At 55.0% G+C, this 57,671-nt stretch carries 54 protein-coding genes, 1 pseudogene and 1 riboswitch (1 of these 56 running past the window's edge); of the genes and pseudogenes, 46 read left to right on the top strand and 9 right to left on the bottom strand.

Translation table 11 applies throughout. The annotated features are described in order from the left end of the window. From pafA to lnt, 39 genes are all read left to right on the top strand, one after another. Positions 1-317 carry the end of a Pup--protein ligase gene (gene pafA, locus QP109_RS02120; RefSeq protein ID WP_285023029.1) on the top strand. 1,069 nt of this gene lie to the left of the window's left edge, so 317 of the gene's 1,386 nt are visible here — the last part of the coding sequence; the start codon falls outside the window, past its left edge; its stop codon occupies positions 315-317. After that, a complete protein-coding gene (locus tag QP109_RS02115; RefSeq protein WP_285023028.1) occupies positions 314-1,315 on the top strand; it encodes an FKBP-type peptidyl-prolyl cis-trans isomerase in 1,002 nt (333 codons plus the stop codon). The genes pafA and QP109_RS02115 overlap by 4 nt, the downstream gene beginning before the upstream one ends. A 178-nt stretch (positions 1,316-1,493) precedes the next feature. Next, positions 1,494-2,267: an imidazole glycerol phosphate synthase subunit HisF gene (hisF, locus tag QP109_RS02110; protein ID WP_285023026.1), complete on the top strand. Its 774-nt coding sequence runs from the start codon at positions 1,494-1,496 to the stop codon at positions 2,265-2,267. A 42-nt stretch (positions 2,268-2,309) separates the two neighbouring features. Then, complete coding sequence (gene aroC / locus QP109_RS02105) at positions 2,310-3,521, top strand: chorismate synthase (RefSeq protein WP_285023025.1); 1,212 nt, start codon at positions 2,310-2,312, stop codon at positions 3,519-3,521. Next, positions 3,518-5,125: a 3-dehydroquinate synthase gene (gene aroB, locus QP109_RS02100; RefSeq protein WP_285023024.1), complete on the top strand. Its 1,608-nt coding sequence runs from the start codon at positions 3,518-3,520 to the stop codon at positions 5,123-5,125. The genes aroC and aroB overlap by 4 nt, the downstream gene beginning before the upstream one ends. Continuing rightward, on the top strand, positions 5,122-5,709 hold the full coding sequence (locus QP109_RS02095; protein ID WP_285023022.1) for a shikimate kinase: 588 nt from the start codon (positions 5,122-5,124) through the stop codon (positions 5,707-5,709). Before aroB ends, QP109_RS02095 begins: the two co-directional genes overlap by 4 nt. 22 nt (positions 5,710-5,731) lie before the next feature. Continuing rightward, positions 5,732-6,295, top strand: a complete 564-nt coding sequence (gene efp / locus QP109_RS02090) for an elongation factor P (RefSeq protein WP_101628184.1) — start codon at positions 5,732-5,734, stop codon at positions 6,293-6,295. Then, positions 6,295-6,894, top strand: coding sequence for a transcription antitermination factor NusB (gene nusB, locus QP109_RS02085; RefSeq protein WP_101628183.1), 600 nt, complete (start codon positions 6,295-6,297; stop codon positions 6,892-6,894). The genes efp and nusB overlap by 1 nt, the downstream gene beginning before the upstream one ends. Positions 6,895-7,038: 144 nt before the next feature. Beyond that, positions 7,039-7,713 carry a GntR family transcriptional regulator gene (locus tag QP109_RS02080; protein ID WP_101628182.1) on the top strand — a complete coding sequence of 225 codons (675 nt, stop codon included), beginning with the start codon at positions 7,039-7,041 and terminating at the stop codon, positions 7,711-7,713. A gap of 182 nt (positions 7,714-7,895) precedes the next feature. Next, positions 7,896-8,672 carry an SDR family NAD(P)-dependent oxidoreductase gene (locus QP109_RS02075; protein WP_285023020.1) on the top strand — a complete coding sequence of 259 codons (777 nt, stop codon included), beginning with the start codon at positions 7,896-7,898 and terminating at the stop codon, positions 8,670-8,672. A 34-nt stretch (positions 8,673-8,706) separates the two neighbouring features. Then, on the top strand, positions 8,707-9,744 hold the full coding sequence (locus QP109_RS02070; protein WP_285023018.1) for a TRAP transporter substrate-binding protein: 1,038 nt from the start codon (positions 8,707-8,709) through the stop codon (positions 9,742-9,744). Positions 9,745-9,750: 6 nt separating this feature from the next. Beyond that, positions 9,751-10,392 (top strand): TRAP transporter small permease, encoded by a 642-nt coding sequence (locus QP109_RS02065; RefSeq protein ID WP_285023016.1) that lies wholly within the window; start codon positions 9,751-9,753, stop codon positions 10,390-10,392. Further along, positions 10,385-11,659 carry a TRAP transporter large permease gene (locus tag QP109_RS02060; protein ID WP_285023014.1) on the top strand — a complete coding sequence of 425 codons (1,275 nt, stop codon included), beginning with the start codon at positions 10,385-10,387 and terminating at the stop codon, positions 11,657-11,659. Before QP109_RS02065 ends, QP109_RS02060 begins: the two co-directional genes overlap by 8 nt. Positions 11,660-11,741: 82 nt before the next feature. Continuing rightward, a complete protein-coding gene (locus tag QP109_RS02055; protein WP_285023012.1) occupies positions 11,742-12,578 on the top strand; it encodes a transketolase in 837 nt (278 codons plus the stop codon). Beyond that, positions 12,578-13,525: a transketolase family protein gene (locus QP109_RS02050; protein WP_285023010.1), complete on the top strand. Its 948-nt coding sequence runs from the start codon at positions 12,578-12,580 to the stop codon at positions 13,523-13,525. The genes QP109_RS02055 and QP109_RS02050 overlap by 1 nt, the downstream gene beginning before the upstream one ends. A gap of 228 nt (positions 13,526-13,753) precedes the next feature. Continuing rightward, the gene (gene pyrR / locus QP109_RS02045) at positions 13,754-14,323 is read left to right on the top strand and encodes a bifunctional pyr operon transcriptional regulator/uracil phosphoribosyltransferase PyrR (protein WP_285023008.1); all 570 of its coding nucleotides are present in this window, start codon (positions 13,754-13,756) and stop codon (positions 14,321-14,323) included. Next, a complete protein-coding gene (locus tag QP109_RS02040; protein ID WP_285023006.1) occupies positions 14,323-15,315 on the top strand; it encodes an aspartate carbamoyltransferase catalytic subunit in 993 nt (330 codons plus the stop codon). The genes pyrR and QP109_RS02040 overlap by 1 nt, the downstream gene beginning before the upstream one ends. After that, positions 15,308-16,633 (top strand): dihydroorotase, encoded by a 1,326-nt coding sequence (locus tag QP109_RS02035; RefSeq protein ID WP_285023004.1) that lies wholly within the window; start codon positions 15,308-15,310, stop codon positions 16,631-16,633. The genes QP109_RS02040 and QP109_RS02035 overlap by 8 nt, the downstream gene beginning before the upstream one ends. After that, positions 16,630-17,802 carry a glutamine-hydrolyzing carbamoyl-phosphate synthase small subunit gene (gene carA, locus QP109_RS02030; RefSeq protein WP_285023002.1) on the top strand — a complete coding sequence of 391 codons (1,173 nt, stop codon included), beginning with the start codon at positions 16,630-16,632 and terminating at the stop codon, positions 17,800-17,802. Before QP109_RS02035 ends, carA begins: the two co-directional genes overlap by 4 nt. Next, the gene (carB, locus tag QP109_RS02025; protein WP_285023000.1) at positions 17,802-21,101 is read left to right on the top strand and encodes a carbamoyl-phosphate synthase large subunit; all 3,300 of its coding nucleotides are present in this window, start codon (positions 17,802-17,804) and stop codon (positions 21,099-21,101) included. The genes carA and carB overlap by 1 nt, the downstream gene beginning before the upstream one ends. Then, entirely contained in the window at positions 21,098-21,943 is an 846-nt protein-coding gene (pyrF, locus tag QP109_RS02020) for an orotidine-5'-phosphate decarboxylase (protein WP_285022998.1), read from the top strand. The genes carB and pyrF overlap by 4 nt, the downstream gene beginning before the upstream one ends. A gap of 89 nt (positions 21,944-22,032) precedes the next feature. Next, on the top strand, positions 22,033-22,344 hold the full coding sequence (mihF, locus tag QP109_RS02015; RefSeq protein WP_101628175.1) for an integration host factor, actinobacterial type: 312 nt from the start codon (positions 22,033-22,035) through the stop codon (positions 22,342-22,344). Positions 22,345-22,373: 29 nt separating this feature from the next. Next, positions 22,374-22,931 carry a guanylate kinase gene (gene gmk, locus QP109_RS02010; RefSeq protein ID WP_285022995.1) on the top strand — a complete coding sequence of 186 codons (558 nt, stop codon included), beginning with the start codon at positions 22,374-22,376 and terminating at the stop codon, positions 22,929-22,931. A 50-nt stretch (positions 22,932-22,981) separates the two neighbouring features. Then, the gene (gene rpoZ, locus QP109_RS02005) at positions 22,982-23,248 is read left to right on the top strand and encodes a DNA-directed RNA polymerase subunit omega (protein ID WP_101628173.1); all 267 of its coding nucleotides are present in this window, start codon (positions 22,982-22,984) and stop codon (positions 23,246-23,248) included. Positions 23,249-23,253: 5 nt separating this feature from the next. Further along, positions 23,254-24,498: a bifunctional phosphopantothenoylcysteine decarboxylase/phosphopantothenate--cysteine ligase CoaBC gene (coaBC, locus tag QP109_RS02000; RefSeq protein ID WP_285022991.1), complete on the top strand. Its 1,245-nt coding sequence runs from the start codon at positions 23,254-23,256 to the stop codon at positions 24,496-24,498. After that, complete coding sequence (metK, locus tag QP109_RS01995) at positions 24,495-25,685, top strand: methionine adenosyltransferase (protein WP_285022989.1); 1,191 nt, start codon at positions 24,495-24,497, stop codon at positions 25,683-25,685. The genes coaBC and metK overlap by 4 nt, the downstream gene beginning before the upstream one ends. Positions 25,686-25,771: 86 nt before the next feature. Further along, the gene (locus QP109_RS01990) at positions 25,772-26,317 is read left to right on the top strand and encodes a vitamin K epoxide reductase family protein (protein WP_502929267.1); all 546 of its coding nucleotides are present in this window, start codon (positions 25,772-25,774) and stop codon (positions 26,315-26,317) included. 46 nt (positions 26,318-26,363) lie between these two features. Next, entirely contained in the window at positions 26,364-28,343 is a 1,980-nt protein-coding gene (locus tag QP109_RS01985; protein WP_285022986.1) for a primosomal protein N' family DNA-binding protein, read from the top strand. A 32-nt stretch (positions 28,344-28,375) separates the two neighbouring features. Next, positions 28,376-29,320 (top strand): methionyl-tRNA formyltransferase, encoded by a 945-nt coding sequence (gene fmt / locus QP109_RS01980; RefSeq protein WP_285022984.1) that lies wholly within the window; start codon positions 28,376-28,378, stop codon positions 29,318-29,320. Then, the gene (locus QP109_RS01975) at positions 29,320-30,810 is read left to right on the top strand and encodes a transcription antitermination factor NusB (protein ID WP_285022982.1); all 1,491 of its coding nucleotides are present in this window, start codon (positions 29,320-29,322) and stop codon (positions 30,808-30,810) included. The genes fmt and QP109_RS01975 overlap by 1 nt, the downstream gene beginning before the upstream one ends. A gap of 21 nt (positions 30,811-30,831) precedes the next feature. Next, entirely contained in the window at positions 30,832-31,494 is a 663-nt protein-coding gene (gene rpe / locus QP109_RS01970) for a ribulose-phosphate 3-epimerase (RefSeq protein WP_101628166.1), read from the top strand. A 91-nt stretch (positions 31,495-31,585) separates the two neighbouring features. Then, a riboswitch (FMN riboswitch) is annotated at positions 31,586-31,710 on the top strand. A 69-nt stretch (positions 31,711-31,779) separates the two neighbouring features. Next, positions 31,780-32,553 carry an ABC transporter permease gene (locus tag QP109_RS01965; RefSeq protein WP_195224360.1) on the top strand — a complete coding sequence of 258 codons (774 nt, stop codon included), beginning with the start codon at positions 31,780-31,782 and terminating at the stop codon, positions 32,551-32,553. 12 nt (positions 32,554-32,565) lie between these two features. Then, entirely contained in the window at positions 32,566-33,585 is a 1,020-nt protein-coding gene (locus QP109_RS01960; RefSeq protein WP_101628164.1) for an ABC transporter substrate-binding protein, read from the top strand. Between the two features lie 59 nt (positions 33,586-33,644). Further along, entirely contained in the window at positions 33,645-33,908 is a 264-nt protein-coding gene (locus QP109_RS01955; RefSeq protein ID WP_006681010.1) for a phosphoribosyl-ATP diphosphatase, read from the top strand. 22 nt (positions 33,909-33,930) lie between these two features. After that, positions 33,931-34,776 carry an ATP phosphoribosyltransferase gene (hisG, locus tag QP109_RS01950; RefSeq protein ID WP_285022977.1) on the top strand — a complete coding sequence of 282 codons (846 nt, stop codon included), beginning with the start codon at positions 33,931-33,933 and terminating at the stop codon, positions 34,774-34,776. 40 nt (positions 34,777-34,816) lie between these two features. Further along, positions 34,817-35,746, top strand: a complete 930-nt coding sequence (locus tag QP109_RS01945) for a helix-turn-helix transcriptional regulator (protein ID WP_285022976.1) — start codon at positions 34,817-34,819, stop codon at positions 35,744-35,746. After that, positions 35,746-36,720, top strand: coding sequence for a helix-turn-helix transcriptional regulator (locus tag QP109_RS01940; protein ID WP_285022975.1), 975 nt, complete (start codon positions 35,746-35,748; stop codon positions 36,718-36,720). The genes QP109_RS01945 and QP109_RS01940 overlap by 1 nt, the downstream gene beginning before the upstream one ends. Beyond that, positions 36,717-39,485: a DEAD/DEAH box helicase gene (locus QP109_RS01935; protein ID WP_285022973.1), complete on the top strand. Its 2,769-nt coding sequence runs from the start codon at positions 36,717-36,719 to the stop codon at positions 39,483-39,485. The genes QP109_RS01940 and QP109_RS01935 overlap by 4 nt, the downstream gene beginning before the upstream one ends. Continuing rightward, entirely contained in the window at positions 39,482-41,056 is a 1,575-nt protein-coding gene (gene lnt, locus QP109_RS01930; protein WP_285022972.1) for an apolipoprotein N-acyltransferase, read from the top strand. Before QP109_RS01935 ends, lnt begins: the two co-directional genes overlap by 4 nt. Before the next feature lie 144 nt (positions 41,057-41,200). On the opposite strand, the gene QP109_RS01925 is transcribed toward lnt, so the two are convergent. Then, positions 41,201-41,566 carry an RNA polymerase-binding protein RbpA gene (locus tag QP109_RS01925; protein ID WP_101628159.1) on the bottom strand — a complete coding sequence of 122 codons (366 nt, stop codon included), beginning with the start codon at positions 41,564-41,566 and terminating at the stop codon, positions 41,201-41,203. 264 nt (positions 41,567-41,830) lie between these two features. On the opposite strand from QP109_RS01925, the gene QP109_RS01920 reads away from it, so the two are divergent. Together QP109_RS01920 and QP109_RS01915 are read left to right on the top strand one after the other, a co-directional pair. Then, positions 41,831-42,610: a phosphatase PAP2 family protein gene (locus tag QP109_RS01920; RefSeq protein WP_285022970.1), complete on the top strand. Its 780-nt coding sequence runs from the start codon at positions 41,831-41,833 to the stop codon at positions 42,608-42,610. A gap of 36 nt (positions 42,611-42,646) precedes the next feature. Continuing rightward, positions 42,647-44,155: an Hsp70 family protein gene (locus QP109_RS01915; protein WP_285022968.1), complete on the top strand. Its 1,509-nt coding sequence runs from the start codon at positions 42,647-42,649 to the stop codon at positions 44,153-44,155. Positions 44,156-44,238: 83 nt separating this feature from the next. Here the strand turns inward: QP109_RS01915 and QP109_RS01910 are convergent, their stop codons facing one another. The 7 genes from QP109_RS01910 to pepN all read right to left on the bottom strand — a co-directional run bounded on the left by QP109_RS01910 (position 44,239) and on the right by pepN (position 50,729). Next, a complete protein-coding gene (locus tag QP109_RS01910) occupies positions 44,239-44,793 on the bottom strand; it encodes a MerR family transcriptional regulator (protein ID WP_285022967.1) in 555 nt (184 codons plus the stop codon). Between the two features lie 130 nt (positions 44,794-44,923). Continuing rightward, complete coding sequence (ftsR, locus tag QP109_RS01905) at positions 44,924-45,679, bottom strand: transcriptional regulator FtsR (protein WP_285022966.1); 756 nt, start codon at positions 45,677-45,679, stop codon at positions 44,924-44,926. Continuing rightward, a complete protein-coding gene (locus QP109_RS01900; RefSeq protein WP_101628150.1) occupies positions 45,676-46,107 on the bottom strand; it encodes an FHA domain-containing protein in 432 nt (143 codons plus the stop codon). The genes ftsR and QP109_RS01900 overlap by 4 nt, the downstream gene beginning before the upstream one ends. A 65-nt stretch (positions 46,108-46,172) precedes the next feature. Beyond that, complete coding sequence (locus tag QP109_RS01895; protein ID WP_285022964.1) at positions 46,173-46,994, bottom strand: DUF881 domain-containing protein; 822 nt, start codon at positions 46,992-46,994, stop codon at positions 46,173-46,175. 5 nt (positions 46,995-46,999) lie between these two features. Then, positions 47,000-47,332, bottom strand: a complete 333-nt coding sequence (locus QP109_RS01890; protein WP_101628148.1) for a small basic family protein — start codon at positions 47,330-47,332, stop codon at positions 47,000-47,002. 2 nt (positions 47,333-47,334) lie between these two features. After that, the gene (locus tag QP109_RS01885) at positions 47,335-48,171 is read right to left on the bottom strand and encodes a DUF881 domain-containing protein (protein ID WP_101628147.1); all 837 of its coding nucleotides are present in this window, start codon (positions 48,169-48,171) and stop codon (positions 47,335-47,337) included. Positions 48,172-48,173: 2 nt separating this feature from the next. Then, on the bottom strand, positions 48,174-50,729 hold the full coding sequence (gene pepN / locus QP109_RS01880; protein WP_285022961.1) for an aminopeptidase N: 2,556 nt from the start codon (positions 50,727-50,729) through the stop codon (positions 48,174-48,176). 80 nt (positions 50,730-50,809) lie between these two features. On the opposite strand from pepN, the gene QP109_RS01875 reads away from it, so the two are divergent. From QP109_RS01875 to QP109_RS01865, 3 genes are all read left to right on the top strand, one after another. Then, positions 50,810-52,387: a UDP-N-acetylmuramoyl-L-alanyl-D-glutamate--2,6-diaminopimelate ligase gene (locus tag QP109_RS01875; RefSeq protein WP_285022959.1), complete on the top strand. Its 1,578-nt coding sequence runs from the start codon at positions 50,810-50,812 to the stop codon at positions 52,385-52,387. A 71-nt stretch (positions 52,388-52,458) separates the two neighbouring features. Further along, positions 52,459-53,937 carry a ribosome biogenesis GTPase Der gene (gene der, locus QP109_RS01870; RefSeq protein WP_285022957.1) on the top strand — a complete coding sequence of 493 codons (1,479 nt, stop codon included), beginning with the start codon at positions 52,459-52,461 and terminating at the stop codon, positions 53,935-53,937. Between the two features lie 114 nt (positions 53,938-54,051). Next, on the top strand, positions 54,052-54,624 hold the full coding sequence (locus QP109_RS01865; RefSeq protein WP_285022955.1) for a methylated-DNA--[protein]-cysteine S-methyltransferase: 573 nt from the start codon (positions 54,052-54,054) through the stop codon (positions 54,622-54,624). Positions 54,625-54,711: 87 nt separating this feature from the next. Here the strand turns inward: QP109_RS01865 and QP109_RS01860 are convergent, their stop codons facing one another. Further along, positions 54,712-55,992 (bottom strand): DUF5692 family protein, encoded by a 1,281-nt coding sequence (locus tag QP109_RS01860; protein WP_101628142.1) that lies wholly within the window; start codon positions 55,990-55,992, stop codon positions 54,712-54,714. A 276-nt stretch (positions 55,993-56,268) separates the two neighbouring features. Between QP109_RS01860 and QP109_RS01855 the strand changes: the two genes are divergently transcribed. Together QP109_RS01855 and QP109_RS01850 are read left to right on the top strand one after the other, a co-directional pair. Next, positions 56,269-57,237 (top strand): hypothetical protein, encoded by a 969-nt coding sequence (locus tag QP109_RS01855; RefSeq protein ID WP_502929266.1) that lies wholly within the window; start codon positions 56,269-56,271, stop codon positions 57,235-57,237. Beyond that, a pseudogene (locus QP109_RS01850) lies at positions 57,237-57,590 on the top strand (DUF5692 family protein); the annotation flags it as partial. The gene QP109_RS01855 and the pseudogene QP109_RS01850, both read left to right, overlap by 1 nt. Between the last annotated feature and the right edge of the window lie 81 nt (positions 57,591-57,671).

The following is a 57,671-nucleotide window of genomic DNA, read 5'->3' as shown; positions in this document are numbered from 1 at the left end:
GCTACCACGACATTACCGGCAGCTCCCTGCTTGACCGTATGGAGGCGTCCGGCCTCGTGAGACGACTAACGAAGCGCGAAAGTGTGCAGGCGGCCGTGAATACCCCGCCTGCGACCACCCGCGCTCATCTACGAGGCCGCATCATCGGCGCTGCCGAAGATGCACGCGTTGACCTGAGTGCTGACTGGGTTCACGTGCGCGTTGACGACTTGTCGGCTTCCCCGCTTTCACTGCAGGATCCTCTGGCCAATGAAGATCCACGCGTGGATGAGCTCATTGGAAAGATCGCGTCCTGGTCACCGGTGCTTCCCGCATGAGCATGATTGATCTTTTCACACCCTCGCATAGGCATGGTCTGCGCAATCTAATCATTGCGTTGCTTGCCATCGTCGTGGTTGCTGGCATCGCAATCGTCGCCGTAGTACACGCGACCCACAACGAGTCGGGCTCATCGAACGTGCAGAGCATCAGAGGCCCCCTTGACTCCGTGTCAGTCTCGGGTCGTATTGGCGCGATCCCTGTTGTGACCATGGGACAGCCAGTGACGGTGAATCTCGCAAAAGCCAAGGTTCTTGAGACCGGAACTGGGCGGGAAATTACGAAGGATTCACCGATTCTGCTGGCTATCACCTCGTTCGACGGTAAAACGGGCGAGAACCTGTCCGCGGATGGGCGACCCGACCTCGTTGTCGGATCCGCAGACCAAGCAACCTTGAACGATGCTCTTCTTGACATTGTCGTTGGACTTCACGAAGGATCACGAGTCCTTGTCGCCCATCCGTTGGCTTCATCCCAGGGTGAGGCCGCGAAGGCGACAGATCAGAACACAGAGCTTCTCGTGGTTGATATTTTGTATTCGATCGCGAACGGTAGTGAAGACGCCGGTGGGTCCTCCGGGGTCCTGTCTGTGACGATGACCGACGAAGGCCCTGTGATTGAACACGGAAGCGATGTTCCCACGGACGTGACAACCCAGATCCTGATCAAAGGTGAAGGACAGCAGGTCACATCGAGCGATCAGATTGTGGTTCAGTACGCCGCAGTGGGATGGAACGACGGCGTTGTTCGAGCATCGACATGGCAGACGGGCAAGCCAGAGGTCGTCTCAATGCTCACCGCGATGACCGGCTTGAAGCAGACTCTTGTTGATCAACGTGTGGGATCGCGACTGGCGATTTCCATTCCGCCCGATCTGGCGAACGGTGACGACACTTTGTGCATCGTCATCGATATTCTGGGCACTGAACCAGCTTCCGATAATGCGTCTCAGTCGGATGCTTCAGCCGAGCATACGGGCGCAGCTCCGTCAGATTAACCGGAGTCTTCTTCCGACGCGCAGAGCACCGCCGAAGAGTAAGCGGAGCGAAATACAGTCCGAATACCGCTAACGTAAGTGACAGCCAGTCAGCCAATAGTTCGCCCACACATGCTTTGCATGCACAAGGCAGGACTGTCCTAAGGTAGTGAAGAGACCTCGACGAAGAAGGATAAACATGAGCGTCGCACTGAGAATTATCCCGTGTCTTGATGTGAATGCTGGGCGCGTCGTGAAAGGCGTGAATTTTCAGAATCTGCGCGATGCTGGAGACCCTGTTGAGTTGGCTAAGCGCTACGGGGCTGAAGGGGCTGACGAAATAACTTTCCTTGATGTGAGTGCGTCGACTGAGAACCGTGGCACGATGCTTGACGTCGTGTCGGCCACGGCGGAACAGGTGTTCGTTCCTTTGACCGTTGGCGGTGGAGTTCGGACTGGCCAAGACGTGGCGACACTACTCAAAGCGGGCGCTGACAAAGTTGGAATGAACACCGCTGCGATCGGCAACCCTGACGTGATTTCCGAGGTTGCGGATCGTTTCGGTAATCAGGTTCTGGTCCTGTCCGTTGACGCTCGGCGTTGCCCGCCAGGCGTTGAAACACCTTCGGGCTTTGAAGTGACCACTCACGGTGGAAAGCGGTCGACCGGTATTGATGCGCTCGAATGGGCGATGGATGCCGAGCGCCGTGGTGTGGGTGAAATTCTGCTGAACTCAATGGATGCGGATGGGGTGAAGCAGGGCTTCGATATCGAACTGCTGAATCTCGTGAAAGAACGCGTGCACGTGCCGATTATTGCTTCGGGTGGCGCCGGAACGGTTGAGCATTTCGTTGAGGCTGCTCGCGCGGGAAGCGACGCGATGTTGGCGGCGTCCGTGTTCCACTTCGGTGAAGTAGCGATTCGCGACGTGAAGATGGCATTGGATCAGGCCGGTTTCCCCGTTCGCATGTGATACGCCACGGCCTTGCACGGTCACTTATGAAAGACTGGAACCATGCTCAGATGGCTTACCGCAGGTGAATCACACGGTCCGGCTTTGATCGCTGTCATTGATGGTGTTCCAGCCGGTCTTCGTATCGAATCCGACGATTTTGTTCGGGCTCTAGCCCGTCGTCGTCTTGGCTATGGGCGTGGGGCACGCCAGTCTTTTGAGAAGGACGTCGTGCGTATCGTCGGCGGTGTCCGTCATGGTATGTCGACGGGTGCTCCGATTGCGATTGAGATTGCGAACTCAGAATGGCCCAAATGGGAAGTTGTGATGAGCTCCGATCCAGTTGCCCCAGATCTTCTGCTGATTGATGCCGGTGCTGGCGACGAACGTGAGATTGCGCGGAACAAGAAGCTGACTCGCCCGCGTCCAGGTCATGCGGATCTTCCAGGAATGCTGTCGTATGGTTTTGATGATGCCAGACCAATTCTGGAGCGTGCGAGTGCGCGTGAGACCGCTGCTCGTGTGGCGCTCGGTTGCGTTGCCGAGGCGATTTTGGACCAGGTGGCCGGTATTCGTCTGGTCAGCCATGTTGTGCAGGTGGGAACGCAGATCGCAACTGATCCTCATCTTCCGACTCCGGATGATGAGGGTGCTCTGAACGAATCTCGCATGCGTACCCTTGATACCGAGCTTGACCAGCGTTTCGTTGATGTCGTCGACGAAACGAAGAGGGCCGGGGACACCATCGGCGGTGTCGTCGAAGTGATTGCGTGGAACGTGCCCATTGGTTTGGGAACACACGTGAATGCCCAGCGTCGTTTGGATACGAAGGTTGCGGCTGCGCTGATGTCGATCCAGTCTGTCAAAGGTGTTGAGATCGGTGATGGTTTTGCTCAGGCGGCGTTGCGGGGCAGTGTTGCTCACGATGAGATCGTGAAGGGTGACGACGGGCATCTGCGTCGTACGTCAAATCGTGCCGGTGGTATCGAAGGTGGTACCTCGAATGGTCAGCCGATTGTTGCTCGTGCTGCGTTCAAGCCGATTTCTACGGTTCCGCGTGCTCTTCGTAGTGTGGATCTTGCGACGGGTGAAGAGTCCGTCGGCTTGCATCAGCGTTCTGATACCTGTCAGGTTGTTCCCGGTGCTGTCATTGCGCAAGCTGAGCTCGCGCTTGTGCTGGCCGATGTTCTCGATGGCCACGCCGGAGGAATGTCGGTAGAGGAAATGCGTCGCAATCTTGGCGCATATATCGCGTCAATTCAGGAGCGCTCATGAGTGTCTCTTCACCTTCATCGATTCGACTACATCTTCCGCTTGTTTTTGTTGGATTGCCCGGCGCGGGTAAGTCGAAGGTTGGGCGCCTTGTTGCCGCCCAGCTTGGGGTTTCCCACGTGGATACTGACGACCTCATCGAAAAGAGCGCGGGTAAGTCGATTTCGCAGATTTTTATGGACGAGGGCGAGCAGGGTTTTCGTCAGCGTGAGATTCGCGCGGTGCATCAGGCTGTGCAGATGGGCGGGGTGATCTCGTTAGGCGGTGGTGCTGTGACATCTGAAGAGGTTCGCGATGCCCTGCGTGATGTCTGTGTCGTCCATATTCATGTAGAACATGATGAGTTAGTGCGTCGGGTGACGAAGAAGGCTCACCGTCCTTTGCTTCGTGAAGATCCTGATGGGATGCTCCGCCAACTGCGTCGCGAACGTTTGCCACTCTACGAGGAAATAGAGACGATTCGGCTTGAGTCTGACGATGGGCCTGCTTCAGAGGTTGCCGATCGCGTGGTGGATTTGGTGGATCTTGGATGGAAACGGATTCACGTTGGGGGAGATGCTCCCTACGACGTGTGTGTTGGTCACTCGATTCCAGTCAGCGCGATTGCAGGAGCATTGCGATCTGATGCTTCGAAGGTACTGATTGTTCACGCCCAGCCTCTTGTGACGAAAGCACGCGAGGTTGCAAACGGTCTTGAAACGATGGGCTTTGAGGTGGGTATTGCTACACACCCCGATGGTGAGGCGGGCAAGAGCCTCGACGTCGTTGCACGTCTCTGGGATGAAGCTGGGCGCATGAAGCTCGGCCGAGCAGATGCTGTTATTGCCATTGGTGGTGGTGCAACAACTGATATGGCGGGTTTTGTTGCAGCAACGTGGCTACGTGGGATCGGTTTGATCAATATTCCGACGACCTTACTGGCCATGGTGGATGCTGCAGTTGGTGGGAAGACGGGAATCAACTCATCAGCGGGCAAGAATCTGATTGGCTGCTTCCACCCGCCGTTGCGCGTGATCGCAGACCTCGATTATCTGTCCTCGTTGCCGGAAAAAGACTTCGTAGCTGGTCTCGGCGAAGTTGTGAAGTGCGGATTCATTCGTGATACGGAAATTCTTCGCATTATCGAAGGAACCGACACGAACCTCCTGAGCGATCCGCGCTCCAGCCAGATTCGAGAGCTGATCGAACGTGCTATCGCAGTGAAAGCGGATGTTGTTTCAGCTGACTTGAAAGAATCGGGATTGCGCGAAATCCTCAACTATGGGCACACGCTGGCTCATGCGATTGAAAAGTGCGAGAACTTTTCGTGGCGTCATGGTGAAGCGGTCGGCGTCGGATGCGTGTTTGCCGCACACCTCGGCGTTGTTCGTGGGCTTCTGACAGATGCCGACGTTGAACGTCATGTCAGTGCATTCTCACGAGTTGGCTTGCCGGTTACCTATTCCGGTACGTCCTTCGATGAATTGCTGGACGTCATGCTCTCAGATAAAAAGGTGCGTGCAGGTCAGCTCCGTTTCGTTTTGCTTGATGGCATTGGAAATGCGGCGACCTATCGGATATCGCCTGATGAAGCCAGGCAGACAGCTACGCGTTTGGGGATCGCATGACAATCGAGTGTGTTGATACTTCTGTGGCAGGCGCTATCTGTGATAGAGATTCATCTGGGGTCCCCGGCCTCGTCCTTGTGGGAGTTTCCGGTGCGGGAAAGACAGCGGTTGGCCACGCCATTGCTTCGCTGACCGGAATGCACCTGGTTGAAACTGACGACCTTGTTGAATGCCAGAGCGGCAAAAGCGTTGCACAACTGATCATCGGAGGCACAGGGGATGTGGAGCAGGTGCGAGCAGAATGTGCGCTTCGGGCGCTCGGTAGCGCAGGTGCAATCGTCACAGTTGGTGCCTCGCAAATTGAGAACGAGGCCGTGGCCAGGCAGCTTCAACGCTTAAACGATCAGGGGGTCACAATCGTTGAGCTCTATGCCGACGTGAGTGAAGTGGCTCGACGCGAGGGACTGAATAAACCGCGTTCGGTTGGCCTGGGGGCACCACGTGCAATGCTCAGGCTGATGATTGCAAACCTGCATGAAAAATACTCAGAGATCGCTAATGTGTTAGTTGATACACGCGGTAAAACCGTCGATGAGGTTAGTAGAACCGTTATCGAACAGTGTAAAATCGCGTTGATTCCTTGAAAAACCAAAGTGAGGTATATCTGTGGCAACGACGAATGATCTGAAGAACGGCACAGTCATGGTCATCGACGGCCAGCTGTGGCAGGTCGTTGAATTCCAGCACGTCAAGCCGGGTAAGGGCCCCGCATTCGTGCGCACCAAGATCAAGAACGTGATGAGTGGCAAGATCGTCGACAAGACCTTCAACGCCGGTCTCAAGATCGAAACCGCAACCGTTGACCGTCGCGACATGACGTACCTGTACCAGGACGGCACCGACTATGTTTTCATGGACGAAAAGACCTACGAGCAGGTCAACGTTCCCGAAGAGATCGTCGGCGATGCCCGTAACTTCATGATCGACAACCAGTCCGTCATCGTTTCCCAGCACGATGGCACTGTCCTGTTCGTTGAACTCCCGGCTACTGTTGTCCTGACCATCACGCACACCGAACCCGGTCTGCAGGGCGACCGTTCCTCGGCAGGCACCAAGCCCGCAACGCTTGAAACCGGCTACGAGATCCAGGTCCCGCTCTACATGGAAGAAGGCACTCGCATCAAGGTTGACACCCGCGATGGTTCTTTCTCGGGACGTGTCAACGACTGATGTCCAAGGCATTTCGTTTCACTTCACGAACGAAAGCTCGCAAGCGCGCTGCTGACGTCGTTTTTGAAGCAGATCAGCGAGGCATGGGGCGTAACCCCGACGTCTTGCGCGATCTTTTGCGTCAGCGCAAAGTGATCACGGCAGCAGAAACCCCGCTTCCGGAATATTCGATTCAAGCAATCGAAGGTGTCGCTGATAACCTGCGTCGCATCGATGATTTGATCGAAAAGCACGCGAACGTAGCGGGCCTTGATCGAATCGCCGGTGTTGACCTGGCGGTTATGCGCGTTGGCGTGTGGGAAATGCTGGACAACGACGATGTTGCGAACATCATCGCGATCGATGAAGCAATTGCAATTGTGAAGTCGATTTCTGGTGACGGGGCTCCGCAGTTCGTCAATGCTGTTCTTGACGCGATTCGACGTGAACTCGAGGCATCCCCGTGGTCGCGTCGTAGTCGTGATAATGACGCTGACGTGTCGGCTCCCGGTGATGATGCGTCCAGCCTGGCAGGCTCAGATGAGGCTAGCTCCCCTCAGACGCAAGATTTGAGTGTCGATGAGCTTGAAGAGCTTGACGAGTTGCTCGACGAATACTGAGCAGGTTGGCTTGTAGTGGCGGATCGTAGCAAAAGCTATGGTCCGCCACTTGCTTTCTGTACTTATTAACCTTGATGAAAAGTGTTAATGTGACAGTGATATTTGTTGAGTGTTAACGACTGTCAAAGATGAGGAGTCGTCGCTATGCCCATGAAGGGGATTAACCGACTGACACTGCGTGAGCAGGTGTGGACGACGCTGCGCTCGGAGATCCTTGAGGGCAACTTGCCAGCTGGTTCACGTCTGGGTGAGGTCGATCTTGCCGAACAACTGAACGTGAGTCGTGGCACCGTTCGCGAGGCGCTACGTAAGCTCCAGCAGTCTGGTCTTGTCGAAGGTGAAGACCGCATTGGTTTGCGCGTCGCTCAATTTACTCCCAAGCAACTTCGTGAGCTCTTTGCTGTACGCGCAGCTCTAGAGGGACTGGCGGCGTCGACGATCGTAACCCGAGGGCGAGGAAGCGAAGTCGCTGATCTCCTTGAAAAGAATCTCCCTGCGGGGGCGGACGGCAAGAGTGTCGTGGAAGTTCTGGATGAAGACCTTGGTTTCCATCAGATTCTGTGTCGCGAATCCGGCAATGAAGTGCTGTTGGAGATGTGGAACGACTTGCAGGACCGGATGCGCGTTGCAATCATGTCCGACGCATCTGCGCAACGCGCTGAGCTGATGAGCGGTGTTTATCATCAACCGATCGTTGACGCCCTTCGCGCTGGAAATCCCGAAACGGCACGCGAGACTCTGAACGAGCACATGCGCTATGCGGGTGAGGTTTGGGCAGTGAACAGGGAAAAACAAGAGTCGCGAGTCGACGAAGCCTAGTTCAACCGCATTCTTTTCAAGGGCGACACGTCTCCTAAAAAAGGGAGAGTGTCGCCCTTTGTTTTCGAAGCTCGTCAACGTTTAGATTGTCGAACCAAAGTGATTGACAGTAGATAGTTAACGGTCTACTGTTAACAATAAGTCAGCAATGGTGTTGACAATCACAAAGAGGTGGGGAAATCATGAGCTACGGCACGGGTGTTGGGCAGCGTACCGCTGTCGTTACCGGAACATCATCACTTAAGGGCATCGGTTACCAGGCCGCACTTCGCTTTGCGAAGGAAGGCTGGGGCGTCGCAATGCTTGACATCAACGAACAAGGCGCAAAGGCTGCTGCCGAAGCAGTAAAGGCTGCTGTTCCTGAAGCTGTCGTGCAAGCATTCACGGTGAACGTTGCGGACCCCGAGTCAGTTGCCAGAGTGAAGGACGCCATCGTTGCATCTGATCTTCCCCCTGTCGGCGCTCTTGCGAACATCGCCGGTATTCCTTCGCCTATGGGCTTCCTCGAACTTGACCTGGCAACCTGGAACAAGGTGCTTGCGGTCAACCTCACCGGTTCATTTCTGCTAGCACAGGCACTGGTTCCGCTGATGATCGAGAACGGCTACGGACGTGTGGTTAACACATCGTCGGTGACCGCTCAGCACGGTGGCGGCGTGTTCTCGAAGACCTCGTACGCAGCAGCAAAGGCCGGGGTTCTCGGTCTGACTCGTGGCATGGCACGCGAACTCGCCGAGTACGGTATCACCGTGAACGCTGTTGCCCCAGGCGTAGTGAACACTGAAATTCGCGTCGGTACCGACGAGGCCACCGAAAAGGCTCTGGCAGAAGCAGTTCCACTTGGCCGCCAAGCAGAGCCTTGGGAAATCGCCGCCCTGATCTGCTGGCTGTCCAGTGAAGATTCGGCGTACATCACCGGTTGCACTCACTCCATCAACGGTGGCACGTACATCTGTTGATTCTTTCCCATCTGCACGTCAAAGGAGACGACATATGTTTCAACGACGAAACATGGTGAGTGGCATCGCTGCCACTGTTGCCGTCGCTGCATTACTTGCCGGTTGTGCTGGAGGTTCCGGACCTCGTCACACCGACGCGATCCGTATCATTCTCGGTCACGGTGCAGCTCCCGGTAATCCGCGCTCAAACGCCGCACTTCTTTTTGAACAGCTGGTTGAAGAGAAGTCGCACAACACGATCGATATTCAGATTCTCGGTCAGGAAACCGTGGGCTCGGACTCCGAAATGATGGTCTCGGTTGCCGCCGGCACACTCGATATGACGATCAACTCTCAGGGACCGTTTGCGACCTACGTTCCCGAAGCAGCATTGATTGGTCTTCCCTTCCTGTTCGAGAGCTCCGAGCATGCCTACTCCGTTATCGATGATGAATCGATCGAAGGATACCTGGCTGATCAAGCAGAAGAACACGGCTTTCACCTGCTTGGTTTCTGGGATAACGGCATGCGTGACCTGACGAACTCAAAGCACGAGATCAACAGCCCCGAAGACGTTGAAGGTCTGAAGATTCGTACACCCGATGACACGATGACGATCTCGATCTTCAATGAACTCAAGGCAAACCCGACACCAATGGCCTTCGGCGAACTCTACCTGGCTCTTCGTACGGGTGCCGTCGACGGACAAGAAAACCCGGTTGTCAACATCAAGAGCTCCAAGCTCGATGAGGTTCAGCCCCACCTAGCAGTCACCGGTCACAAGTATGAAACCAACCCTTTCGTCATGTCGACGACTCGTTGGGAACGACTGACCCCTGAACAGCAACAGATCATTCAGGAAGCCGCTGACGAGGCCCGCGATTCTCAGCGTCAGGAAATGACCACTCAGACTAAGGAAATCTACGCCGAGTTTGAACAGAGCCTGACGGTCACTCACCCGGACAAGACCGCGTTCCGAGACGCAACGAAGCCTGTTTACGTCCAGTGGCAGGCAAAGTTCCCGGAGTTCTACACCACGATCACCGAAGCTGCTGACGCTCATCGTTCGCAGTACGCAGAAGGAGGGGAGTGATTTTCAATGAGTGAATCCCAAACTCCGAACTCGGTTGAACCCGAGATCAAAACAGTGATTACCGAAGAGGACATAGCAAGGCTTGATACTCAAGCAGTCCTCGATGAGCCACTGGAAGCAACAGATCCCATTAACGCAATCTTCCTGAAGGTTGGTACGTGGGTAGCTGTCGTTCTGACAGTGATCATGCTGGTACTTGTGACTCTGTCGGTCATCATGCGATACGTCTTCAATTCGTCTATCGAGTTGGCGTCTGAAGGACCAAGCTACTTTCTTCCCTGGTTGATCTGCGCTGGCGCCGTTGTCGCGCAGGCACAGATGGCCCACGTTGGAGTCAACTTCTTTCTTGAGAAGCTCTCCGGCAAAGCCTTCCAGCATGCCTCGGTTTGTATCTGGGTATTCGTTGGCATCCTCATGGCGTACATAACCTACCTTGGCGCCTACATGGCAGGCCCGATGACCGCTCAGATTACCCCGATCATGGGCTGGCCCCAGATCGGTAGCTTCTCGGCATTCATCGTCATGACCGCTGCACTTTCAATCCAAGCATTCGTTCGAGCCTGGTTCTTCCATCGTGACGGTGCGCTGCGCTCAATCGAGATGCAATCCGAGGCCGGTTCAGTGAAGAAGGAGGCCACCAATGCTTGAGGTTGGTATCGCGATCCTCGTTTTCATCGCCCTACTTTTATGTGGCGTTCCGGTTGCCTTCTCGGTTATTGCAGGATCCGTTGCAGGCTTGTTCGCAATTGGCTCGCTACCGATGGAAGCACTGTCGCAACAGTCCTTCGCAGGTGCAACCGACTACTCAATGCTTGCAATCCCGTTCTTCATCTTGACCGCTGACCTGCTGTTCTCCGGCAGGCTCGGTGCCCAGGTGATCGGTCTTGCAACGCGCCTCGTTGGCCGTTTCCGTGGCGGTGTCGGCATGACATCCGTTCTGACCAACGCTGTCTTCGCCGGTGTTTCTGGTTCGGCAGTCGCTGACGCTACCGGCCTTGGTAAAGTCATGATCCCGTGGACAAAGCGCCTCGGCTACCCGGCAGAGTACGCCGCAGCCGTGAACGCATCCTCATCAGTTCTTGGCGTTATCATCCCGCCGTCAATCCCGATGATCCTGTTTTCCGCAGCGTCTGGCGCCTCTGTCGCATCGGTCTTCAACGCAGGCCTCATGCCCGGCATCGTGATGGCTCTATGCCTGATGTTCGGCTGCTGGTTCATTGCGTGGAAGCACAACTACCCGCGTGTGAAGGCAAAGCTGACTGCGAAGAAGCTCGCCGTCGATCTTTTGATCGCCACACCGGCCATCCTGATTCCGGTTGTCCTGATCCGCATCTTCCTGTTCACCGGTACTGCAACCGTCACTGAGGTTTCGGTTCTGGCAGCTGTTTACGCAATCCTGATTCGCACGACGATGTACCGCGACCTCACCTGGAAGTCCTTCGTTCGTTCGATTGCAGAGTCCGCCGCTTCGACCGCCGTCGTCATGATCCTGATCATGTTCTCCGCTGCACTGTCCTGGCTGCTGACGATTCAGGAAGCCCCGCAGAAGCTCGCAACCACGTTGTTGTCGACCACGGATTCCTACCCGCTGATCGTTCTGTTCATCATCATCATCCTGATTATCACCGGTATGTTCTTGGATATGGCTCCCGCCATCCTCCTGCTCACTCCGGTCCTGATGCCACTGGCAAGCGCCATTGGAATGGGAACAGTTCACCTCGGCATCCTGATGGTCTGCGCGCTCGCTATGGGCCTCTACACTCCACCAGTCGGAACGACGCTCTACATTTCAGCCGGTATCGGTCGAGTGGGTATCAACAAGGTCACCAGAGAGCTCGTGCTCTTCTACGCCCTCATTATCCTGTTCGTCCTCGCCGTTGCTTACCTGCCTGGCTTGATGTTCATCCCAGCGTAAGCACTCCATCTTTTGGGTCGGGTCTAACCGGCGGTTTTACCCGACTCGTCTCACTCCCTTTCACCGAAGAAAGAATAGAATCATGGTGCAAAACATCACCACCGAAGAACTCAAGGAACGGGCGAAGGAGCTTCGCAAGACTTCCGTTCAGATGGTTTACGAGGCCCAGTCCGGTCACCCTGGCGGTTCTCTCTCGGCTGCTGACGTTGTCGCTAACCTGTACTTTCGCGAAATGCGTTATGACTCGAAGAACCCGAAGTGGGAAGACCGAGATCGCTTCGTTCTTTCCAAGGGCCACGTTGCTCCCGTGCTTTACTCGGCACTCGCTATCACTGGATTCGTTCCCATGGAGACGATCCACACACTGCGTAAGAAGGGGTCACCATTCCAGGGACACCCGGATTCGAAAAAGTGTCCCGGTGTCGAAATTTCAACCGGCTCTCTCGGTCAGGGCATTTCGGCAGCAGTCGGCATGGCTCTTGCGCAGAAGCGTGATGGACGTGATTCCCGGACCTACACCCTCCTTGGTGATGGCGAGACGCAGGAAGGCCAGGTCTGGGAAGCAATCCAGTGTGCCCACACCTACCATCTAGACAATTTCACCGTCATCATTGATGACAACAACCTGCAGATTGACGGTCGCTGCGACGAGGTCAGCCCAAACCTTGACTTCGTGAAGAAGCTCGAAGCATTCGGATACGAAGCAGTCGAAATTGATGGTCACGACATGGATGCGATCTCACAGGCATTCGACACGTTCCGCGAGCACAAGAATGGCAAGCCGAAGGGCCTTGTCATCAAGACGATCAAGGGCAAGGGCGTGTCCTACATGGAAGATCAGGCCGTGTGGCACGGCAAGGCACCGAGTAAGGAAGAGTTCGAACAGGCTATGGCCGAACTTGAGAAGGGACTGAACTGATGAAGGTGTCAGTGAACTACGACGAAAAGGCTCCTACTCGTAATGCTTTCGGCGATGAAATCGTTGAACTTGGTAAGGCGCACCCTGAGATTTACGTTGTTGACTGCGACATCGCGAAGTCCTGCCAGACCACGGCATTCTCGAAGGTTCTGCCCAACCAACACGTGAACGTTGGTATTGCCGAACAGAACGGTGCCGGTCTCGCAGCAGGTCTGGCAACCTCGGGCAAGATTCCCTTCGTTGTCACGTATGCCGTCTTCGGCTCCCTGCGCATGGGCGAGCAGATCCGCCAGTCGATCTGCTACCCGAAGCTCAACGTCAAGATCGCTTGCTCGCACGGCGGCCTGACCCCGGGCAACGATGGTGGCTCCCATCAGGCGATCGAAGACATGGGTGCCATGCGTGGCCTGCCCGGCATGACCGTTGTGATGCCCGCCGACTACAACTCAACCCGCAAGCTCGTTCGTGCTGCCGCGGATTGGGAAGGCCCGATGTTCCTGCGCTTCACCCGCGACGCAGTGCCGTCAATCTACGGTGAAGATGAGGAATTCGAGATCGGCAAGGCAAAGGTGCTGAACGAAGGCACCGACGTTGCGATCATTGCGAACGGCGACACGGTTCGTCTGGCGATTGAAGCAGCACAGAAGCTTGAAGGTGAAGGCCTGTCCGTGCGCCTCGTCGATATGCACACGATCAAGCCTCTCGATGAGGACGAGGTCAGGAACTGCGTCGCAACCGGTGCAATTGTCACGGTTGAAGACCACACGATCATGCATGGCCTCGGTGCTGGCGTTTCGCAGGTTGTTGCCCGCGAGGGTGGTGCGCGCGTCCGCCAGATCGGCATCCAGGATCAGTTCGGTCAAAGCGCAACCTACGAGGAGCTCCTCGAAATGAATGGCATCACCGTTGACGGCATCGTGGAAGCAGTCCATGAGCTGAATGCCTGAGCCACCCCCATCATCCAGCCCGATTCCCCCTCTCATTGCTTCTCCAGCCCGGTGTGAATAGGGGAGTCGGGCTGGTGTGCTGTGGAAGAAAACCGCCTGCTTGCTCGGCAAACATCGGTGATGATCAGCACGCCGTCACCTAGACAGATCCGCGGGGTTGAGCACTACACTTGTAGGTGAAGCGTTCCTTTAAATTCCGTCCTGTGAGGCGGGGAAGGAGATTCACTGATGGGATCAGTGCACCCACACGCAGAGCGGGGCAGCTCTGCACGGCAGGTTTTAGATGCCGATGACATTGCCCGTTCACTCACGCGAATCGCGTTTGAGATTATTGAAAGAAATGGCGAAGAGCAGACGCTGGTCGTCGCGGGAATCCCGACTCGTGGCGCGACCCTTTCCAAGCGCTTAGTCGAAAAGATCAACGAGGTCGGTGGCAGGCGCGCGCAACTTGCCATCATCGACACGACAATGTTCCGGGATGACCTTTCCTCTCAGCCCCTTCGCGAGCCTAAGGAATCATTTGTGCCGGCCGATGGCATCGACGGACGTACCGTCATTCTGGTCGACGATGTACTGTACACGGGACGCACCATCAAGGCTGCTCTCGATGCGCTGACATCGATCGGCCGCCCGAAGGCAGTCCAACTCGCAGTTCTCGTTGACCGAGGCCACCGTGAACTGCCTATTCGCCCCGACTACGTGGGCAAGAATCTCCCCACCGCTCGTGATGAGTCAGTGTCTATTTGGCTGAATGAAACTGATGGCGAAGACTGCGTTCTGATTGAGAGGAACAACTGATGTCCTTGAACCACCTCATTTCCATTCGTGACCTCGAATATCGCGATGCCCTCTTGCTTCTCGACACGGCTGAACAGATGGCGGCAACGCAGTCACGTCGAGTGAAGAAACTACCAACACTTCACGGTCGCACTGTTGTCAATCTGTTCTTCGAGGATTCAACCCGTACACGTCTGTCGTTTGAGGCTGCTGCAAAGCGCCTCTCGGCAGACGTTATTAATTTCTCCGCTAAAGGATCGTCGGTCTCCAAAGGCGAATCGCTCAAAGACACGGCTCTCACCCTCCAAGCCATGGGCGCCGACGCGGTGGTTGTCCGCCACTCTTCTTCCGGAGCGGCTCACCGCCTTGCACACGCTGGTTGGATGAACCTGCCAGTGCTGAACGCGGGCGATGGTACTCACCAGCACCCGACTCAGGCGCTCCTTGATGCCATGACCCTGCGTCGCCACTACAAACGCAACCCCTCAGACCCCGACGTTGAACCGCTGGCACCGGGCACCGATCTCAAAGGCGCGCGCGTCGTAATCGTCGGCGATGTTCTCCACTCGCGAGTTGCGAGGTCCAACGTTGATCTTCTGACTCTGCTGGGCGCCCACGTCACGTTGGTCGCGCCTCCTACGTTGCTTCCCGTGGGCGTTGAAAACTGGACCTGCAATATTGAATACGACTTCGATAAGGCTCTCGCCACTGACCTCGACGCCGTGATGATGCTACGCGTCCAGCGCGAGCGCATGAGCACTGCCGGTGGCGGATTCTTCCCGTCACCGGGCGAATATCACACCGCATACGGCCTCGATAATCAGCGTTTCAACGCTCTCAACCCCGAATGCATCGTGATGCACCCCGGCCCGATGAACCGAGGCCTTGAAATGAGCGCGGAGGCAGCTGACTCAAAGCGCTCCGTTGTCGTCGAACAAGTTTCCAATGGCGTCAGCGTTCGTATGGCTGCCCTTTACCTGCTTCTTGCCGCGGAAGGAAACACCAATGACTGAAAACACCTCGAAAACTTGGTTCATTTCCGGCGCATCGATTTTGGGAGACCAATCCAGCGACATCCTGGTCCGTGACGGCGTCATTGTTGCTATCGGTGACGAAGCAAAGGATGATGCCGCCAATGCCCGGCATATTGATGCCGACGGTCTGATCGCGCTTCCCGGCCTCGTCGATATGCACACGCACCTGCGTGAACCCGGGCGTGAAGACGCTGAAACGATCGAAACCGGCACGCGCGCTGCGGCGGTGGGTGGCTACACAGCCGTTCACGCGATGGCGAATACGACCCCGGTTGCCGATAGTGCATCGGTTGTCGATCAGGTGTGGCAGATCGGTCACGACCTGGGATGGGTTGATGTTCGCCCGGTCGGTGCCGTGACTCAAGGTCTCGCTGGCAAGCACCTGTCGTCGATGGGTGCGATGGCACATTCCCGCTCTCAGGTGCGCGTCTTTTCTGATGATGGCAAGTGCGTGTCGGATCCGGTTCTCATGCGTCGTGCCCTCGAATATGTGAAGACTTTCGGTGGTGTCGTTGCACAACACTCGCAGGATCCGGAGTTGACTGATGGTGCGCAGATGAATGAATCGCCACTGTCTGGCGAACTTGGTTTGGCCGGTTGGCCTCCCGTCGCTGAAGAGGCGATCATTGCCCGTGACATTTTGCTGGCAAAGCACGTCGGTTCGCGCCTCCACGTGTGCCACCTTTCGACTGCTGGATCGGTAGATCTGATCCGCTGGGGCAAGCGCATGGGCGTTGACGTGACGGCAGAAGTAACTCCGCACCACCTGCTCCTCACTGAGGAAATGGCCGCGACTTACAATCCGCTCTACAAGGTCAACCCGCCACTTCGCACTCGCGAAGACGTGGAGGCAGTCCGCGAGGGCCTCGCCGATGGCACGATCGACGTTGTGGGAACCGACCATGCTCCGCATCCGCTGGAAGACAAGGACTGTGAGTGGCAGGCGGGCGCGTTCGGCATGACCGGTCTGGAAACTGCATTGCCGATCCTGATCGAAACGATGGTGAACACCGGCCGCATGACGTGGGCCGACATTGCTCGAGTGATGTCGATAACGCCTGCGCAGATCGGCAAGGTTGCCACTCAAGGACAGGGCCTTGTGGTGGGCGCTCTGGCCAATATCACTCTGGTTGATCCGAGCGTGCGCCGGAAAGTGGATCCCGCCCAGCAGTTCACGCGCTCAACCAATTCGCCGTACCGCGGGATGGAGTTGCCCGGCCAGGTTCTGTACACGCTGTACGCCGGTGAGGCAACCGTGCTGGGTGGAATGCCGATTGAAAAGGCGGACCGGCAATGATCCAATCAGAACTCGCACTGCTCGTCCTTGAAGATGGCACGGTATTCCCCGGATGCGCCTGGGGCAAACGCGGTCGCACACTGGGTGAGATTGTCTTTTCCACAGGCATGACCGGATACCAAGAGACGCTCACAGATCCTTCATATCACCGCCAGATCGTTGTGATGACGGCACCTCACATCGGTAATACCGGTGTTAACGATGAAGATCCTGAGTCCAAGCAGATCTGGGTTGCCGGCTTCGTTGTGCGTGAGCCTGCACGTCGAGCATCAAACTGGCGATCGAAGCGCACCCTTGATGAAGAGCTCATTGAGCAGGGGATCGTGGGAATTAGTGGTGTTGATACTCGCGCTATCACACGCCACATTCGCTCCCACGGCGCGATGCGCGCTGGAATCTTCTCCGGTGGTGCGCTTCCCGCAGGCGCTGAGCACCTGAATAACCAGGTGCGCGATGCTCTGGTACGTATTGTCGTTGATCAACCGATGATGGCCGGCGCAGCCTTAGCATCCGATGTCTCGACAAAAGACACCTACGTTGTTAAAGGCGAAGGCGAACCGGTATGTCGCGTGGTGGCCGTGGATTTGGGCATCAAATCGCGCACACCGGAGCAGCTTGCACAAAGAGGGGTCGAGGTTCATGTTGTTCCCAACACCGTGAGCTTCGCGGATATTCAGGCTCTGAACCCCGATGGAGTTTTCTTCTCGAATGGGCCGGGTGACCCCGCGTCTGCTGACCACGAAATTGAGCTACTACGTGCGGTCCTGGATGCTGGGCTCCCGTACTTCGGCATTTGCTTCGGACACCAGCTGTTCGGTCGTGCTCTGGGGTATGGAACCTACAAGCTTGAATTCGGTCACCGAGGTGTCAACCAGCCGGTGAAGGATCTGGCGACCGGTCGCGTTGAAATCACCGCCCACAACCACGGTTTCGCAGTGGACGCCCCCGTTGGGGCTCCCTCGGTCGCACCGTTCGACGATGGCCGCTATGGAAAGGTCGAAGTCAGCCACATTGGTCTAAACGATGGGGTTGTGGAAGGCCTACGGGCATGTGATATCCCCGCTTTCTCGGTTCAATACCACCCCGAAGCGGCGGCTGGTCCTCACGATGGTGAGCACCTCTTCGATCGTTTTGTATCCATGATTCTGGCTTCGAAGGAGGCGAACTGATGCCTAAGCGCCAAGATTTGCAGTCCGTCCTTGTTATCGGGTCCGGTCCGATCGTTATTGGTCAAGCGTGCGAATTCGACTATTCGGGTACGCAGGCATGCCGTGTTCTCAAAGAAGAAGGCCTGCGCGTTATCCTCGTGAACTCCAACCCGGCCACGATTATGACCGATCCGGAGATCGCCGACGCCACGTACGTTGAACCGATTACCCCCGAAGTCGTTGCGTCGATTATCGAAAAGGAACGGCCGGACGCTCTGCTTCCGACGCTGGGTGGTCAAACTGCACTGAACACTGCAGTTGCGCTGAACGAAGCTGGCATTCTCGAAAAGTACAACGTTGAGCTGATCGGCGCGTCCATCGAGGCGATTAACGCGGGCGAAGACCGTGAGATCTTCAAGGAGATCGTTGAGACGTGTGGCGCCGAAGTCGCACGTTCCTATATCGCTCACACGATGGAAGAATGCCACGAAGCGGCAGCTCAACTCGGCTACCCGCTGGTTGTACGTCCCTCGTTCACGATGGGCGGGTTGGGTTCAGGCTTCGCCTATACCCCCGAAGATCTCGAACGCATCGCAGGCCAGGGACTCGCGGCGTCGATCACCACCGAGGTTTTGCTCGAAGAATCCATCCTCGGGTGGAAGGAATACGAGCTCGAGCTCATGCGAGACAAGGCGGATAACGTCGTTGTCGTCTGTTCGATCGAAAACATTGACCCGGTGGGTGTTCACACGGGTGACTCGGTGACCGTTGCACCCGCATTGACGCTCACTGACCGCGAGTTGCAGCGCCTGCGCGATATCGGCATTGCGGTGATCCGTAAGGTCGGTGTGGATACCGGTGGCTGTAATATTCAGTTTGCTCTGGATCCGAAGACCGGTCGCATCATCGTCATCGAAATGAACCCGCGTGTATCGCGTTCATCCGCACTGGCATCCAAGGCGACGGGCTTCCCGATTGCGAAGATCGCAGCGCGCCTCGCCACCGGTTACACGCTCGACGAAATCCCGAACGACATCACGGGCTCCACGCCTGCCTCTTTCGAGCCCACGCTGGACTACGTCGTGGTGAAGGTTCCGCGATTCACCTTCGAAAAGTTCCCGGAAGCTGACCCCACGCTGTCGACCTCAATGAAAGCAGTCGGCGAGGCCATGGCAATCGGGCGCAACTTCACGGAGGCGTTTCAAAAAGCGTTGCGCTCCATCGACAAGTCGGGAGTTCAATTCTCGTGGGCGCGGCCTCGTCCCACCGCAGAAGAGACAAAAGCACTTGTCGCTCAGGCTGCACGAGGCACCGAACAGCGCTTTGTGCAGGTCATGGACGCAATCCGTGGAGGTGCGACGCTCGACGAGCTCTTCGAGTCGACGAAGATCGACCCCTGGTTCCTTGACCAGTTCTACTTGCTTGACGAGATTGCTCGTGAAATCGCTCAAGCTCCCGCGCTCAACCGCGAGGTACTGAGTCTTGCGAAACGTCACGGCTTCTCCGACCGTCAGATTGGTGATATTCGAGGCCTGTCGGAGACGAGCGTGCGAGAAGTACGAGGTGCTTTCGAGATTCACCCCGTCTTCAAGACGGTGGATACATGCTCGGCAGAGTTTGCGGCGAAGACTCCGTACCACTACTCGAGCTACGACTTCGAGAACGAGGTTGCGCCCCGCGAGCGCGAAGCAGTCATCATTCTGGGTGCTGGGCCGAACCGTATCGGCCAGGGCATTGAGTTCGATTATTCGTGCGTGCACGCAGCGATGAGCCTGCGCGAGCGCTACGACACAATCATGGTGAACTGCAACCCAGAAACCGTGTCGACTGACTACGACATTTCGGATCGCCTCTATTTTGAGCCCCTGACGCTTGAGGATGTGCTCGAGATCTACCGGACAGAAAGCGCGGCCGGTCCACTCAAGGGTGTCATTGTTCAGTTGGGTGGTCAGACTCCGCTGTCGCTTGCGCGTGATCTTGAGGCTGCGGGTGTGCCGATTCTTGGCACGTCGCCGTCGTCGATCGATGTGGCTGAAGACCGTGAAGAGTTCGCTAAGGTGCTGGCGATTGCCGGTTGCCCGGCTCCGGCGCACGATACGGCTCATATGGTCTCGCAGGTTCGCGAGGTTGCTGAGCGCGTTGGATATCCGGTGCTTCTGCGCCCCAGCTTTGTCTTGGGTGGTCGTGGCATGGAAATCGTGAACGACGAGGCCGCGCTCGATCGCTATCTCGATAGGCCGGATATTGGCGCGCTGTTCTCACGCGGTCCACTGTTGATTGACCGTTTCTTGGATGCGGCGATCGAAATTGACGTGGACGCGCTGTATGACGGTAATGAATTGTTTATGGGCGCCATTATGGAGCACATTGAAGAGGCCGGTATTCACTCCGGTGACTCGGCGTGCGTGTTGCCACCGATGACTCTGTCGTCCAGCCAGCTTCATCGGATTGCTGCATCGACCGAAGCGATTGCACGTGAGGTGGGGGTGCGTGGCCTGATCAATATCCAGTTCGCCCTCTTGTCCGATGTCCTGTACGTGATTGAGGCGAATCCTCGTGCTTCTCGTACGGTGCCGTTTGCTTCGAAGGCGACGGGCGTACCTTTGGCGAAGGCAGCATCTTTGATCCAGGTGGGCGACTCGATCGCATCGTTGCGTGAGCGTGGCATTCTTCCGCTCACGGATGCACGCGAGATCCGTGATGGTGCCTCGATTGCAGTGAAGCAGGTTGTTCTGCCATTCAAGCGCTTCCGTACAGCTCAGGGATTGGTCGTGGATACGATCCTCGGGCCTGAGATGCGCTCGACGGGCGAGGTCATGGGTATCGATCACAACTTCCCGACGGCATTCGCGAAGTCGCAATCCGGTGCGATCGGAAAACTGCCGACCAAAGGTACGGTCTTCATTTCGATTGCGGATACGGACAAGCGTGCGATCGTGTTCCCTGCGGCTCGAATGCGGGACCTTGGTTTTACGATTCTGGCAACAACGGGTACAGCTTCGGTGTTGCGCCGAAACGGGATCGAGGCCCAGGGTGTTCGCAAGCGCTCTGAGGGACGAGGCAATGAAGGTGAGCCCACCATCGTTGATCTGATTAACGATGGGATGATCGACATCGTTGTGAATACTCCGCAGAAGAGCGATAACCGCCACGACGGCTATCAGATTCGTACCGCTGCAATGACCCACGACAAAACGATTGTGACGACGCTCCAGGCGTTTAACGCGCTTGTTCAAGCGATTGAGGTGCGTACTCACGGTGCGTATCACGTGCGATCATTGCAGGAATGGGATGCGCTTCGAAAGGAGAATGAACGATGACCATGCGAGGTTTCGGTGATCGTCTTGCCGACGCAATGGCTGAGCATGGGCCTGTGTGCGTTGGGATTGACCCGCACCCCAGTCTGCTTGACCAGTGGGGCTTAGATCATTCGATTGACGGGTTGCGTAGGTTTTCTCTGGGCGTTGTTGAAGCGTTGGGAGGCAGAGTTGGGGCATTCAAACCGCAGTCAGCCTTCTTCGAACGTTTTGGATCACACGGCGTCGGCGTATTGGAAGAAGTCATTGACGCCTGTCGAAATGCGGGTTCCTTGTGCATCGTGGACGCTAAACGTGGTGACATTGGTTCAACTATGAACGGTTACGCCGATGCGTATCTGGCTGATGGCTCTCCGCTGGCTGGCGATGCTGTGACTCTTTCACCGTATTTGGGTGTTGGCTCGCTTACCCCGGCGCTTGAAATGGCAAAAGAGACAGGCAGGGGAGTGTTCGTTCTTGCTCTGACATCGAACCCCCAGGGTGCTTCGGTTCAACATTGTGTGAACTCCGAGGGGCAATCGGTTGCTGGGGGAGTCGTTCAAGCACTGTCCGATTTCAATGCGACGTTCGACTTTGAGCATATGGGTCCTGCAGGAATTGTTGTGGGCGCGACCGTTGGGGATGCTCCGCATCGCCTGGGCATTTCTTTTGATGCCTTCAATGGCACAATTCTTGCCCCCGGGGTGGGAGCTCAAGGTGCCGGACCGAAGGAACTGGACGAGGTGTTCGGCCAAGCAGCTTTGAACGTGCTCGCGTCGTCATCTCGAGCGATTTTGGTCAAAGGCCCCGATGCTCTGGGCCTTCAACAGGCATATGCTCAAGCGGTCGGAGAATTAGCTGAGTGAATATTGCTTCCCATTTTCTTCACACAAAAGCCCTGTTAACACGATAAAATCGCCTGTAACAGTCACAATCTGTGAAGGAGTGGGAGGCAATGGCGCTACCTCATCTGACACCTGAACAACGTGCTCAGGCTCTAGAAAAAGCAACTGCAGCACGTCGCGTGCGCGCGGATATCAAAGCGCGTCTGAAGAATCGCGAAATCACGCTTTCAGAGGTTCTCAACCTTGCCAAAAAGGACGAGTCAATCGCCAAGATGCGCGTTGTCTCTCTGCTTGAGTCAATGCCGCGCGTTGGAGTCACAACGGCTGCCGCATTGATGGATGAGTACGGTATTGCTCAATCACGTCGTGTCAGGGGTCTTGGGCACGTTCAGGCTCAGGCTCTGATCGAGCGATTCGGCTAGTAACAGGTAAAGGTGGCACGATTGTCAGCATGGATAAACCACGACTGACTGTGCTTGCCGGTCCCACTGCTGTAGGTAAGGGGAGCGTCGTTCAAGCTCTTCGTGAACGTCACCCGGAACTGGTTGTTTCCGTCTCTGCGACGACTCGTTCGCCCAGACCGGGTGAAGTTGATGGCGTTCATTATCTGTTCAAGACAGATGAAGAATTTGACGCGCTTGTCGAATCGGGATTGATGCTCGAATGGGCGACAGTCCACGGGGTTCATCGCTACGGCACGCCTGCGCCACCTGTCGACGAGGCCTTGAAAGCGGGTAAAGCTGTCCTGCTCGAGATTGACCTTGATGGTGCCCGTCAGGTGATGAAAACGCGTCCCGATGCGCTCTTCGTTTTCCTTGCACCTCCGTCGTGGGATGAGCTTGTGAGGCGCCTTGTCGGTCGCGGAACCGAAGACGAGGAAGAACGCGCGCGTCGTCTTCAAACTGCGAAGGTTGAGATGGCCGCAGAGTCAGAATTCGACGTAACTGTGACGAATGACGACCTCGACGACGCCGTTACTGAACTGGCTCACCTTATGGGGCTGGAGTAAACTAGCCCCCAGTGTGGCCAAATGGCCACGTTTGAATCCAGGAGGACCGCATGGCCGGAATCGTCGCACAGCCCCAAGGCATCACGTCGCCACCGATCGATGATCTGCTTGAGCACGTCGATTCGAAGTACGCTCTCGTGATCGTTGCCGCTCGTCGCGCACGTCAGATCAACTCCTACAACCTTCAGCTTGAACAGAACATGATTCAGTTCGTTGGACCCGTTGTCGATGTTGAACCCGACGAGAAGCCTCTAGGTATCGCACTTCGTGAGATCAATAATGGCATGATCTCGGTCGAAACCGAGCAGAAAGCCTGACGCGTATGCGCCCCACGGTGATCGTCGGGGTCAGCGCTGGAATCGCCGCCTACAAGGCGGCGATTCTTGTACGTGAGCTGATTCGCGCTCGATGCGATGTTCGTGTTGTTCCAACACCTGCCTCTTTAGAGTTTGTTGGAAAAGCAACGTGGGAAGGCCTGACTGGTCACCCGGTTCACACCGGGCTCACCGATCACCCAGGCTCTGACCACGTGGAGCTTGCTCGTATCGCTGATTTGATTATTATCGCGCCTGCTACAGCGGACGTGATGGCACGCATTCGCGCCGGCTTTGCGAATGATCTTTTGACGACCACCGTATTGGCATCTCGTTGCCCGGTTGTTCTCAGCCCGGCAATGCACACAGCGATGTGGGATAACGCTGCCACTCAAGATAACGTTGCCGTTCTACGCCAGCGTGGAATAACCATCATCGATCCAGCGTCCGGTGCGCTTGGATCCGGAGATCATGGAGTTGGTAGGCTCCCTGAACCTGAAGAAATTGCTCGTGTGTGCCTCGATACTCTCGCGTCAGCGCCGACTTCGTTCTCTTCCAACGAACAGGTGCTTTTCGGACGACATATTGTCGTGACCGCAGGCGGAACTCAAGAACCACTGGATCCGGTGCGTTTCATTGGCAACCGTTCGTCGGGACGCCAAGGCGTCGAGATTGCTCGATCATCAGCTCGAATGGGCGCGATAGTACACCTGATCGCATCGAACGTTGAAAAGTCACTGCTGGACAATCTTGAACCTTCGATTAACGTTTCCTTCGCCCCCACGGCTCACGATGTTGAACTCGCGGTTCAGGCTCAGCGTGATGGCGCAGACGCGCTGGTGATGTGCGCGGCAATCGCCGATTTTCGTCCCACCAGCGTTGCTGATGCGAAGATCAAGAAGACGGATGATTCTTCAGACGTTCCCACCATTGAATTGGAACGTACGACGGATATTCTTGCCACCGTCGCCCACAGTGATTCAAGGCCCTCGGTGGTCGTCGGATTTGCCGCTGAAACAGGTCAGGCCGACACAGTGCTTGCCTATGGCAAAGAGAAGGCACGTCGTAAGGGCGCTGACTTCCTCGCGATTAACCGCGTGGGTGATGGTTTCGGTTTTGGTGACGTCGACAACCACGTCACGATCGTCGACTCGAAAGGCGAGCTTGTCGGTGAAGTCTCTGGCTCGAAAGCTCGCGTTGCGGACTTTCTGACCACAACAATCGCTCAGAGACTCGCTACTATTGGCGAGTGACTTCTAATCGACAGCTCTTTACGTCAGAATCCGTGACCGAAGGTCATCCGGATAAGGTCTGTGACCGAATTTCGGATTCAATTCTTGATGCTCTTTTGGAAAAAGACCCGCATTCTCGTGTCGCGGTTGAGACGATGGTGACCACGGGACTCGTGCATGTTGCCGGTGAGGTAACAACCGAGGCCTACGTTGAGATTCCTCAGATTGTTCGTGATGAAATTCTGAAAATTGGCTACAACTCTTCACGAGTGGGCTTTGACGGTGCCTCGTGTGGCGTATCGATTTCAATTGGACAGCAAAGCCCTGATATTGCCGGGGGAGTAAACCACGCGCTTGAAGAGCGTGAAGGTAGCGCAAGCGATGCCCGTGATAGCCAGGGTGCTGGCGACCAGGGAATCATGTTTGGTTATGCCTGCGCTGATACACCCGATCTGATGCCTGCCCCGATTTGGCTGGCGCACAAGCTGTCGAAGCGCCTGGCTGACGTCCGCCATGACGAAATCGTCACCGGTCTGCGTCCCGATGGGAAGACTCAAGTCACATTGGCGTACGAGGACGGCAAGCCGGTTGGTATTGATTCGGTTCTCGTTTCTACTCAGCACGATGAGGCTCTGAACCAGTTAGATTTGCGCGACCTGATTGTGGCACACGTGATTGACCCGGTTCTTCGCGACGCCGGTCTCGATCTCGACACAGCTGATATGAAGATCCTCGTCAATCCCTCCGGACGCTTCGTCATCGGTGGCCCCGCTGGCGATGCAGGCGTAACCGGGCGAAAGATTATCGTGGACACCTACGGCGGTATGGCACGTCACGGCGGTGGAGCGTTCTCCGGTAAAGACCCATCGAAGGTTGACCGTAGCGCCACGTACGCTGCGCGCTGGGTGGCGAAGAATGTTGTTGCAGCCGGCCTCGCTTCCAAGTGCGAGATTCAGCTTGCCTACGCGATTGGCCGCGCTCATCCTGTCGGTCTCTACGTTGAAACATTTGGTACCGGCAATGCGAGTGGCCAGCAGATTGCACGCGCCATCGAGACTGTTTTTGACTTGCGCCCGGCCGGCATGATCGCTGACTTGGATCTGCTGCGTCCGATTTACGCTGCCACGTCTTCCTACGGCCATTTTGGTCGTCCGGGCTTCCCATGGGAAGAAACGAACCGAGTCGACGAATTGTTGAGTGTGATCTGATGACCGCTACCTCTGCTCTGATTGACGAGGTCGCCTCTACCGATTCGTCATTTGACTTGAAATGGCGACGACGAACAACAGTAGAAATGATCATTTCTGGGCTGATTGGGCTTTACGCTTCTTTCGTCCTTTCGATTGAAGCATGGCAGTTAGCTACCGATTCAGCGAAGACATTCGCTTGTGATGTCTCGTCGGTCCTGTCATGTTCCACGGTGGCGCAGACGCCTCAAGCTCGTATCTTGGGTTTCCCGAACGCATTCCTAGGAATCTTTTTCGAAGCGGTTGTTCTTGTCATTTCGGTTGCTTTGTTTAGCGGAGTGAAGTTTGCCCGCTGGTACATGGCGTGTGCAAATGTGCTGTACACAATCGCATTGTTCTTCGCGTACTGGCTCTTCAGCCAGTCCTATTTCGTGATCCATGTGCTTTGCCCGTGGTGTTTGGCGATCACCGTGACAACAACCCTTGTCTTTGCGGGTTTGACACGGATTAATATCCGCGAAGGTGTTCTTCCGGCGCCTGCGTGGTTGAAACGCAGTGTGGCCTTGGGTTATGACTGGTCGTTCTGGGGATTGTTGCTGTTCATCCTGATCGCGATGGTCGTAGCCAGGTACGGAGTAGCTCTGCTCGGCTAACCGATGTGCAGTTCAATTCCTCCATGGCTCATGGTGCAATAGAGCCATGGATATTCAAGGTAACAGTGGCGTTCTTTTTGGCCTAGAGCGGGTCGTCACTGCGCAGGCTATTGCCAGCGTGTGCGTGGATGTTGATGTCCCACACCTTGATCGCCCGCTGGATTATGCAATCGGACAAGAGCTTGCCGATGCTGTTGTTCCAGGCGTTGCCGTAAAGGTTCATCTTGCCGGAAGAAGCGTTACAGGTTGGGTTCTCAGCGTCAGAACCGAGGTTCCCGAACATCGTTTAAGTCCGATCGATAGAGTTATCTCGCGCCTGCCCGTCCTTTCGCCTTCGATTGCGAAAGTGGCTCGGAAGATCGCAGACCGCCAGGTAGCAACGCTCTCACAAGCACTCTCGCTTGCGCTTCCACAGCGTCATGTGGGTGCCGAAAAATCATTCTTAGCACAGGGCGAAAGTCAACAGCTTGAGTGGAATGTAGACACTGATGCAGATGGGGGAGCCTGGCACGACAATCCCGTGGGATGTACGCTTCTTGCTCACCTATCTCACGCTAATCCAGTTCGTAGCGTCTGGACAGCTTTGGGTCCAACGCGTGATGAGCGCCTTGTGGACTGTATTCAGGCCAACGCCGTCGCACACCGTGGAGCCATCATAGTCGCGCCCACACACTGGCAGGCATCGCAGCTGTATAGACTGATCCAGACCCGCCTCGGGGTTCCAGCTGCACTGATGACAACGCAGACATCAGCGGAAGACCGATATCTGATACACCTCCAAGCGATGGCAGGTGAACTTGGCATCGTCGTCGGTACTCGTTCAAGTATCTGGACGCCGTTGAAGAATCTCGGTCTCATTGTCATTTGGGATGACAGCGATGATCGTCTTGTCGAACAGCGAGCACCGCGTGCGGATGCGCTTGACATCGCAATGGCACGATGCGCCGAAGAACACTGTTCGCTTCTCATCGCCTCTTTCTCGCGTTCTGTTAAAGCACAAGCACTTGTTGAATCCGGTTGGGCCGTTTCCTTAATGGAAGATGGTCCAAAGAAACGCGCACTTGTCCCAACCGTCCGCGTTGTTGATGATGATTACATCGAGAGGGAAGGCCCCAGTGGAGCAATGCGCATTCCCTCAGCTGCCCTCGCCACTATCCGCACGGGACTTGCCACCGGCCCAGTGTTAGTTCAGGTCGCTCATGCTGGATATGTTCCTGTCGTTTCATGCTCCCAATGCAGGAGTGTTGCGCGTTGCCATCATTGTCACGGGCCACTGGAGAAATCAGACCAGGACACCATTTCGTGTTCATGGTGTCACCGACCCACATCGGAATGGCAGTGCCCAACGTGCGCAGGAACGCGGTTACGACACGCACGCATCGGCTCTGAACGAACGGGAGAAGAGCTCGCCCGCGCAATGCCGACGGCGTCAGTCTTGGTTTCATCATCAAGCAATGCCTTGACCCGCACGATCAGTCATAAACCACAGCTTGTCGTCGCAACCCCCGGTAGTGAACCGCTGGCTGAAGGTGGGTATCACGCTGTGGTGATCTTGGATGCCCAAGCGATTGCTGGTCGACCAGAACTCTGGGCACCTCAAGAAGCAATGCGCCGGTGGTTCAACGCGTTGGCACTCGCTCGCCCCGAGGCAAGTGCCCTCATTTGTGGTGGCATCACGCCTTCCATGGCACAGGCTCTTATCCGCTATAACCCTGTTTCATTTGCTCACGATCTGCTTGAAGACCGCAAAGCCAACGGATTCTTCCCTGCAAAAACCGTGATCGCGATCGACGGACAACGCAAAGACTCTCTCGGAGTCGCCGAGTCCTCCGGCGGCGAACTCTTGGGCGAGTACACGTATCAGGCGGTGAAGGAAGGGACGTTACCTATTGTGCGCTCCTTGGTCAGCGTTGAACGTGACCAGCTTCCCGAAGTCTTAGTCAAACTGAAGAAGCTCCTACAATATCGCAGTGCCCACAAACTCCCTACCGTGAAGATCACGGTCAATCCGCCAGAGCTTTTCTAAAGCGATTCCTTTCGTTCGTTAGACTGATCCTCGTGCGTATCGTTTTCGCTGGAACTCCAGCTCCCGCTATCCCGACGCTTGAGCGTCTTGTCGAATCTACTCATGAGGTCGTCGGTGTCATTACCCGTCCACCTGCCAGAGTAGGTCGTGGACGCACGCTACACCCCAGTCCAGTCGCAGAGTTCGCACGTGGGCACGATCTACCTGTGATTGAAGCGTCTTCGTTTAAAGACCCTAAAGTACGCAATCACGTCGAGTCGCTACGCCCCGATCTCGGTGTCGTTGTCGCATACGGTGCACTCATTCCTCAGTCTGTTCTTGAAATGCCTACTCATGGGTGGATCAATCTCCACTTCTCGCCTCTTCCGCGGTGGCGCGGTGCTGCTCCCGTGCAATGGGCACTGATCAGCGGAGATACCACTACGGCATCCAGTGTTTTCCAACTCGAAAAAGGCCTTGATACCGGTCCTGTTTACTCCTCGATTCCGGTCGACATCAAGCATGAAACAGCGGGCGAATTACTTGAACGCATGGCAATTCTCGGCGCTCCACAAGTTGTGGATGTTGTTGACTCGATTGCGAATGGAACCGCACAAGCTGTGCCTCAAAACGAAGATGATCCGCGGGCAAGCCACGCACGTCAACTGAGCTCCAGCGACGGGTTTGTCGATTTTCGTTCGTCTGCTCAGGCGACGGATCGACAGATTCTTGGTCTTAGCCCCAACCCGGGCGCGTGGACGCTTCTTCCAGACTCAAAGCGATTGAAACTGGCCGCGGTAACGGTCGTAGAGGGCGATGATCTTGAACCCGGTCATATTCGAGTAACGAAGAAGAGCGTTGAAGTCGGTTGCCAGGACGGAATCGTTCGTCTTGGACAGGTTGCTCCGGCAGGTAAAGGTTGGATGGATGCTGCCGCATGGGCTAGGGGAGCCCGGCTTTCAGAAGACACAGTGCTTGGCACGATGGAGGAAAACTGATGGCAACCCGTCGTTACTCCGATGGATATCGCAAGCTTCAGGATGTCGATACGCCTAGGCGCATTGCTTTTGACGTGCTCATGGCAGTTGAAACTGAAGATGCCTTTGCCAACATCGCTCTAACGAAGGCGTTGCGTGATGCGCGTTCACATGAGCGCCTAGACTCTCGCGACGCTGCATTTACCTCTGAACTTGTCAATGGAAGCCTGCGAGCCCAGGGACGTCTCGACTGGGTTTTGGGACGCTATCTGACCAGGCCCATCGATAAGGTCGATACCCCTGTTCGAGTCCTCCTGCGTATGGGAGCTCATCAGCTTCTGAATATGCGCGTTGCCGACCATGCGGCAGTTGCTTCCACCGTTGATCTCGCTCGCCACTACCTGACCGAGGGACCAACGCGAATGGTGAATGCGGTTTTGCGTTCAATCACGCGTGAAGCTCCTGGAGCAATCGAAGATGCAATCGCCCAGATCAGTGATGCGAACGAACGTCGCTCCATTGAGTTTTCACATCCGCGTTGGATGGTCGATGCCTTCGAAGACGCTCTGATTGGGCATGGCTTCGAGGCTAGCGAATTAGATGATCTGCTAACCGGCGATAACCGGCCCCCGCTGGTGACTCTCGTTGCTCGCCCAGGTCTTATCGCAGCAATCGATCTGGCTGAAGAAGCTGAATCAGTGTTGGGAACTCGCGTCGCTCCAGGCGATGTCAGTGATTGCGCGGTTCTTCTCGAACACGGTGATCCGGGTAGTCTCGATTCGATCCGCTCAGGGCGCGCCGGGGTCCAAGATGAAGGTTCTCAGCTCGGCGCAATGATCGCGGCTACCGCCCCGATTGAAGGCAAAGACGATTGCTGGCTTGACCTGTGCGCAGGCCCGGGCGGCAAAGCATCGATGCTCGCATCGATCGGCGCTCTTCAAGGAGCCACACTGATTGCGAACGAGGTCCATCCTCACCGTGCTCGCCTCGTAGAACGCGCGTGTCGCCAGCTTGACAACGTTGAGGTCGTCTCGTCCGATGGTCGTACCTTCGGTGGGAGCAAGAGTCAGTGGTCTCTTGGAAGCTTCGACCGAGTTGTGATTGATGCTCCCTGCTCAGGCATGGGATCAATGAGGCGTCGCCCCGAATCACGATGGAGGCGCACGCAAGCAGATGTAGGCGACCTCGTCGATTTGCAGGCGGCACTCTTGACGCGCGGTCTCGAACTTGTTCGCGAAGGTGGAATCCTGACGTATATCACCTGCTCTCCGCACGTCGACGAAACGCTTGCTCAGGTGGAGAAGCTACTGAAAACTGGGAAGGTAGAGCTTCTCGATACAGTTGCACTTGGCGAAGGACATGCACCGGAGCCTTTAAACGTCCCAGACCCTGCTGGTCGTATCAAGAAATACCCCGGTCGCACACTCCAACTGTGGGAACACCGTAACGGTACGGATTTGATGTTCATTGCAGCGATGAAAAAGGTCGAAAAGCCCACATCAGCGCGCTAATCGCCACGTATCATAGGGACCATGAAACCAACTATTTCTCCTTCGATTCTTAACTGCGATATCGGCGATCTGCGTGGCGAACTCACGAAGATTTCCGGCGCGGACGTTGCTCACGTTGACGTGATGGACAACCATTTTGTTCCGAACTTGTCGTGGGGCCTGCCCGTCGTCGAGTCCGTCATCGCCTCGAAGATCCTTCCGGTTGATGCGCACCTGATGATCGAAGACCCCGATCGTTGGGCGCCCGCATATGCGGAAGCTGGTTGCCATTCAGTCACGTTCCACGCTGAAGCTGCGGCAGCTCCGCTCCGCCTTGCACGCGAGCTCCACAGCATCGGCTCAAAGGTCGGTCTGGCGCTTCGTCCCGCAACCGATATCGCTCCGTTCGTCGACATCCTGTCGGAGTTCGACATGATCCTCGTGATGACTGTGGAACCTGGCTTTGGCGGTCAGTCGTTTATTGACTCGATGATCCCGAAGATCCGCCGTACCCGCGAAGCGATCAATGCTTCTGGTCTTGAGGTTTCGATCCAAGTTGACGGTGGTGTTTCTCGTCAGACCATCGAATTGGCAGCTGAAGCTGGCGCAGACAACTTTGTTGCCGGCTCTGCTGTGTTCCGTGCAGAAGACGCGTATGCAGAGGTCGCAGCACTTCGCGAGCTCGCATCGCATCACTGCCACTGATTGTTGAGTTTCCAACCGGTGTGTGGTCTTTATTCGTAAGACCACACACCGGTTTTTGTTTCGCGCTTTGGGCACGTTCGTGGCATGATTGAGGAAGCTCCGGGGTCGGTGAAAGTCCGAGCCGGCGGTGAAAGTCCGCGACCCGCCTGCTATCAGGTGGCTGAATCGGTGTAATTCCGATACCGACGGTGAAAGTCCGGATGGGAGGAGCGCGTCAAGCAGGCGAACGTACTGTGCCGTGTTGCTTGCCTCGCGACGCACCCGGATGCCAGAAAGGCTAGGGTCGTGGCACATCGCAAACGCGCATCGCGTACGGTGACGCTCATTGCACCTGTCGTCTTCCTGCTCTTCCTACTTGGAATGTGGTGGGTGACCGTAACCTTTTCAGGCATCGAGACGTGGCGTCTACCGTCGCCTGCACAAACGTGGCAGCGTGCATTGACGCTTGCAGTAGGGTCGTCGTTCTGGAATAAAACGCTTGTGACGTCGGGGGAGGCGATTGCGGGGTCCGTTCTTGGCGCCCTTGTCGCATTGCCGCTGGCGTATCTCATCTATCGTTCGCCACTTGTCAGTGCTGCGGTCGAACCCTTCCTTGGAGCTACGCAGGCGCTTCCTGCTATTGCTCTCGCACCACTTCTTGTCTTGTGGATCGGCTACGGTTTTTGGTCGATCACTGCACTCTGTGCGCTTCTCGTTTTCTTCCCGATTCTCGTCTCTACGGTGGTGGGTCTACGGCATCTCGATTCTGACATTCTCGAGGCCGCCCAGTTGGATGGAGCATCGGGCTTAACGATGGCGATTTCGATAGAGCTTCCTCTTGCAGCCCCCGCAGTCCTCGGCGGTGTCCGCAACGGTTTTACTCTTTCGGTGACTGGCGCAGTTGTTGGCGAAATGGTAATGGGTGGCAATGGCTTGGGGCAGGTTCTTACACAGGCACGTTCAAACGTTGATACGGCAGGAATGTTCGTCACGATTGGGCTCTTGTGTGTGATGGCAACAGCGATATACATCCTCGTGTATCGCATTGAGCGCTCGCATCGTTACATGATCTCGCAATGAAAGTGGTTCCCCATGTCTGTTCGTCTTCGCGCATCTATCGCGGCTTTCGCCCTATTCGGCGTTACATGTGTGGGAGCATGTGCTCCCGAGCCTTCGACCGCTGAGTCCGGTGCGTCGGCGTCAAACGCAGTGACAGTTGGTCTGACTTATATTCCGAATGTGCAGTTCTCTCCCGTGTATGTCGCCCATGATGACAGTATGTATTCGAATGCTGGGTTAGATGTGACAATTCGTCACCACGGTTCCGATGAGGGACTGTTTACGGCCCTCATTTCCGGTGAAGAAGATGTTGTGATTGCTTCGGGTGACGAGGCAATGGTGGCGCGTGATTCCGGAATGGATCTGGTGTCGATTGGTACCTATTACCGTCAGTACCCCGGCGTTGTGATTGTTCCAGCGGATTCTGAGATCCACACTCTGTCGGACCTTAAAGGACACAGCATCGGTATTCCCGGTGAGTATGGGTCGAACTGGTATGCGACCCTCTCGGCTATCTTCCAGGGTGGCTTGAGCGAGAAGGATGTCGAGATTGCGTCGATCGGCTACACGCAACGAGCTGCTCTTGCTCAAGGTGAAGTGGATGCTGTCCTCGGTTTTGCGAATAATGACCTGGTTCAGATGCTTCAGTCGGGCATGGATGTCAGAGCCATTAGTTTGGAATCGCAGACGCCTCTTGTCGCGGCGTCGATCATCACGACCCGTCAGTGGGCTGAGGCAAACCCTGAACTTGCGTCAGCGGTTGTCAGCGCAACAACTGCTGGTATTAACTCGGTGATTGATGATCCCGACCATGCCCTTGACGTCACGATGGCGTGGGATGAGACTCTCAGCGACGAGACCTCGAAGTCCAATGCGATGGCAGTGCTTCAGGCGACAATTCCTCTGATGATGAACGCTGGTGGCCCGGCTGTGGCGATGCAGGATCTTGATCGCTGGGAGATGATGGCAGAGTTCTTGGGTTCTGTGCCGGGTATCGTCTCTCAGAAGCCCGATGCTTCTTTGGCTGCTACTAACGAGTATGTGAACGAATAAGGCTGTCCGCTAGGCGGATAGGGTTTCATTTGTTGTCCGAGGCGTCGTAAAGTCAGACCATGGCTACTTTTGAAGATCTCTTTGCCGAACTGTCCGAAAAGGCTCAGACCCGCCCCGAGGGTTCTGGGACTGTTGCTGAACTGGACAAGGGCATCCATGCGATCGGAAAGAAGATCATCGAAGAAGCCGGCGAAGTGTGGATGGCTGCCGAATACGAGACTCTTGACGATCTCGCTCTTGAGATCTCGCAGCTTTTCTACCATGCGCAGGTCATGATGATTGCCAAGGGCCTGACCCTCGACGACATTTATAAGAAGCTCTAAGCATTTTCGTTTAAGGATCTCCATGCTTCGCATTGCTGTGCCCAATAAGGGCTCACTGTCTGACCCTGCTGTTCGTCTGCTTTCTGAGGCTGGCTACAACACTCGTCGCCACGGTCGTGAGCTTGTTCTTACCGACACCCTGAATGATGTCGAACTCTTCTTCCTGCGTCCGCGAGACATCGCGGTCTATGTGGGACGAGGCTCCATTCAAGTAGGTATTACCGGTCGCGATCTGCTGCTTGACTCGCGGACTCAAGCAATCGAGCACTTCCCGTTGGGTTTTGCTCGTTCAACGTTCCGTTTTGCAGCTCCTACAGGCACGATTACCTCGATTGAACAGATCAACGGTAAGCGCGTTGCTGCGTCATATGACCATCTGGTGAAGTCATATCTTGATGAGCGTGGTGTGGATGCTGAGGTCGTTCACCTTGATGGGGCAGTGGAGTCCTCGGTGCGCCTGGGTGTTGCTGACCTGATTGCTGACGTCGTCGAAACCGGCTCAACCCTGAAGGCTGCCGGCCTTGAGGTGTTTGGTGAGCCTCTGGCGAAGTCAGAAGCTGTTCTGATCACACGTCCCGATGCCGTTGATGATCCGGCGCTGGCAACGTTGGTCAAGCGCCTCGAAGGTGTTCAGGTTGCTCGCAAGTATGTGATTGTTGACTACAACGTTCGCGAGTCTGCTCTTGATGCGGCGATCGCTATTGCGCCTGGCTTTGACTCTCCGACTGTTTCTCCACTGCAGGATTCTGCGTGGCGAGCGGTTCGCGTGATGGTGGAAGCACACCAAGTGAATCCGATTATGGATCAGCTTCACGAGGTTGGAGCACGAGGAATTATCGTCACCGAATTGCGTGCCTCTCGTCTCTAGAACAGGGCTTTTGCTAGCGAGCATAAGTAGGCTTATGCCTATGGGAAATGACAGTTCGCGCGATGCTCGGTTGCTTGCCTTGTTGAATTGTCTGAGGCATTCTGGACGCCCGCTGTCTAAACGGGAGATTCAGGAACAGGTTCTTCAGTATCAAGGACTGACTCACGATAACTTCGAGGGCCAATTCCAAGACGATAAAGAAACTCTTCACACCATCGGTATTGCACTTTCAATGCGGGGAATGAATCCTGATTTCACCTATGAAATTGATCCGAAAGCATCGGCTCAGTTCCAAGGAGAGGACGTTCGTTTTGATGCCACCGAGTCACGGCTCATTTCGATGGCAATCAAAGTGTGGGACGATGACGCGAATACGACGGCACTGAAAAAGCTAGCGCTTTCGATGGATCCGCCTGAAACGTCTTTTTCTCACGTGAGTATCGGCCTTGATCAAAGCGATGTGATTTGTGCGCTGAGCGAAGCAATCACGCATGGGCGCTTTGTCAGCTTTGACTACACGTCTGAATCGGATTCATTCCGACGTAGCGTTGCTCCCCGAAAGCTTGTGATGCGCTCGAACTCCATGTACTTATGGGGTTTTGATATGGATAGGTACGCACCGCGTTTGTTCAAACTGTCGCGGATTGCTTCCGAGATTGAAGTTATTGGCGACTCTTTCGACGCGGAGGATCTTCCCGAGATCCCGGCAGATCCCTTCACTCTTCTAGAGATCGAGCCTCTTCTTGCAATTCGCGATGATGCATCGCTTGCGATTCGCGCCTACGTCCAACTAACAGGGCGCCTGATAACAGATGGTTGGTGCGAAGCCGTCGGACTGCGAGCTTCCCGTAATACGTGGATGACGCGCGTTCTCACCGAGGGGGAAGATGTTGTTGTTCTTGCTCCCCAAGATTTGAGGGATGAGATCTATGCCCGAATTGACAGGGCCTCGTCGTGGGGAGTTCAGTGATGGGAGCACGATCTACTGACGCGCTTGTTCGCCTGCTCGCGATTCGTGATTGGCTTGCAACGAACGCATATTTCGAACCCGTGCCACTTGACGATGTGGTCCGCCAGTTTGGTGGAACGCGAGACAAAATGCTTCGTGATTTGAATACCCTGTCAGCAGCTGATGATGACACGTTCGATTTTGATGATCGTTTCTGGGTTGATATTGATCTTCTTAACGACTCAGGTCTTGTCCAGCTGATGTCACATATTGATGCTAATCAGCTACCGGGCCTTACTCCAAGCGAGGCGTTGGCGATTCGTATCGGTCTTGAGTCTCTGTCGAGTGTTCTTTCCCGAGACCTTGTCGAGCGTATTCCCACCGTTCTGGACAAGATTGGCCAGTTGGTTGGGGAGCGTAGCGATGAGCAGATTGTGCTTCATCACCAGGATCAACAGCGTCAGAATGCCTTTGCTTTTCTTGACTGTGCCATCGGGCTTCGCAGACCGGTTGTGTTCACCTATACCTCAGCGAATGGGGCGACCCACCGTCGTGAAGTGGAACCGCGTGAACTTCATTTGGAAGGAACCGGCTGGATGCTTCTTGGCTGGTGCATGATTCACGATGAGTGGAGAACGTTCGCTGTTGACCGGATGAGCGACCTCGAAATCAATATGTCGCGTAAGAATGCCCGGCGGAAGTCACCCAATAGAATGCGTGGCAACCAACCACTTGAGACAGAACAATTGGTTGTTGGTCCCAATGGGCGTTGGGTAGCAGACGAATACCCGCAGGTAGTCAGTCGTCAGGTCAACGATGAATTGACCGAACTGTTGATTCCGATCTGGAGCCGACAGTGGCTTTTGACGTTGCTTATTGATATTTCAGGGTCCCTGGAATCCGCTCCGCAGGACTCGCTCGTGCAAGCGGGTGAAGTTGCGCGTCGGATGAAGTCATCATGGGACGAGGTTCTAGCCAGCGTGGAGACATTGTGAGCCCAAAAAGAAGGCGTCAGGCAAGCAAAGCTTCCGGGGAACTACAGCCTGTTGAGCAACTGAGTCCGGCCCAGCGAATACAGGCGTTTAAGAAGGATCAGCGCATCCAACGATCCATGCGTTACGCATGGTGCGAGACCCTCGGTTTTCAGGCTGATGATTTCCAGATCGAAGCGATGGATGCTCTCGAAGCTGGACAGTCAGTCTTAGTTGCTGCTCCAACCGGTGCTGGTAAGACGGTTGTGGGGGAATTCGCGACGTACCTTGCCCTTCAGAAGGGGAAAAGAAGCTTTTATACAACTCCGATTAAGGCGTTATCTAATCAGAAGTTTTCGGATCTACGCCGTCGCTTCGGTGAAGACAATGTTGGTCTTTTGACCGGTGATACGTCGATCAACTCTCACGCGTCAATCGTTGTGATGACAACTGAGGTTCTTCGGAACATGATTTATGCGGGTGCGGACCTATCGGATCTTGATTCGGTTGTGCTCGACGAGGTGCACTACCTAGCAGATCGCTTCCGTGGCCCCGTATGGGAAGAAGTGATTATCCATCTTCCCGCTGAGCAAAAGATTGTCGCTCTATCGGCAACCGTTTCGAACGCTGAGGAATTCGGTACGTGGATCGGTCATGTTCGTGGGGGATGCCGAGTTGTTGTTTCCGAGCATCGTCCTGTCCCGCTGTATCAGCACATGATGGTCGGGCGACATCTCTATGACTTGTATTCGCCATCGAAGAAGGGCGAATCAACGCGAATCAACCCGGAGCTACGTTCGGCTATCGGTCCGTCGATTCCTGGGAGAACGGGACGAGGTGGAAGGAATTGGCATGAAACTGCTCGTGTCAGACCTCCACGCGAGTCGCGTCCGTCGACTTTGATTGAGTTGGATCGAGCTGGCCTATTACCGACGATCACGTTTGTTTTTTCGCGCGCAGGGTGCGAAGACGCTGTCACCCAGGTTGTCCACGCGGGAATTTGGCTGACCAATAAAGAAGAGCAGACGCAGATTGCGGCAGTGGTTGATGAGGTTAAAACTCAGGTTGGCGCACAAGACTGTCATGTCTTAGGGATTAATGCGTGGGGTGACGCATTAGAACGTGGAATCGCAGCTCATCACGCGGGTCTTCTTCCCATTCAGAAAGAGACGGTAGAAAAGCTCTTCACACGCGGTTTGATCAAAATGGTGTATGCGACTGAGACGCTTGCGCTAGGCATCAATATGCCGGCTCGCAGTGTTGTCATCGAGTCGTTGCGCAAATGGAATGGAGCTGCCCACGTTCAGCTGACACCGGGGGAGTACACCCAATTGTCGGGTCGTGCTGGTAGGCGAGGCATCGATACCGAGGGACATGCAATTGTTCTTCACTGTGGCCAAGTTGCTCCTGAAGAGGTCAATGCTCTTGCCTCTAAACGAACATACCCGCTGATCAGTGCTTTCACTCCGACCTACAACATGGTTGTGAACCTGCTTCACCATTCGTCGCGGGCTGCCACGCGTGATGTGCTTGAGACATCGTTCGCTCAGTTCCAAGCCGATGGTGGGGTCGTTGAACTTGCACAGCAAGCCCGTGCGCTCGCACGCCAGCTTGCCAAGTTCGAGCAGGATATGACATGTGACCGCGGAGATGCGCGCGAGTATTTTGCTCTTCGTGACGATCTTGTTCTTGCCCAGAAGTCCGAATCTAAGCTGAGGGCTGCCGAAAAACGCAGTGCAAATCGTGTGGCATTGGCGACCTGTCAGCCAGGAACAATCATCCGTTATGGATCTGGTCGTCGTAGCCGGTACGCGGTGGTTGCGTTCCATTCCGACACTGCTATCGGGCACGTTTCTACAACGCTGATTGGTACGGATGGGAAGTTCCATTCGCTGTCAGCTAAAGATGTCTCATCTTCTTTCGCGGTTGTGGGGTCGATGAAGATTGCCGGCGGATCTGCGTTGCGTCGGAATAAAGAACGAATGAAAATCGCTGATGAACTCAAGCGCCGCATTCGGGCGAAATCTATAGAGATTCCGCTTGATACGCCGGACTTTGATGCGACCAAGAGCGCCCAAATCGAGAAGCAACTGAAGGCTCATCCTGTTCATCAGTGTCCTGAACGCGAACACCATGCGCGTGCAGGGCATCAGTGGGCCCGAATTAATCGCGAGTTGCGCAAGGTAAACGAACGCATTGACTCTCGAACACATTCAGTTGCCCATAAGTTCGACCGAGTATGCCAGGTTTTGGAGGAACTAGGCTTTCTTGACGGCGATACTGTGACCGACCAGGGTGAACGTCTGCGTCATATCTTTGGCGAGCGCGACATCATCGTCATGGAGTGTTTGCGAAGCGGAGCATGGAGCGGATTGGATGACGCGGAATTGGCTGCGATCGTGTCGACGTGTGTGTTTGAGTCGCGTCGTGAAGATGGTGCGCGTCCCGCAATCCCGGTTGGTCTTTCAAAGAATTTGACGCGCGCACTCAAGGCAACACTCCACGCAAGTGCGAAGGTCGCAGCTGTTGAGAAGCGGGCCGGGCTTGAACCGACAACTGAGCCTGATTCGGGAATGATGGAAGCGTGTCTGGCGTGGGCTCATGGGGCATCGTTGGGAACGTCGCTCGATGGCGAAGAGATGCTCGGTGGCGACTTCGTTCGTTGGATTCGTCAGGTCATGGATCTGTTGGATCAGCTGCGTCATGACACTGACGAAGCGATGGCGTCGCAGGCGAAGCGTGCCCGACACCAACTTGTTCACGGCGTAGTAGCGTGGTCGGTGTTATGAAAAATTCTTCTTTGATTGTTGATGTTTTTCTCAGCGCTCTTGCCGGCGTAGGAATGTGGGCAGCCTTCCCGTCCCTGTCGTTGTGGTGGCTGATCTTTCCGTCTCTTGCTATCTATTTTTCACGTGTTGATCATTCGACTCTTTCACGCGGGCTGCTGAACACCGTTGTTTTTGGTTTTTCCTGGTGGCTTCCTCTGATTCACTGGGTGACGCTGGCGACCGGAGGATATTTACCGTGGGTTGCTCTTGCTACGACTCAGGTGATTGCGTTGTGCCTGTGGGCAGTGATCGCACGTTTGTCGCAGTCGATTCCAGTGGTGAATTCTCCTTTGGGACAGCCTTTTGTCTATGCGTTGACGTGGGTGGGTGTCGAGCAGCTTCGTAGTCACTATCCCTGGACTGGTTTTCCGTGGGGAAATGTCGCGATGCCACAGGTTGATTCACCGCTTGGTCAGCTTGCCCCGTGGGGTGGGGAAGTGGTGGTGTCATTTGTGAGCGTTGCCCTCGCAGTTGCCCTTCGAAGAGTGTTCTATTTCCGCTCAGATTTGGGTGATGAGCATTGGTTCACGAGGCCGGCTCTGCTTGTTGGAAGTCTCGGCGTGTTTTTTGCCGCGTGGATGATTCCGCTTCCTTTGTCGCAAGAGGCGGGCACGATTCGTGTGGGAGTTGTTCAGGGAGACGTTGAACTACCGGGAGCACACACCTTTGGTATCGAAGGTAAGGTCACAACGAACAATTCTGTGATGACTCGGGAGCTTGTGGCTCAGTCTGATCCTGTCGATCTGCTGATCTGGGGAGAAACCGGCGCCGATCGTGACCCGAGAGAATCCGGTTTGGTTGCCCAGCTTGTTGATTCTTCGGCCACGTTGGCTCATGCGCCGTTGCTCTTCGGTTTCGCGAACGTTAAAGATGACAAGCGGTGGAATTGGTTGGGCGTCTGGTACGGGTCCGAGGGGCTCGATGAAGAAAGCCTCTATGCTAAGCAAAAGCCTGTTCCTTTTGGAGAATTCATTCCTTTCCGTTCGCTGATTTCGAAGCTTGCTACCCAGGCTGCTCAGATCAATATGGACATGGCTGCCGCTGAAAATCTTGCATTAATGAATGTTCATCTCAATGATTCGCGGACGATTCCGATCGCTATAGGGATTTGTTTTGAATCCGCTTACCCGGCGGTGATTGGTCCTGGTGTTATGGCGGGTGGACAGCTTATTGTCACTCCGTCGAATAACTATCATTTCCAATCTTCGTCGGAGTCTGCCCAGCAGAATCAGCTTCTGCGTTTTAGAGCAATGGAGTATTCGCGTTCAGCGATCCAAGCGTCAACTACCGGAATGTCGTCAGTGATTTTGCCTGATGGTCGTATGAAGGCGACAACCGATCCTCAAAGTGCTGCGTGGCTTGCTGACTCAGTGCCTCTGAGGACGTCGATGACGAAGAGTGCTGAGTTGGGGGAGTTGCCCGCTCAGGTGGTTATGGGAGCAACGGGTGTGTACGGCGTTTTTGCCTTGCTCTATGCGTCGATTCAGGCTGTGGTGAACTGGAACTCTCTAAGGCGTCAAAACAGGCTCTGACTTGCATAAATATGCTTTAAAATGTGCGTGGAACACGTGGCAGAGGGTATTATTATGTCAGATACTCCTAGCTTCGCTCAGGAAGTCAGGAGTATCTGGAGGCTTTATTTAGTTTAGGTCTAGGTCTAGCAAGACCTAGGGGCATCAGCCCTTACGATAGTGTCCTTCGGGCTGAAGGCGCCCTTCGCGGTATGCGGCGAGCTGTTCGTTAAGGACAACTTCAAGTTCTTCAAGACTGCGGCGTTCGCGGAGCATATCCCAGTGGGTGCGAACGGCCTTGGCGGGCTTTGTTTCTTCATCTTCTGGCGCATCGCCAATCAGCTCAGCAGAACTACCGCAACGGCATTCCCAAGTTGCTGGCGGAGTTGCTTCGCTAGCAAGAGGAACCTCGAACTCGTGACCGTTCGGGCAGACGTACGAAACGGTGTAGCGGTCAGCAAAGACGACACCGTCTTCAGACTCCATAGACTTTGCGCCGATCTGCATTCCTCGGAGCGCGCGATCTGCCATGGTGATCTCCTTAAGGTCATTGAAGCTAGCACTCTATTTTAGCTGAGATGTTGGCATTTGCATTACGGGTGGATCGTTCATGCGCGAACCTAAAGCCGATAATGTACATTATGTCAGAATTGTTGGGGTTCTGATCCAGTTTCAATTCCGTGCGCTCCCCTCACAAATGGTTGCCAACACCACGATGAATCCAATGTGCAACCGGAAGAAAAGTAGACAACGATGGGTGTAGGACATCTATGGAATGTGAAAGGAAGGGGTGACATGAGTGTTGCACTGAAAACCGATCAGCGGACCGCCAATTCCGGCGCTTCATCGAATGTCCGAAAACCCCTCCCTGAAATTGCTCTTGTCGGAACCTGTGCTCTGCTCTATTCGCTGATGTGCGCCGTTGCGCCCGTTACGCGAGTTAGTGCAGTTCGGCATGCGCGTCAGATTCTGCGCCTCGAAAACTATCTCGGGATTGACGTCGAACTCGCGCTCAACACATGGCTCTCCCACCACCCGTGGCTCGCCAATGTTTCAGCGGTTTTCTATTCCGTTTCATTCTTTGCCGTGACATTCACAGCCTTAGCTATTGTGTGGGTGAAACGCCCAGATCGCTACGATTTCGTTCGCAATTCACTCTTCGTGATGACTGGTGGCGCAATGATTACCTATTGGGTGTATCCCCTGGCTCCTCCGCGATTCTTCCCCTCACTGGGGTACGTCGATGCCGTAGCTACCCAATCAACGCTTGGCTCTGGATACTCGACTGCTTTTTCTCATTTGGCGAACTCTTATGCTGCGATGCCATCCATGCACACGGGCTGGGCTGTATGGAGTGCCATTGTCCTAGGTACATTCGTCTTTAAGAGCTGGCGAGCCCGAGCAATTCTTGCCCTGCATCCCCTCTACACAATCTGGGTAATCCTTGCGACCGCCAATCACTATGTGCTGGACGCAGTGGGTGGCATTGTGTTCTGCTTACTTGGTTTTCTTCTGACCAACCTCATCATTACTCGAGTATCACAGCGTCAATCACTTGAAGCCCGAGGTGTCTGAGCGGGGGCATTCGGCCTAGCCGATACTCTTGAACCTATGAAGTTCGGAGTAGATTTTGGCACCACCCGCACAACCGTTGCCCTCGTTGATCGAGGCAACTATCCCCTGATCTCATTCATCTCACCCGATGGCGACGCCTTTGACCACATCCCGTCGGTTGTTGCTCTGGATGACACAGGCTTGCTCTTTGGCTTTGAAGCTCACGAAGTAGCTCTCGAAGGTGGCGAACACATCCGATCTTTCAAGCGCCTTCTATCCGACCCTGACGTCACGCCTCGGACAACTCTTCGCCTTGGAAACCGCGACTTCCTGATCGTCGATGTTCTTACTCGCTTCCTTAAGTACGTCGCAGGTATGGTGCGAGAGAATTCTTCCGCCGTTATCGACGGCGATGAACCGCTTGAAGCGGTCATCGGTATCCCCGCGCATGCGTGGTCTGCTCAGCGTTTTATGACACTCGAAGCATTTAAAGCAGCCGGTTGGCACGTCATCGAAATGATGAACGAGCCCTCAGCTGCAGGTTTTGAATACACCCACCGCCACGCTTCCAGCTTGAACGCAAAACGCACTCGAATCCTCGTCTACGACTTGGGCGGTGGCACCTTCGATGCTTCTCTTGTTGAAGCGGTCGGGCGCGACCACGCTGTCCTCGATTCTGCCGGCGATAATCTACTGGGCGGAGACGACTTCGACATGGTGCTGGCACAGGTTGCACTTCGCAACGCCAACGTGATGCCCGCTTCTCTTAGTGATATGGGGTGGCAAGCACTGATCGAAGAATGCCGCGTTGTTAAAGAATCGCTGAACCCCAACAGCCGCAACGTTGTCGTCACCATTGGTGACACCCCGATCTCGTTTTCCGTTAAGGACTACTACGAGGCTGCAACTCCGCTTGTTGAACACACACTGGAGGTCTTAGATTCACTCCTTTCCCCCACCGAAAACGGTGGCGAGCGCGTGATTCCAGAGGACGTTGCCGGTCTTTATGTTGTTGGTGGCGCTTCTGAATTCCCACTGGTCTCGAAGGTGCTCCGTCGTCGATTTGGTCGTCGCGTCCATCGTTCGATTCACAACGCAGGCTCGACGGCTATCGGCCTTGCCATTGCGGCCGATGAACAGGCCGGATACACAGTGTCAGAACGTCTTGCGCGCGGGCTTGGCGTCTTTCGTGAATACGACTCGGGCGCATCCCTCTCCTTCGACCCGTTACTTACCCCCGATGATCGATGGACACCGGGCGAAGACACCCTTGTTGTTCGGCGTTACATGGCTGCCCACAACGTTGGCTACTACCGCTTTGTTGAGTATCGCAGCGTTGACGAGCAGGGTGTTCCGCGCGGTCAGGTCAGCCCAGCCGGCGAAATCATCATGCCGTTTGATCCTGTGCTACAGGGTGAAGACGTTGACCTGAAACATGTCTCGATTGAGCGCACTGACATCGGGCACCTTATCGAGGAACGCTACCGAGTAGATGAGAACGGAATCGTTGACGTTGAAATTGTTGACACTGAAACCGGTTACACGCAGTCTGCGCGCTTGGGCTGAGTGATAAGCGATCAACGAAAAGAGGGGCGGTAATGAATAATCGCTGCCCCTCGACGTAGGTGATGACCTATGAAAGCAAAGCTTTAGGAAATCGAACGGAGCTTACGCTTGCGAAGTTCTGCAAGTTCATCAACGTGGTCGCTCAAACGCTCAATAGGAAGCTCAGCAAGAGAGCCTTCAATCTCGCGCCACACACGACCGACGGCAATGCCGAAAACGCCCTGACCACCCTGAAGAAGGTCAATGACCTCATCCGTCGACGCGCATTCGTAAACTGACGCGCCGTCACTCATTAACGTGATGGATGCAAGGTCGTCCACTCCCCTGTTCTGGAGTTGCGAAACTGCTTGACGAACTTGCTGAAGAGAAACGCCGGTATCCAGAAGCTTCTTGACGATCTTCAAAACAAGAATGTCTTTGAACGAGTACAGGCGCTGCGAACCTGAACCTCGTGCGGCGCGAACGGAAGGCTGAAGAAGACCGGTGCGAGCCCAGTAGTCGAGCTGGCGGTAGGTGATGCCAGCGGCTGCACATGCGACGGGACCACGGTATCCGAGGCCTTCACCGTCAATGCCTTCAAGGGGATCACCGAAGAGCATCGCTTGGCGCGATTCGGCCTCGTATGGTTCGGCGCTCACTAGGACTCCTGCAATAATGAAAGACGTATCAGTTGATGGTGATACCACGCTATGCGCTATTGAACGCAAGGTCAATGACACGACCGGCGAGCCTCAAGTTCAAGTTGAACTTGAGGGTTGAAGTCCCTTCTTAGAGAATCTGACCAACAGAGACCCGCAGGAACTCTCTGTGCAGGTCAGCAATGATTTCAGCAGATTCAGTCACCTTCGCGTTCAAACGTTCATTGTCAGATGAACGTCCACGCGAACGAGTAGATTGAACCGTCTGATCGATCACGTCAGAACAACGATCCGCACTGAGTTTCACTGCACGCAACAGACGAATATCGAATCCTTGGGATTCAAGAGTGGCAACGTGTCGCACAATCTGCAACGAGCACACCGGGAAATAGCCCGCAATATCAGGGGCAATCAATCCCGCAGAAGAATAACGTTCCAGCGTTGAGATATCGACGCCGGCCAGATCGGTCAGTTCCCTAGCCGACAGATAGGGAGAAGATGGCGCGACGCTGACGCCCTCAGAAGAAACGATACGAGGCCGCCTGACTGCTTCAACCTGATGACCCGCATCAAGGGCGCGCAGTTGCTCACCGATTACTCGAAGAGGAGTAAAAGAGTCGCGCTGTTGTGTCAGAACATAACGCATACGTTCCAAATCGGTCTGCGAGTACTTGCGATAGCCCGACTTCGTCCGCGCAGGAGTTACCAACCCCTGGTCATCGAGGTAGCGAACCTTCGACACAGAGATAGCAGGAAACTCTTTCTTCAGTTCCTCGACAACTCTACCGATCGAAAGAACCGGGTCCCTAGACGCATCGTGTGGCCACGGCCCCGTAATACTCGTGTGTTCAGCCTCAAAGCTGAACTGTGCAGCCTGAGAACTCATGCTTGCAAGGGCGAAGGCTGGTATGTCAGGCGGTACTTTCCAATCTGGACCTCGTCGCCAGCGTTCAAACGAATGGAGTCAACGCGCTCACGATTTACATACGTGCCGTTCAACGAACCGGAATCACGCACAATATGACCGCCGTCTTCAGCCTTGAACTGGCAATGCTTACGGGAAACGGTCACATCGTCTAAGAAAATATCGGATTTCGGGGAACGACCAGCATTCGTTACCTCACCGTCGAGAAGGAAACGAGCACCCGAGTTCGGGCCACGCTGAACGATTAGCAGAGCAGAACCAGCGGGAAGTGAATTCACCGCTTCCTGGTCGCGTGCAGACAACACAAGAGGAGGATCAACTTGCTCTTCAACCGGCGAAAGCCCAAAGATGGAAGTTGCGGTTGGATCGAAATCGTTAGTGGATTCCATGATCTCCCCCTATGGTAGACGCATTAATTACCCTCAATAGTCTAAAGGGTAAAGGGCAAACGTACTTACTCGTCAGAAGATTTGGAATCTTCTGACGTATCAACCACGGCATATTGAGGCTGAGGCACAGATGACACCGAATCAATCGAAATGTGCCCGACCACTGAAATCGTCACATTCGCGCCCTTTGCGCGCATCTGGGCAGCCGAACCAGCTTGAATCTCTAGAGCAGTCGCAATCGTCTGCCCCTCGCCGATCACATGCCAATCATACGGTTGCGACAAGACAACGCCATCGACCGCAATCGTATTATTGTCAGACGTAAACGCGCTCCGGGTGGAAAGACGCACGCCGTTCAACTCGATTGCCTCAGCCCCGGCATTACGTAACTCCCCTAACGTCATCACGAACTCGGTAGCCGTTAAACGATTCGCGTCATCACCGATATGCATGAGCACCCCGGGTCCCTCGACAGGAACTCTGCCTGCATTGATCTGAGCGAGCTGGTTAATCTTCCGAGCCGTCTGAGCTGCCGCTTCTTGCTCCGACTCGTTGGCTTCAATCTCGGCAACCTGCTGTTGTAAAGCAGAACGCTCCTGACGAAGGTTATTCTCCTGAGAATTCAGCTCAGAAAGCAACACAACCAAGTCTTGTTCGCTCAACGCTTCCAAGGGATCTTCCCGTTGAGCACGAACGGTTGTCACCAGCGCAAAACCAAGAACCAAACAGATTAGAACAAGGACAAGGTGAATCGTGCGCGGAACAGCAAAAAGAGCTTTGACAAACTGCGCGCGACCCGGCTTAACGTCCTTTTCAGTGGACGCAACCTCGTCCCTTCGAGAAGCTCCATGTCGCCCATGACGCGAATTCTTCGGATCTAAACTCATGGACTTTACGCCTTAAAAATCAGACGACGAATCGACGCTGTATTCGAAAAGATACGAATACCCAACACGACGATGACGGCCGTCGTAATCGCGGACCCCACGCCAAGTTGAGTTCCCAACCACACAAGCAAACAGGCAACAACGACATTCCAGAAGAACGACGTGATGAACACGCGATCATGGAACACCCCTTCAAGCCAAGCGCGTGTCGCGCCAAAGAGAGCGTCCAAGCCCGCGATTACCGCAACCGGCAAGAACGGCTGAAGCCAAACAGGAATCGTCGGATCAAGGAAAAATCCCAAGATAATGCCAGCCGCTAGGCCAATGACAACAACCATGACTATTCTCCTTGGGAATTCGACGCTACCGCATACTGCGGAGTACGGACATTAAGCGCTGGCATTTGAATTTCGGCGGTGCCCGCAGCCGAGATTTCAATGCCGTTCATTGACTTCGCAGTTGAAAGAAAATCACCTGTTGACCCGCGTACAAGACCAACGGACAGCGTGTTCGCATCTCCGATAGCTCTCACCTCGTACGGAGATTCAACGGGAGTGACGTTCACAAGAATTGCCGAACCAGCAGTACGAATAAACGTGCCTGGGCCAATTCGTAGGTCATTGATTGAAATTGCCTCGGCTCCCCCAGCCCAGAGGGCATTCACGATCACATTCAAGTCAATGTCGCGGACCTGACCTCGTGACCCTTGTGTCAGCGTTTTTGCTGACGACGAGTCCTTGACCGTGACCGTAATTCCCGGACCAACCACGGGTTCCATTGCATTTGTCAGTGCAATCGAAGGATCAACGAGGACCTGAGGAGCTGTCGACGACGCAGCTTGGTTGACGCGGGTGGACAACGATTGAACGTTGTCCTGAAGGGAAGCCACGACGCTTTGACTAGATTGTGCCTGATCGCGAAGGCTTTGAGTAATGTCAGCGTCCTGAGCGGTACGCAATGACATCACTGCGATTGTGAGCGTGAAGCCGAGCGCCAGCGTGAAAACAAAAGCGATCGGGCGATGCCACCAATGCTTGGAATGTTGAGTATCGTCATAGCTTTCGTACCCAACATCGAGCGGATTATTCAACAACGAGGTCAGCAACGACATCGACGCAGCAGGATCACTGCCTTGCGCCGGCGAAGAAGACGTTGTGTGCTTGTTGTATTCTTGCACGCCTACATCCAGTTGCGTTGTACGTTAATTGCGCGAGATGCGTAATCAACATGCTCAATGAGAAGACGTCTCAACGGCCATGCTGCATTCTCGTGTTCGCCGAGCCAACGATTCACCCGATCAATATGGTCCTCGACGCTTTCGGGGCTGTCGGCATAAACCGGGAGCGAAAGAAGACCCTTGATGTAGCGAATCGACAGGGCAATCGAGTGTGTATTCCAGAAGTATTCGAGTGAGCCAAGACCTCGGTCAATGAAGCTTGAGCCTTGCCACGAGGAGGCAGCAAATCCGTCGAGGATTGCGCTCAATGTGTCGTTTGCGATCCCGTCAACGAAGAGTTTCGACCACGAGGCCTCGCGTTCTTCTTCGTACGGCAGAGCTGCAATTGCGCGTTCTGATGCGGTCTTTGCTTCGCCTGTTGAGGAAGTAGCGAGCCATGCTTCAATACGATCGCGTCCAATCGAACCTGAAGCAGCAATGACAGTACGACCTGTCCAAACGATCTCACTGGTCAAAGTATTTGCATACGATTCCACGGTCTGACTAATCGCGGGGTCATCGGTCATCGGATAGGTAAAGAACAGGGTCTTCAACCATGCGCGACCACGATCTGTGACGTGCTCACGCGACAGACGTAGCGCAAGTGTTCCTACCGTTGTAGCAATCGCGCCACGCTGTTCCTTTGGCACGTAGGTGCCCAGGGTAATGCGACCGAGCTCCAACAAACGATCCGCAAGTGTCTCGTCGACTTCGTTTTCTGCATGACGGAATGCTGCAAGAGTGAAGTCACTGGGGTTCAAGCGACAGTCACGAACAGCGTTGAACAGGGCACCCCACACGACGCATCGCGTCATCAGGTCGGGACATGCCGAAATCAAGGCAAGTGCATTGGATGCTGAGCGATCGTCGAGGTAGGTGACCGCATACGTCAGATCGCCGTCATTGACGACGACTAGATCCATATCCGTAATACCGGCTGGTCGGCAGAGAAGCCCCGCGGGATCAACCTCTTGGGATCGATCCTCCATTGTTAGCTCAAAACGATGCGTTATCTGAAGCTGATCGCGTTTCATCGCCCACGTTGTGACATCGAAACGATGCGGGCGAGTCGTATCTGACTCAGACTCATCCGTGATCTGGAAGTTGGTGACGCTACCAATACGGGAGATATCAAAGTGAGGAACGAGTTTCGAGGGACCGGAGGTAGTAAGCCACGTGGACACCCAGTGGGATAAGTCCTTGCCCGTTGCTTCCTGCAGGCAATCGACGAGGTCCTGGAATGAGGTCGATCCGAAGGCATGGCGTTGGAAGTAAATTCGCACGGCTTCAAAGAAGGCTTCTTCGCCGACGGTTGCTACCAACTGGTTGAGTACCGAAGCGCCCTTGGCATAGGTGATGCCGTCAAAGTTGGTTTTGGCTGCGCCAAGGTCGGGAATGTCAGCAATGATCGGGTGAGTTGTCGGCATGAGGTCTTGCTCGTAGGCCCAGATTTTGCGACCTGCAGCAAATGCGGCCCTCTCCCCCGTGTACACGGTTGCTCGGCTTGCTGCCAGGGCACCCTGATTCTCGGCGAATGACTCCTTCAACCAGAGGTCGTCCCACCATCGAGGTGTCACAAGATCCCCAAACCACATGTGGCACATTTCGTGAAGAATCGTGTTTGCTCGACGCTGACGCTGGGCGAAGGTCGGGGTGTCACGTGAAAGATATGAGTCGTTAAAGGTCACGCATCCCGGATTCTCCATGGCTCCCAAGTTGTATTCGGGAACGAAGATCTGATCGTACTTGCCCCAAGGGTATGTGATGCCATAGTGCTGGTGGTAGAAGTCCAAGCCAGCGCGAGTAACGGACAGAATATCGTCGGAATCAATCGCCTGAGCCAAGCTTGAACGGCACATCAAGCGCAGTGGGACGTCAATCTTCTGACCGTCGCTTGCTCCCCCGCTCCAAGTACCTCCGTCAATGACAGCCCAGTCACCGGCGACGACGGCGGTGATGTAGCTGGACAACAGGCGCGTTCGAGCAAAGACATGTCGTGTGCCGTTTTCAATGGGTTCGGTATGTAGCTCTGCTCCGTTGGAGGCAACAACCCACTGTTTGGGCGCATCAACGATGAATGACCACTCGGCTTTCAAATCTGGTTGGTCGAAGCATGGCCATGCGCGGTGAGCGTCTTGGGGCTCAAACTGCGTGTACAGGTAAACGTGCCCATCTTCTGGGTCAATGTACCGATGCAGACCTTCACCGGAGTGTGAATACGGGCATCGCGCCTGAACCTCAACCGTGCACTCAGTATCGACGGGCAGACCGCTGAGGGTCAGACACTCGTCATTTTGCGTGATCTCTCGCGTCTCGCCGTTCACACTGAGCCGGGTAACCTGGCCTGCGATGTCGACGAAGGTGGAATCCGCGTGGGAGGTCAGGGTGAAGGTGGACGTAACCACAAACTCGGTATTGTCTTGGCTATCCCCACCGCGCACATCAAGATTGACCTTCATCGTCGAAAGGTCGATTGCGTGTGAACGTTGACGGGCTTCATCGCGGGATAAGACGTGCATAACCGTAGTTTACGGCGCGTTCTTGAACACTTCGAGAAGTGGCTGTAAGCGTTTCGCTATACGGCGCTACAGTATGAGGTATGAGCTCAGTCGTAGATATTCGCCCCTCAGTTGTGCCACTGAGTGTTCCGGTTGCTCTGGCCAACGCTGGTTCCTATTCAGTATGCGATGCCTTGGGAAATCCTTTTGGGGATCCAAGCGTGCTTACCATCACGGGCATTACCGTTTCCTCGAACGACTGTGAAGAAGGCTGGGCGTTCGTCGCTATTCCTGGGCTCACCCAGCACGGCGTTCGTTTTGCCCACGCGGCAGCCGAGGCTGGTGCAACCCTCCTTGTCACGGACAGCGAGGGAGCGAAGCGAGCAATCGACGAGAAAGTCGGACTGCCAATCGTTGTTCTTAAGGATCCTCGTCGATGCGCAGCGACTATCGCCGCAACCCTCTACGGCCAGCCTGCGACAAAGTTGAAGACGATGGCCGTGACCGGCACGAACGGGAAGACCACTACGTCGTTCCTCATGCGTGCAGCTCTGGGAGTTGAGTTTCCGAACCCCTCCATCTGCGGAACCGTCGAAACACGCATCGGTAACCTACGTTTCCGTTCCGATCAGACTACGGCTGAATCCCCTGTCATCCAGCGCTTCCTTGCCCAAACACTGGAAGAAGGCCTTGGCGCAGCGGTTATTGAAACAAGCTCTCACGCTCTGAGCTTCGAGCGCGTTGACGACATTGTGTTTGACGTTGTCGGCTTCACGAATTTGCAACACGATCACCTCGACTACCACGGCGACATGGAGAACTACTTCGCCGCGAAGAAGTCGCTGTTTACTCAAGAACACTCACGACGCGGTGTTGTATGCGTCGATGACGAGTGGGGCCAGCGCCTTGCCCGCGAAGCTGAAGTACCGGTGACAACCGTTGCCGCGCTGAGCTCGAACGAAGCCGAGTGGCACGTTGAAAATACTCACCCCGACCGTTCGATCGGTCGCACGGTCTTTACGTTGGTGGATCCGAATGGCGCAGGGCATGATGTCGCAATGCCGATTCTTGGTGAAGTGAACGTTCAGAACACTGCCGTCGCCATTGTTGCTGCCGTTCAGCTTGGGTATGACGTGGATACAGTAATCGCCGCCATTGAAAAGGCGGAGCAGATTCCAGGGCGCATGGAAATGATTAATCCTAAGCCTCATAATCAGCCACTCGTCATCGTCGACTACGCCCATACTCCCGAGGCTCTTGAGTGGACTCTGCGCTCAACAGCTGAGCTGACGAAGGGAAAGCTTCATATCGTATTCGGTACCGACGGAGACCGTGACGCATCAAAACGTGAATACCTTGCCAAAATCGCGGCACGAGAAGCTGACGTCTTGTGGGTGACCGACGAAAATCCACGTACCGAAGACCCGCAGTCTATTCGTGACTATCTGTTGCGCGGTATTACTTCGATACGTCCGGACATGCACGATGTAACAGAAATTAAGACGTGCCGTCGCGATGCAGTGCGCAAAGCAATCTTGACAGCCCAGCCAGGTGACACGGTGATTATCACCGGTAAAGGCTCGGAGTGGTACCAAGATTTCGAAGGCATTAAACACGAGTACAACGACGTTCCCGTATCGCGCGAAGTGCTCTACTACGACGTTCGCTCGCACATCTAAGAACGTGTGAGATTACGCGTGAGCGCAAGGCTGACACCGCTTATGGGTGTGATGCCACGTAAGATGAACGGGTGAATGACGAGAACCTGAATCAGGACCTGGCCACCGAAGAAGAAGCTGAGCTACGCGCTCAGCACATGCGAGCTTCTCTTGCTCAATTCGAGCTTGACGAGGACGATCTTGCACTGATCGACGGTGAAGCTTCTTTCGATGAGCCTAAAGAAGAACTCGCCGGTCTACCGGTTCTCGCCATCGTTGGACGCCCGAACGTCGGCAAATCAACGCTGGTCAACCGCATTATTGGTCGTCGCGAAGCTGTCGTTCAGGACACTCCCGGTGTTACTCGTGACAGGGTCTCCTACCCCGCCGAATGGGCAGGTCGCGACTTCACAGTCGTCGACACCGGTGGTTGGGAAATCGACGTTAAAGGTCTAGACCGTTCGGTTGCTGAGCAGGCAGAAATTGCCGTTGACCTTGCCGACGCCGTCGTTCTGGTTCTTGACGCAACCGTTGGCGTCACCGCTTCAGACGAACGCATCGTTACGATGCTTCGATCAAAAGGCAAGCCGGTGATTCTGGCAGCAAATAAGGTTGATTCTCCTCAACAAGAAGCCGACGCCGCTTACCTGTGGAGCCTCGGAATGGGTGAGCCCCACCCGATTTCTGCACTCCACGGCCGCGGTACCGGCGACTTGCTGGACGCCATCATGGATGTTCTGCCCGATGAATCCGCCGTGGCAAGCGCACTGCCTCAGGGGGGGCCTCGTCGCATCGCACTTGTCGGACGCCCGAATGTCGGCAAATCTTCTCTTCTCAACGCGCTCGCGCAAGCCGAACGCGTTGTCGTCAACGAACTTGCTGGCACGACCCGCGATCCTGTCGACGAACTCATTGAGCTTGATGGGCGCCTCTGGTGGTTTGTTGACACCGCCGGTATTCGTCGCAAGATGCACCGTACGACCGGTGCTGATTACTACGCGTCGATTCGCACCCAGGCAGCAATTGAGAAGGCGGAAGTTGCTCTTGTCCTCTTCGATGGCTCCCAGCCACTGACAGAACAGGATATTCGCGTCGTTCAGCAGGTCGTTGATGCTGGTCGTGCACTGGTAATTGTCACGAACAAGTGGGACCTCGTTGACGAAGACCGACAGAACGAACTGAAGAACGAAATCGAACGCGAACTTGTCCAAGTCCAGTGGGCTCCGCGAATCAACGTGTCCGCTCTGACCACGTGGCATACGAACCGAATTACGCGCGCACTCGACACGGCTCTTGCCGGTTGGGAAACGCGTATCCCCACAGGTCAGTTGAACGCGTTCCTCGGTCAACTCGTTGCCGCCCACCCGCACCCGCTACGTGGCGGTAAGCAACCTCGTATTCTTTTTGGCACGCAGGTGTCATCACGTCCTCCGCGTTTTGTCCTGTTCACAACGGGTTTCCTTGACCCGCAATATCGCCGTTTCATTGAACGCCGTTTGCGCGAGGAGTTCGGCTTTGAAGGGACTCCGATTCAGATCGGTATGCGCGTTCGCGAACGTCGTCGCAAGTAACGGGCACCGAACCAACTCGTTTTACACGTCAACCCTGTGGATAACTACCACGGGGTTGACTTTGTGCATAAAGTCTGTTTCGTACCATTCGCTGTTGAGCTCACCCAAGGAGTAATGATGCTTCACTGGACAACACTTTCTTCCCCCATTGGCGACCTGATGCTCATCAAGTCTGGCAAAGGCATCGTCAGAGTTGCCTTCGAATGCGAAGACTTCGCCACAGTACGACGTGATGTCGCAAACTCGTTGAATGATGAGATGGTTGAAGACAGTAAAGAACTGTTTGAGGCCGTAGATCAGATTGAAGAGTATTTCGCTGGTCAGCGTAAGACTTTCGATCTTGTACTGGACTGGTCCCTGATCTCGGGGTTCTATGCGCGCGCTGCCCAACAATTGACGATGGTTCCTTTCGGTACGACATTGCCGTATTCAGGCCTGGCACTGCTTGCAGGTAATAAGAAAGCTCATCGTGCGGCTGCGTCAGCGTGTTCCCATAACCCGTTGCCTATCCTTGCTCCATGCCATCGGATCACGCGAAAAGATGGGTCGTACGGTGAGTATGGTGGCGGGCGCGAAGCCAAAGAGTACCTTCTGAAGTTTGAGCGGGAAATCGACGCAAAAACCTATGTCCCCCAGCCCGTACTCAGGCCTCGCTATGTCGGGATTCCTGCTCCAACGTCAGACTAAATACACCACCATGAAATTCGTTTGGGGGTGTCATCAATGACGATAACACCCCCAAACTCTGGCGTAGCACACGAACGCTGATGATAGTCAGCGCTCGGTTCGAGCCTTCGGGTAGCGATGGTCCTTATCTCCCCACCACGGCATGTATGACACATAACCGTCAGCTGGCGGGTTCGGAGAATCGGGTTCGAAGCCGAGTTCTGTCGGAGTTTCGGGAATGCGATCAACAAGGAAGTACTTGTCCTTGTCATCGCAGTGGGTGCGAACGATCGTCTTGAATTCGGCGAGCTCGGGGTACAAAACACCGGTGATCGGGTTGCGGTGGTAGCGAACGATCTTGTAGAGCCAGTAGACGAACAGAGCAATGTTCGCGATCAATGCAAGAACAGCACAGATGATGTTCGCGTTCGGATCCATCGTGGAGAAGTTAAAGGTGCTGTTTGGTGGAACGAGGATTTCCGGTAGCAATGTGTTCATAGAAATCCAGAACACCAACGTGAAGCACCTGAACCAAATCCACTGGCCCTTTGCCCATGTGAAGGCGGGAATTGTACATGCCAGAAGAAGGGCGGCTGTGCAATACCAGGTGTAGTCAGCAAGCGAGTTGTAGAGGAAAGCATGGTTCCACAGGTCGTAGGCAATAACCCACGGCCACACCATGTCAACCCAGATCAGGCCACGAACCTTCTGCTTGCCTGGCGATGTGGCGATGATCTTGCCTAGACCGGTGATTGTGATGATGTTGAGCAAGCCAGCTGCTGCGCTGATCAGGTTCCAGTAGCCACCAATAGTTCTAAAACCGGTTTCTGGATCAATACCGATATGGCGAGCGGAAAGATTCGACGCGACTGCTTCGTACCATGCTTGTGAATGGAGTTCGGCGGTCACGCCCCTGGCTTCCGGAAGGCCCGCGATCATATCGAGAGTGTGAGTGTCATTGACATGCTTCAGGCACTGCCAATCTGCTCCGCACGCATAGTAGGTGTCCGCGTTGAAATAGATGGTGAGGTCACGGATATTGGCTTCCATGATGTTGACTGCGAGACCGATCCAGAGTGCAACACCCAGCCAAATAGCGTATTTGTGCGCCTTTTGCGGATTTTTCTTCGCATAGACAAGGACGGTTCCGGTCATTGTTGCAGTAAGGATCATGATGGCGTATTTGCCGAATGGGAACCAACCGACCATTGGTGTGCCGTGAATCCAAGCATAGGGCATAAGCGCAATGCCACCGATCGTCCAGATAACGAAGATGGTCCAGTTCCACCGCCGGTTGATCTCAGCAACAAGCATCTGAGCGACGAATACCGCTAGCCAAAGCGCATAGACCTTCGGGGAGCCAATTTCCCACAGCCACAGTGACTCCATCAGTTTCCTCCTTGAAACACAGACGGGATAGTAGTTATTCGGCTAGCCTAGTGAACAAGAAAAAACGCGGAGCGAGATTGACCCAAAGAGGGATTTATAATTCCGCAGAAAGTTCTTTTTAGCAAAGATGCTTAGGACTTTTGGCCGGGGTTTTATTTATCTCCTCCGCTTGCCCACAACTGGGCCTTGACGGGAGGAAGAAAAATGTCAAAGAATTCGTCGAAGCGTGGCCTTAGGACCGCTATCGGTCTGGGGGCTTTAGGTGTCCTGAGCGGGATGTATGGCTTCAGCCAGCTTAGTGGCAAAGCAACTCCGGAAGAACAAGCATGGCGTTATCCGGGCGACGATTTAATCGACGCAAATTACGATAATGGTTATTCTTCAACCTACGCCATTACAATTGAAGCCCCCGCTTACGCAGTGTGGAGATTATTCAAACAAATCGGCGCGGAAAAGAGTGGTTCATTTTCTTCAGAATTCTTAGAAAGAACATTTGCTCGACTCCCCTTCTTTAATTCCTACGAAATTCAAGAAGAATTCCAACAGCCAGATTCCATGATGCCCGGTGATATCGCCGCCTTCGATTACCACGGAATGTCAATGGAATGGGCCGATATTGTCCCCGGCAAATACATGGTCCAGTGGGTTGATACCAAGAATCCGCCAAAGGCACCTGGCTCCTACGCATTCCGTTTCCCTGGAATGACCCACTTCGCAGCAGCATGGTGCTTCTACGTCGTTCCGCTTCAGGGCGGTCGCACGCGTCTGATCAATCACTGGCGTATCGGATACGAACCTGACTCAGTCGCCATGAAGGCCCTGAACTGGGTCAATATCGAGTTCATTGGCGGATGCATGACCCACATGCAGAACATCTACGTGAAGCGCGTGTTGGAGTTCCGTAAGGAGCAGCATCACACCGGCAAGTTCATGCGTGGTGTGCTTGGTGGCCAGTTCTTCAAGTCCGGTACTCCAGCTGGTCGCTACGACGGGACTCCCCTGTTCGACGAAACGTACACACAGTGGTTCCGATACGGCCGTAAATCTCCTGCAGTTGCTGAGATTCGTAAGCCCGTTACCGAAGATCCCAGCTGGCCACCGGTAGGACCAGGAACCCCATGGGAGCACGAAGTTGACGCCGAATACTTCGATGGATGGAGCGAACCCGCATTCGATTGGAACGAGCAGATCCGTCAGAAGATGGAAAAGACCTACTTGCCCAACTGGGGTAAGGAGGCCAAGTGATGGGTAACATTACGCCTCCCGACTATGCGACCCTCTTCTTCTTTGAGAAGGGAGAATGGTGGGACTATGTGATGTTGTTGATCGTCATCGCTGCCCTCGCATTCGCCGCCTGGCTTGCCCAGCGGAACATGTGGGTCGTTCTTGCTCTGTTCATCGTGGTGCCAGTGTCGCTGAGTATCTTCTGGTGGCCTCATTCGACCGCTGGGACGAACTCCGCAGGCTGGTTCCCGATTGTGAAGCAGTATTCGGCTCTGCTTGGTAGCCTCTGCTTGGTTGCATTGCAGGTTTTCCCGAAGCTACGACACAACAAGTGGTATCTACTGATCCCCCCACTGTTGCTGAGCGTCAACATTGCCGGGGTTAAAGGACAAAAAGAGTTGGTGGAGGGTTAGTCCCAGTTGTTTCGGTGGGGGCTTGTGTGGTGGAGGTCGTGC

It is taken from the genome of Pauljensenia sp. UMB9872, from assembly GCF_030212665.1.
GTDB lineage: Bacteria > Actinomycetota > Actinomycetes > Actinomycetales > Actinomycetaceae > Pauljensenia > Pauljensenia turicensis_B.
Note: the sequence above shows the minus strand (reverse complement) of the source record. Positions and strands in the feature narration are given on the sequence as shown.

What these genes read in the sequence shown, in the direction of transcription:
- QP109_RS02115 (WP_285023028.1), top strand. Translation starts at nt 314, where the DNA reads ATGAGCATGATTGATCTTTTCACACCCTCGCATAGGCATGGTCTGCGC.
- hisF (WP_285023026.1), top strand. Translation starts at nt 1,494, where the DNA reads ATGAGCGTCGCACTGAGAATTATCCCGTGTCTTGATGTGAATGCTGGG.
- aroC (WP_285023025.1), top strand. Translation starts at nt 2,310, where the DNA reads ATGCTCAGATGGCTTACCGCAGGTGAATCACACGGTCCGGCTTTGATC.
- aroB (WP_285023024.1), top strand. Translation starts at nt 3,518, where the DNA reads ATGAGTGTCTCTTCACCTTCATCGATTCGACTACATCTTCCGCTTGTT.
- QP109_RS02095 (WP_285023022.1), top strand. Translation starts at nt 5,122, where the DNA reads ATGACAATCGAGTGTGTTGATACTTCTGTGGCAGGCGCTATCTGTGAT.
- nusB (WP_101628183.1), top strand. Translation starts at nt 6,295, where the DNA reads ATGTCCAAGGCATTTCGTTTCACTTCACGAACGAAAGCTCGCAAGCGC.
- QP109_RS02080 (WP_101628182.1), top strand. Translation starts at nt 7,039, where the DNA reads ATGCCCATGAAGGGGATTAACCGACTGACACTGCGTGAGCAGGTGTGG.
- QP109_RS02075 (WP_285023020.1), top strand. Translation starts at nt 7,896, where the DNA reads ATGAGCTACGGCACGGGTGTTGGGCAGCGTACCGCTGTCGTTACCGGA.
- QP109_RS02070 (WP_285023018.1), top strand. Translation starts at nt 8,707, where the DNA reads ATGTTTCAACGACGAAACATGGTGAGTGGCATCGCTGCCACTGTTGCC.
- QP109_RS02065 (WP_285023016.1), top strand. Translation starts at nt 9,751, where the DNA reads ATGAGTGAATCCCAAACTCCGAACTCGGTTGAACCCGAGATCAAAACA.
- QP109_RS02060 (WP_285023014.1), top strand. Translation starts at nt 10,385, where the DNA reads ATGCTTGAGGTTGGTATCGCGATCCTCGTTTTCATCGCCCTACTTTTA.
- QP109_RS02055 (WP_285023012.1), top strand. Translation starts at nt 11,742, where the DNA reads ATGGTGCAAAACATCACCACCGAAGAACTCAAGGAACGGGCGAAGGAG.
- QP109_RS02050 (WP_285023010.1), top strand. Translation starts at nt 12,578, where the DNA reads ATGAAGGTGTCAGTGAACTACGACGAAAAGGCTCCTACTCGTAATGCT.
- pyrR (WP_285023008.1), top strand. Translation starts at nt 13,754, where the DNA reads ATGGGATCAGTGCACCCACACGCAGAGCGGGGCAGCTCTGCACGGCAG.
- QP109_RS02040 (WP_285023006.1), top strand. Translation starts at nt 14,323, where the DNA reads ATGTCCTTGAACCACCTCATTTCCATTCGTGACCTCGAATATCGCGAT.
- QP109_RS02035 (WP_285023004.1), top strand. Translation starts at nt 15,308, where the DNA reads ATGACTGAAAACACCTCGAAAACTTGGTTCATTTCCGGCGCATCGATT.
- carA (WP_285023002.1), top strand. Translation starts at nt 16,630, where the DNA reads ATGATCCAATCAGAACTCGCACTGCTCGTCCTTGAAGATGGCACGGTA.
- carB (WP_285023000.1), top strand. Translation starts at nt 17,802, where the DNA reads ATGCCTAAGCGCCAAGATTTGCAGTCCGTCCTTGTTATCGGGTCCGGT.
- pyrF (WP_285022998.1), top strand. Translation starts at nt 21,098, where the DNA reads ATGACCATGCGAGGTTTCGGTGATCGTCTTGCCGACGCAATGGCTGAG.
- mihF (WP_101628175.1), top strand. Translation starts at nt 22,033, where the DNA reads ATGGCGCTACCTCATCTGACACCTGAACAACGTGCTCAGGCTCTAGAA.
- gmk (WP_285022995.1), top strand. Translation starts at nt 22,374, where the DNA reads ATGGATAAACCACGACTGACTGTGCTTGCCGGTCCCACTGCTGTAGGT.
- rpoZ (WP_101628173.1), top strand. Translation starts at nt 22,982, where the DNA reads ATGGCCGGAATCGTCGCACAGCCCCAAGGCATCACGTCGCCACCGATC.
- coaBC (WP_285022991.1), top strand. Translation starts at nt 23,254, where the DNA reads ATGCGCCCCACGGTGATCGTCGGGGTCAGCGCTGGAATCGCCGCCTAC.
- QP109_RS01990 (WP_502929267.1), top strand. Translation starts at nt 25,772, where the DNA reads ATGATCATTTCTGGGCTGATTGGGCTTTACGCTTCTTTCGTCCTTTCG.
- QP109_RS01985 (WP_285022986.1), top strand. Translation starts at nt 26,364, where the DNA reads ATGGATATTCAAGGTAACAGTGGCGTTCTTTTTGGCCTAGAGCGGGTC.
- QP109_RS01975 (WP_285022982.1), top strand. Translation starts at nt 29,320, where the DNA reads ATGGCAACCCGTCGTTACTCCGATGGATATCGCAAGCTTCAGGATGTC.
- rpe (WP_101628166.1), top strand. Translation starts at nt 30,832, where the DNA reads ATGAAACCAACTATTTCTCCTTCGATTCTTAACTGCGATATCGGCGAT.
- QP109_RS01960 (WP_101628164.1), top strand. Translation starts at nt 32,566, where the DNA reads ATGTCTGTTCGTCTTCGCGCATCTATCGCGGCTTTCGCCCTATTCGGC.
- QP109_RS01955 (WP_006681010.1), top strand. Translation starts at nt 33,645, where the DNA reads ATGGCTACTTTTGAAGATCTCTTTGCCGAACTGTCCGAAAAGGCTCAG.
- hisG (WP_285022977.1), top strand. Translation starts at nt 33,931, where the DNA reads ATGCTTCGCATTGCTGTGCCCAATAAGGGCTCACTGTCTGACCCTGCT.
- QP109_RS01945 (WP_285022976.1), top strand. Translation starts at nt 34,817, where the DNA reads ATGGGAAATGACAGTTCGCGCGATGCTCGGTTGCTTGCCTTGTTGAAT.
- QP109_RS01940 (WP_285022975.1), top strand. Translation starts at nt 35,746, where the DNA reads ATGGGAGCACGATCTACTGACGCGCTTGTTCGCCTGCTCGCGATTCGT.
- lnt (WP_285022972.1), top strand. Translation starts at nt 39,482, where the DNA reads ATGAAAAATTCTTCTTTGATTGTTGATGTTTTTCTCAGCGCTCTTGCC.
- QP109_RS01925 (WP_101628159.1), bottom strand. Translation starts at nt 41,566, where the DNA reads ATGGCAGATCGCGCGCTCCGAGGAATGCAGATCGGCGCAAAGTCTATG.
- QP109_RS01920 (WP_285022970.1), top strand. Translation starts at nt 41,831, where the DNA reads ATGAGTGTTGCACTGAAAACCGATCAGCGGACCGCCAATTCCGGCGCT.
- QP109_RS01915 (WP_285022968.1), top strand. Translation starts at nt 42,647, where the DNA reads ATGAAGTTCGGAGTAGATTTTGGCACCACCCGCACAACCGTTGCCCTC.
- ftsR (WP_285022966.1), bottom strand. Translation starts at nt 45,679, where the DNA reads ATGAGTTCTCAGGCTGCACAGTTCAGCTTTGAGGCTGAACACACGAGT.
- QP109_RS01900 (WP_101628150.1), bottom strand. Translation starts at nt 46,107, where the DNA reads ATGGAATCCACTAACGATTTCGATCCAACCGCAACTTCCATCTTTGGG.
- QP109_RS01895 (WP_285022964.1), bottom strand. Translation starts at nt 46,994, where the DNA reads ATGAGTTTAGATCCGAAGAATTCGCGTCATGGGCGACATGGAGCTTCT.
- QP109_RS01890 (WP_101628148.1), bottom strand. Translation starts at nt 47,332, where the DNA reads ATGGTTGTTGTCATTGGCCTAGCGGCTGGCATTATCTTGGGATTTTTC.
- pepN (WP_285022961.1), bottom strand. Translation starts at nt 50,729, where the DNA reads ATGCACGTCTTATCCCGCGATGAAGCCCGTCAACGTTCACACGCAATC.
- QP109_RS01875 (WP_285022959.1), top strand. Translation starts at nt 50,810, where the DNA reads ATGAGCTCAGTCGTAGATATTCGCCCCTCAGTTGTGCCACTGAGTGTT.
- QP109_RS01865 (WP_285022955.1), top strand. Translation starts at nt 54,052, where the DNA reads ATGATGCTTCACTGGACAACACTTTCTTCCCCCATTGGCGACCTGATG.
- QP109_RS01860 (WP_101628142.1), bottom strand. Translation starts at nt 55,992, where the DNA reads ATGGAGTCACTGTGGCTGTGGGAAATTGGCTCCCCGAAGGTCTATGCG.
- QP109_RS01855 (WP_502929266.1), top strand. Translation starts at nt 56,269, where the DNA reads ATGTATGGCTTCAGCCAGCTTAGTGGCAAAGCAACTCCGGAAGAACAA.